This window comes from Lactobacillus amylolyticus DSM 11664 (assembly GCF_000178475.1).
Lineage (GTDB): Bacteria > Bacillota > Bacilli > Lactobacillales > Lactobacillaceae > Lactobacillus > Lactobacillus amylolyticus.
On sequence record NZ_ADNY01000004.1, the window covers coordinates 1 to 52,808 of the forward strand.

41 protein-coding genes, 8 pseudogenes and 2 riboswitches are annotated in these 52,808 nt (G+C 37.5%); of the genes and pseudogenes, 36 read left to right on the forward strand and 13 right to left on the reverse strand.

Annotation, left to right across the window (positions count from 1 at the left end):
* Positions 1-445: 445 nt before the first annotated feature.
* Positions 446-560: riboswitch (FMN riboswitch) on the forward strand.
* 103 nt (positions 561-663) lie between these two features.
* Genes ribD through ribH form a run of 4 tightly spaced genes read left to right on the forward strand, consistent with a single transcriptional unit; the run spans position 664 to position 3,977 of the window.
* Entirely contained in the window at positions 664-1,728 is a 1,065-nt protein-coding gene (ribD, locus tag HMPREF0493_RS00295; RefSeq protein ID WP_040456698.1) for a bifunctional diaminohydroxyphosphoribosylaminopyrimidine deaminase/5-amino-6-(5-phosphoribosylamino)uracil reductase RibD, read from the forward strand.
* Positions 1,721-2,320 carry a riboflavin synthase gene (locus HMPREF0493_RS00300; RefSeq protein ID WP_040456699.1) on the forward strand — a complete coding sequence of 200 codons (600 nt, stop codon included), beginning with the start codon at positions 1,721-1,723 and terminating at the stop codon, positions 2,318-2,320. The genes ribD and HMPREF0493_RS00300 overlap by 8 nt, the downstream gene beginning before the upstream one ends.
* Position 2,321: 1 nt before the next feature.
* Positions 2,322-3,500, forward strand: a complete 1,179-nt coding sequence (locus HMPREF0493_RS00305; RefSeq protein WP_006351217.1) for a bifunctional 3,4-dihydroxy-2-butanone-4-phosphate synthase/GTP cyclohydrolase II — start codon at positions 2,322-2,324, stop codon at positions 3,498-3,500.
* A 12-nt stretch (positions 3,501-3,512) separates the two neighbouring features.
* Entirely contained in the window at positions 3,513-3,977 is a 465-nt protein-coding gene (gene ribH / locus HMPREF0493_RS00310; RefSeq protein ID WP_006351218.1) for a 6,7-dimethyl-8-ribityllumazine synthase, read from the forward strand.
* Positions 3,978-4,024: 47 nt separating this feature from the next.
* Here ribH and HMPREF0493_RS00315 read toward each other — a convergent pair.
* Both HMPREF0493_RS00315 and HMPREF0493_RS00320 read right to left on the reverse strand, forming a co-directional pair.
* Positions 4,025-4,526, reverse strand: a pseudogene (locus tag HMPREF0493_RS00315) (GNAT family N-acetyltransferase).
* Between the two features lie 110 nt (positions 4,527-4,636).
* Positions 4,637-4,975, reverse strand: a pseudogene (locus tag HMPREF0493_RS00320) (FAD-binding oxidoreductase); the annotation flags it as partial.
* Positions 4,976-5,013: 38 nt separating this feature from the next.
* On the opposite strand from HMPREF0493_RS00320, the pseudogene HMPREF0493_RS00325 reads away from it, so the two are divergent.
* Both HMPREF0493_RS00325 and HMPREF0493_RS00330 read left to right on the forward strand, forming a co-directional pair.
* A pseudogene (locus HMPREF0493_RS00325) lies at positions 5,014-6,484 on the forward strand (MDR family MFS transporter).
* The gene (locus HMPREF0493_RS00330) at positions 6,484-7,017 is read left to right on the forward strand and encodes a DUF4811 domain-containing protein (protein WP_006351226.1); all 534 of its coding nucleotides are present in this window, start codon (positions 6,484-6,486) and stop codon (positions 7,015-7,017) included. Before HMPREF0493_RS00325 ends, HMPREF0493_RS00330 begins: the two are co-directional and overlap by 1 nt.
* A 61-nt stretch (positions 7,018-7,078) precedes the next feature.
* Here HMPREF0493_RS00330 and HMPREF0493_RS00335 read toward each other — a convergent pair whose 3' ends face one another.
* Positions 7,079-10,351: a DEAD/DEAH box helicase gene (locus HMPREF0493_RS00335; protein WP_006351227.1), complete on the reverse strand. Its 3,273-nt coding sequence runs from the start codon at positions 10,349-10,351 to the stop codon at positions 7,079-7,081.
* A 220-nt stretch (positions 10,352-10,571) separates the two neighbouring features.
* Between HMPREF0493_RS00335 and HMPREF0493_RS00340 the strand changes: the two genes are divergently transcribed.
* From HMPREF0493_RS00340 to HMPREF0493_RS00350, 3 genes are read left to right on the forward strand one after another with little or no spacing between them, the layout of a single operon-like run.
* The gene (locus HMPREF0493_RS00340) at positions 10,572-11,126 is read left to right on the forward strand and encodes an ECF-type riboflavin transporter substrate-binding protein (RefSeq protein WP_006351228.1); all 555 of its coding nucleotides are present in this window, start codon (positions 10,572-10,574) and stop codon (positions 11,124-11,126) included.
* Positions 11,127-11,140: 14 nt separating this feature from the next.
* Positions 11,141-12,850, forward strand: coding sequence for an ABC transporter ATP-binding protein (locus tag HMPREF0493_RS00345; protein WP_006351229.1), 1,710 nt, complete (start codon positions 11,141-11,143; stop codon positions 12,848-12,850).
* Positions 12,843-13,673: an energy-coupling factor transporter transmembrane component T family protein gene (locus HMPREF0493_RS00350; protein WP_006351230.1), complete on the forward strand. Its 831-nt coding sequence runs from the start codon at positions 12,843-12,845 to the stop codon at positions 13,671-13,673. Before HMPREF0493_RS00345 ends, HMPREF0493_RS00350 begins: the two co-directional genes overlap by 8 nt.
* 38 nt (positions 13,674-13,711) lie before the next feature.
* Here the strand turns inward: HMPREF0493_RS00350 and HMPREF0493_RS09295 are convergent.
* The 3 genes and pseudogenes from HMPREF0493_RS09295 to HMPREF0493_RS00365 form a co-directional block, all read right to left on the reverse strand.
* Positions 13,712-14,587 (reverse strand): annotated as a pseudogene (locus tag HMPREF0493_RS09295) (serine hydrolase domain-containing protein).
* A gap of 95 nt (positions 14,588-14,682) precedes the next feature.
* The gene (locus tag HMPREF0493_RS00360; protein WP_006351233.1) at positions 14,683-16,641 is read right to left on the reverse strand and encodes a hypothetical protein; all 1,959 of its coding nucleotides are present in this window, start codon (positions 16,639-16,641) and stop codon (positions 14,683-14,685) included.
* Positions 16,642-16,853: 212 nt separating this feature from the next.
* The gene (locus tag HMPREF0493_RS00365) at positions 16,854-17,990 is read right to left on the reverse strand and encodes a sterol carrier protein domain-containing protein (protein WP_006351234.1); all 1,137 of its coding nucleotides are present in this window, start codon (positions 17,988-17,990) and stop codon (positions 16,854-16,856) included.
* A gap of 361 nt (positions 17,991-18,351) precedes the next feature.
* Here HMPREF0493_RS00365 and HMPREF0493_RS00370 point away from each other — a divergent pair, with 361 nt between their 5' ends.
* The 3 genes from HMPREF0493_RS00370 to HMPREF0493_RS00380 all read left to right on the forward strand — a co-directional run bounded on the left by HMPREF0493_RS00370 (position 18,352) and on the right by HMPREF0493_RS00380 (position 22,250).
* Complete coding sequence (locus tag HMPREF0493_RS00370; protein WP_006351235.1) at positions 18,352-19,149, forward strand: ParA family protein; 798 nt, start codon at positions 18,352-18,354, stop codon at positions 19,147-19,149.
* Between the two features lie 302 nt (positions 19,150-19,451).
* Complete coding sequence (locus HMPREF0493_RS00375) at positions 19,452-19,742, forward strand: hypothetical protein (RefSeq protein ID WP_006351236.1); 291 nt, start codon at positions 19,452-19,454, stop codon at positions 19,740-19,742.
* A gap of 1,239 nt (positions 19,743-20,981) precedes the next feature.
* Positions 20,982-22,250, forward strand: a complete 1,269-nt coding sequence (locus HMPREF0493_RS00380; protein ID WP_006351237.1) for a replication initiation protein — start codon at positions 20,982-20,984, stop codon at positions 22,248-22,250.
* A 582-nt stretch (positions 22,251-22,832) separates the two neighbouring features.
* Here the strand turns inward: HMPREF0493_RS00380 and HMPREF0493_RS00385 are convergent.
* Positions 22,833-23,696 (reverse strand): SPFH domain-containing protein, encoded by an 864-nt coding sequence (locus HMPREF0493_RS00385; RefSeq protein ID WP_006351238.1) that lies wholly within the window; start codon positions 23,694-23,696, stop codon positions 22,833-22,835.
* Positions 23,697-23,856: 160 nt separating this feature from the next.
* On the opposite strand from HMPREF0493_RS00385, the gene HMPREF0493_RS00390 reads away from it, so the two are divergent.
* On the forward strand, positions 23,857-24,492 hold the full coding sequence (locus HMPREF0493_RS00390) for a M57 family metalloprotease (protein WP_162041357.1): 636 nt from the start codon (positions 23,857-23,859) through the stop codon (positions 24,490-24,492).
* A gap of 136 nt (positions 24,493-24,628) precedes the next feature.
* Here the strand turns inward: HMPREF0493_RS00390 and HMPREF0493_RS00395 are convergent, their stop codons facing one another.
* Positions 24,629-25,438 carry a site-specific integrase gene (locus HMPREF0493_RS00395; RefSeq protein WP_006351240.1) on the reverse strand — a complete coding sequence of 270 codons (810 nt, stop codon included), beginning with the start codon at positions 25,436-25,438 and terminating at the stop codon, positions 24,629-24,631.
* 131 nt (positions 25,439-25,569) lie between these two features.
* Between HMPREF0493_RS00395 and HMPREF0493_RS00400 the strand changes: the two genes are divergently transcribed.
* From HMPREF0493_RS00400 to HMPREF0493_RS09230, 6 genes and pseudogenes are all read left to right on the forward strand, one after another.
* Positions 25,570-26,382 carry an alpha/beta hydrolase gene (locus HMPREF0493_RS00400; RefSeq protein WP_277751442.1) on the forward strand — a complete coding sequence of 271 codons (813 nt, stop codon included), beginning with the start codon at positions 25,570-25,572 and terminating at the stop codon, positions 26,380-26,382.
* 108 nt (positions 26,383-26,490) lie between these two features.
* A complete protein-coding gene (locus HMPREF0493_RS00405) occupies positions 26,491-27,393 on the forward strand; it encodes an ROK family protein (RefSeq protein ID WP_006351242.1) in 903 nt (300 codons plus the stop codon).
* A complete protein-coding gene (locus HMPREF0493_RS00410) occupies positions 27,393-28,274 on the forward strand; it encodes an AraC family transcriptional regulator (RefSeq protein WP_006351243.1) in 882 nt (293 codons plus the stop codon). Before HMPREF0493_RS00405 ends, HMPREF0493_RS00410 begins: the two co-directional genes overlap by 1 nt.
* A gap of 102 nt (positions 28,275-28,376) precedes the next feature.
* A pseudogene (locus HMPREF0493_RS00415) lies at positions 28,377-29,273 on the forward strand (alpha/beta hydrolase).
* Between the two features lie 147 nt (positions 29,274-29,420).
* Complete coding sequence (locus HMPREF0493_RS08885; RefSeq protein WP_006351246.1) at positions 29,421-29,960, forward strand: MFS transporter; 540 nt, start codon at positions 29,421-29,423, stop codon at positions 29,958-29,960.
* Positions 29,915-30,034 carry a hypothetical protein gene (locus tag HMPREF0493_RS09230; protein ID WP_338323998.1) on the forward strand — a complete coding sequence of 40 codons (120 nt, stop codon included), beginning with the start codon at positions 29,915-29,917 and terminating at the stop codon, positions 30,032-30,034. The genes HMPREF0493_RS08885 and HMPREF0493_RS09230 overlap by 46 nt, the downstream gene beginning before the upstream one ends.
* 97 nt (positions 30,035-30,131) lie before the next feature.
* Here the strand turns inward: HMPREF0493_RS09230 and HMPREF0493_RS00425 are convergent, their stop codons facing one another.
* Both HMPREF0493_RS00425 and HMPREF0493_RS00430 read right to left on the reverse strand, forming a co-directional pair.
* Positions 30,132-32,069 (reverse strand): alpha/beta hydrolase family protein, encoded by a 1,938-nt coding sequence (locus HMPREF0493_RS00425; RefSeq protein WP_006351247.1) that lies wholly within the window; start codon positions 32,067-32,069, stop codon positions 30,132-30,134.
* Between the two features lie 97 nt (positions 32,070-32,166).
* A complete protein-coding gene (locus HMPREF0493_RS00430; RefSeq protein ID WP_040456707.1) occupies positions 32,167-32,817 on the reverse strand; it encodes a Crp/Fnr family transcriptional regulator in 651 nt (216 codons plus the stop codon).
* 94 nt (positions 32,818-32,911) lie between these two features.
* Here HMPREF0493_RS00430 and HMPREF0493_RS00435 point away from each other — a divergent pair, with 94 nt between their 5' ends.
* Entirely contained in the window at positions 32,912-33,307 is a 396-nt protein-coding gene (locus HMPREF0493_RS00435; protein WP_006351249.1) for an iron-sulfur cluster biosynthesis family protein, read from the forward strand.
* Positions 33,308-33,409: 102 nt separating this feature from the next.
* Here the strand turns inward: HMPREF0493_RS00435 and HMPREF0493_RS00440 are convergent, their stop codons facing one another.
* Positions 33,410-33,718 (reverse strand): HU family DNA-binding protein, encoded by a 309-nt coding sequence (locus HMPREF0493_RS00440; RefSeq protein WP_201780458.1) that lies wholly within the window; start codon positions 33,716-33,718, stop codon positions 33,410-33,412.
* Positions 33,719-33,960: 242 nt separating this feature from the next.
* Between HMPREF0493_RS00440 and HMPREF0493_RS00445 the strand changes: the two are divergent.
* The 4 genes and pseudogenes from HMPREF0493_RS00445 to HMPREF0493_RS00460 all read left to right on the forward strand — a co-directional run bounded on the left by HMPREF0493_RS00445 (position 33,961) and on the right by HMPREF0493_RS00460 (position 38,679).
* Positions 33,961-34,743, forward strand: a pseudogene (locus tag HMPREF0493_RS00445) (Cof-type HAD-IIB family hydrolase).
* A gap of 15 nt (positions 34,744-34,758) precedes the next feature.
* Positions 34,759-35,715, forward strand: coding sequence for a Gfo/Idh/MocA family protein (locus HMPREF0493_RS00450; RefSeq protein ID WP_006351252.1), 957 nt, complete (start codon positions 34,759-34,761; stop codon positions 35,713-35,715).
* Between the two features lie 986 nt (positions 35,716-36,701).
* Positions 36,702-38,333, forward strand: a pseudogene (locus HMPREF0493_RS00455) (peptide ABC transporter substrate-binding protein).
* A 94-nt stretch (positions 38,334-38,427) separates the two neighbouring features.
* Positions 38,428-38,679 carry a hypothetical protein gene (locus HMPREF0493_RS00460; RefSeq protein WP_006351255.1) on the forward strand — a complete coding sequence of 84 codons (252 nt, stop codon included), beginning with the start codon at positions 38,428-38,430 and terminating at the stop codon, positions 38,677-38,679.
* Positions 38,680-38,942: 263 nt separating this feature from the next.
* Here the strand turns inward: HMPREF0493_RS00460 and dapF are convergent, their stop codons facing one another.
* Both dapF and HMPREF0493_RS00470 read right to left on the reverse strand, forming a co-directional pair.
* On the reverse strand, positions 38,943-39,944 hold the full coding sequence (gene dapF / locus HMPREF0493_RS00465) for a diaminopimelate epimerase (protein WP_006351257.1): 1,002 nt from the start codon (positions 39,942-39,944) through the stop codon (positions 38,943-38,945).
* 9 nt (positions 39,945-39,953) lie between these two features.
* Positions 39,954-41,309 carry an aspartate kinase gene (locus HMPREF0493_RS00470; protein ID WP_006351258.1) on the reverse strand — a complete coding sequence of 452 codons (1,356 nt, stop codon included), beginning with the start codon at positions 41,307-41,309 and terminating at the stop codon, positions 39,954-39,956.
* 174 nt (positions 41,310-41,483) lie between these two features.
* Positions 41,484-41,666: riboswitch (Lysine riboswitch) on the forward strand.
* A gap of 88 nt (positions 41,667-41,754) precedes the next feature.
* On the opposite strand from HMPREF0493_RS00470, the gene lysA reads away from it, so the two are divergent.
* The 12 genes and pseudogenes from lysA to HMPREF0493_RS00530 all read left to right on the forward strand — a co-directional run.
* Positions 41,755-43,068, forward strand: a complete 1,314-nt coding sequence (lysA, locus tag HMPREF0493_RS00475) for a diaminopimelate decarboxylase (RefSeq protein WP_006351260.1) — start codon at positions 41,755-41,757, stop codon at positions 43,066-43,068.
* Between the two features lie 12 nt (positions 43,069-43,080).
* Positions 43,081-43,791: a 2,3,4,5-tetrahydropyridine-2,6-dicarboxylate N-acetyltransferase gene (dapD, locus tag HMPREF0493_RS00480; RefSeq protein ID WP_006351261.1), complete on the forward strand. Its 711-nt coding sequence runs from the start codon at positions 43,081-43,083 to the stop codon at positions 43,789-43,791.
* A 2-nt stretch (positions 43,792-43,793) separates the two neighbouring features.
* Positions 43,794-44,945, forward strand: coding sequence for an N-acetyldiaminopimelate deacetylase (locus tag HMPREF0493_RS00485; protein ID WP_006351262.1), 1,152 nt, complete (start codon positions 43,794-43,796; stop codon positions 44,943-44,945).
* Positions 44,946-45,881, forward strand: a complete 936-nt coding sequence (dapA, locus tag HMPREF0493_RS00490; RefSeq protein ID WP_006351263.1) for a 4-hydroxy-tetrahydrodipicolinate synthase — start codon at positions 44,946-44,948, stop codon at positions 45,879-45,881.
* Positions 45,874-46,653, forward strand: coding sequence for a 4-hydroxy-tetrahydrodipicolinate reductase (dapB, locus tag HMPREF0493_RS00495; protein WP_006351264.1), 780 nt, complete (start codon positions 45,874-45,876; stop codon positions 46,651-46,653). Before dapA ends, dapB begins: the two co-directional genes overlap by 8 nt.
* A gap of 9 nt (positions 46,654-46,662) precedes the next feature.
* On the forward strand, positions 46,663-47,841 hold the full coding sequence (locus tag HMPREF0493_RS00500; RefSeq protein WP_006351265.1) for an aminotransferase class I/II-fold pyridoxal phosphate-dependent enzyme: 1,179 nt from the start codon (positions 46,663-46,665) through the stop codon (positions 47,839-47,841).
* A 2-nt stretch (positions 47,842-47,843) separates the two neighbouring features.
* Positions 47,844-48,902 (forward strand): aspartate-semialdehyde dehydrogenase, encoded by a 1,059-nt coding sequence (locus HMPREF0493_RS00505; protein ID WP_006351266.1) that lies wholly within the window; start codon positions 47,844-47,846, stop codon positions 48,900-48,902.
* 242 nt (positions 48,903-49,144) lie between these two features.
* Positions 49,145-49,518: pseudogene (gene apf / locus HMPREF0493_RS08205) on the forward strand (aggregation-promoting factor); the annotation flags it as partial.
* Between the two features lie 94 nt (positions 49,519-49,612).
* Positions 49,613-50,233 carry a phosphatase PAP2 family protein gene (locus tag HMPREF0493_RS00515; protein ID WP_040456711.1) on the forward strand — a complete coding sequence of 207 codons (621 nt, stop codon included), beginning with the start codon at positions 49,613-49,615 and terminating at the stop codon, positions 50,231-50,233.
* 112 nt (positions 50,234-50,345) lie between these two features.
* Positions 50,346-51,527 (forward strand): acetate/propionate family kinase, encoded by a 1,182-nt coding sequence (locus HMPREF0493_RS00520; protein WP_006351269.1) that lies wholly within the window; start codon positions 50,346-50,348, stop codon positions 51,525-51,527.
* Positions 51,528-51,647: 120 nt separating this feature from the next.
* Entirely contained in the window at positions 51,648-52,481 is an 834-nt protein-coding gene (locus HMPREF0493_RS00525; protein ID WP_006351270.1) for a hypothetical protein, read from the forward strand.
* Positions 52,482-52,585: 104 nt separating this feature from the next.
* Positions 52,586-52,808 (forward strand): class I SAM-dependent methyltransferase (locus HMPREF0493_RS00530; protein WP_006351271.1); only part of this gene is annotated, 223 nt, incomplete at its 3' end.

Sequence of the window (52,808 nt, forward strand, 5' to 3'; positions counted from 1 at the left end):
CTTTGCTCTTCATCAACAGGAATTGACAAAGAGCCCGAAAAATCAACTCCATCAGGTAGTTACATAAACATTATCTAGTAGTAAATTAACATATCCTCATAAAACAAAAAACAAAATAGGAAAATTAGACAATGTTATCTCGATGGATCAGATCCTCTCTTTCTGCTTTTTCCTTAAAACTCTGTCTTGTATTATAAATATTTTCGTCAAAAAACAGCGAAAATTTATAATTTACTGTTAATTATGAAGATGATACTAATTTCAGTAATTTAATATATACTTTTTTAATCTTGTTCATAATCCATTTACTAGCAAAAAACTCAAAAAATTTTTCTTCTCTTAAGCTTAGGTACACTTGAGATTTTTAGTTTTTGCACATATTATTTTATAAATTTCATGTTGACATAATATAAGTAAGCGTTTTACTATAAAAGCGAATTGAATAAATGTTCTTCGAGGCAGGGTGAAATTCCCGACCGGCGGTAAAGTCCGCAACCCGCATATGCGGTGGAATCCCATTTGGGTACCGATAGTTACAGTCTAGATGGCAGAAGAAAGATAGGTCTACGCTTTTTTGTGTTGGATTTATTTAACTCTACGATAAATAATTGGAGTCTCGAGAAATCGAGACTCTTTTTTTGTTCTTAAAGGGAGTGAATTTAAATAGAAAATGATAAATACTTCATGCAATTAGCTTTGCAAGAAGCATGCAAAGGTAGACATCAAACTTGGAAGAATCCTCTAGTTGGTGCCGTAATTGTTAAAGATAATCATGTTTTAGCTACAGGCTATCATCATCATTTTGGTGAGCGGCATGCTGAACGTGATGCAATTTCCAAATTAACCCCAGAACAATTATTCAATTCAACACTTTATGTAACTTTAGAGCCATGTAATCACTTTGGCAAACAGCCACCATGCTCACAATTAATTGTTAATAAGCATATTAAGCGCGTGGTAATTGCCCAAATTGATCCGCATAAATTAGTAACTGGAAAAGGAATTGCCGCTTTAAAAGAAAATGGTATTCAAGTTGCTACAGGAATTCTCGCAAATGAGGCACGAAAGCTAAATGAGCACTATACCTATTTTTACGAAACGAATCAGCCGTGGATTACAGTTAAGCAAGCTATTTCGCTTGATCATAAAGTTGCAGTCAGAACAAATCAGCGAACTAAGATCACCAATGATTTAGTTTATCAAAAAGTCCACAGCGAGCGGGCTGATTATCAGGCTATTGTAATTGGCAGCTCTACAGCAATTATTGATAATCCTAGTTTATTGACCAATGTCCATACCGATTACTCACCTATTCGCATCGTACTTGATCGGCGTGGACGATTATTAAAGCATCTTGATTTAAAACTATTTACTGATCAAAAAGCGCAAACTTGGATTTTTACTGAAAATAAGTCATTATCCTCGCATCCCTTTAACAACAAATTCGTACATTGTTTTTTCAGTAAAAATGACAGTATTGGCGCCATGATTAACGAACTTAAAAATCAAGAACTCCAATCGATTTACGTTGAAGGAGGACCTACCTTGGAAAAATCATTTTTAGATAATTATCTTGTTAACGAATTAATTACTTACATTGCGCCTGATTTACTTGGAGCAAACGGCGTTTCTGCAGTTTCTCCTTCTTCTTTTCATCATTTCAGTGATGTGAAAATTGATAAGCTTAATAATAACGTTCGGATTGATGAAAGGAAGCAAAATGTTTAGTGGCGTAGTTGCTGGCAAAGCAGAAATTGCCAGCATTAATAAAAAAGACGAAACAATTCAAATGACAGTTGCCTACACACGGAATCTTTTAACAAATATCAAAATTGGTGACTCGATTTCAATTAACGGTACGTGTTTAACAGTAGAAAAATTTAATGACCATCAATTTCAAGTAACGATGATGCCACAAACTTATGAAAAAACCACCTTCAAAAATCTTCAAGTTGGTGACAAGGTTAATGTCGAACAAGCAATGAAAGCTGACGGACGTTTTGAAGGACATATTGTTACTGGTCATATTGATAATGTTATTAAAGTTGCTAAGAGAAAAATCAACGAAAATGCAATTGAACTTTGGTTTACTATTCCAGCTAGATTAGAAAGCCAAATCGTTCCTCAAGGAAGTGTAGCCTTAAATGGTGTAAGTTTAACTGTCATGGACGTTAAAAATCACAAATTTTCAATTGGTTTAATTCCTCATACTCAAGACAAAACTAATTTAGTTCACTTACAGGTCGATGATGAAGTAAATCTTGAAACCGATATTTTAGGCAAATATGTACAAGCAAATTTAAATAAGGAGAAATTTTAAAATGGACGTTAAAAAAATTCAAAATGCAATTCAATGGATGAAAAATGGTGGTTTAGTAATTGTTGCTGATGATGAAGATCGTGAGTCTGAGGGTGATATGATCGGAATTGGCTCTAAAGTTACTCCTGAAAACGTAAACTTCATGACTAAATATGCTCGTGGTCTGCTCTGCACAAGCGTCGGTCGTAAAGTAGCCGAAAGATTAGAGCTTCCACAAATGGAAACAAATAATACTGATCCATATGGCACAGCTTTTACAATTAGCGTTGATTACAAAACGACAACAACTGGAATTTCCGCATATGATCGTGCCACAACTATTAAAGCAATTGCCGATCCCAGCTCCAAGCCTGAAGATTTCTTCCGCCCTGGTCACTGCTTCCCTCTTGTTGCTAAAGATGGTGGCGTTTTAGAAAGAAATGGTCACACTGAGGCCTCAGTAACTTTAGCTAAGCTTGCCGGCGAACCCGAAGTTGCCTATATTTGTGAAGTTATGAAAGCTGACGGCCATATGGCTCGTCGTCCGCAGCTTCGTGAAATTGCTAAGGAACATCATATGCCATTTTTAACTATTGCTGAATTACAAGAATACGTTAAAAGTCTTGCGAGTAAACCTTCAGAATTTGTAAATTTTCCAACTAAATACGGTAATTTTAAAATTAAAAGTTTCGCTGGTGAAGATCTCGCAATCTTAAAAGGAAAAATTGATCCAAATAAGCCTATGCTCGTTCGTCTTCATTCTGAATGTATGACTGGCGATACATTCGGTTCAATGCGTTGCGATTGTGGCGACCAATTACACAATGCTATGAAGCAGATCGAAGAAAATGGCAATGGTTTAATTCTTTATCTGCGGCAAGAAGGACGTGGAATTGGTTTAAGCAATAAACTAAAAGCTTATGCTTTGCAAGATCAAGGTTACGATACTTACGAAGCCAATAAAATTTTAGGTTTTGAACCAGACGAACGTAAATATCAATCAGCTGCTAAAATCTTGAAAGAATTAGGCATCTCGCGTATTAATCTTTTAACTAATAATCCAGACAAGATTGATCAATTAGAAGAATATGGTATCAAAGTCGAGAAAAGAATTCCATTAGAAATTCTAGCCAATAAAATTAATCATGATTATTTAGTAACTAAACGCGATAAATTTCATCATATGTTAAAAGCAATATAAAAGGAAGAAAAAATGACAAGATACGAAGGAAATTTTCAAAATAGTAATGCAAGAATTGCAATCGTTGCTTCAAAGTTCAACGAAATTGTTACTCATCATTTAGTCCACGGAGCTCTAGCCACATTAAAGCAGTTCGGTATTAGTGAAGAAAACATTGATGTATATTGGGTTCCTGGGTCTTTTGAAATTGGTTTTGCTGGCAAAAAGATTCTTAATAGCAATAAATATGACGGCATCATGACCTTAGGAGCCGTAATTAAAGGCGAAACAGATCATTACAGCATGATTATTCAAAATGTTACTAATGCAATTATGCAAATGAATTTAGAAGCTGAAATTCCTGTTACTTTTGGAATTTTAACTACCGAAAATATCGAGCAAGCTTTACAGCGGTCAGGTTTAAAGGTCGGCAATGAAGGCAGTTCAACGGCACAAAGCTTATTAGAAATGATTTCATTAAACAAAATAATTGCATAAAATAAATCATATCACAGTAAAACGCACTTCATTAGAGGTGCGTTTTACTATTTCAATTCTTTCACCATGTTATACATAGTTTCACCTTCGGGTGTTGGAATATTATTGGCTTTGCCTTCATTGTATATCCATTTAATTCATAAAAAGCTATCAACGGTGTCAAACAATTAAGCAAAATCGCCTTTCTTCCCTGCTTTTTGGCTACTTCATCCATCTTCTTCAATAAGTGACTGGCAATTCCATTAAGACGATATTTTTATCAACGATTATAGACAGAATCATCTGATATAGATCATTCTTGCGATTAGGATGATTGGCAAAATAAATTTCATCCTCAATATATCGTTTAGAAAAAGCTGGGCCAAAAGTATAGCCAATAACTTGATCTTTTTCTTTATCCTCCGCCACCAAAAAAGGTATCAGGATAATTTTCAATGCGGCCAATCATATCCTTTTTAGTTATATCTTTTTCATATGAAAGGCTTCAGACTCTAAATTTACAACAGTATTCAAATCATAATTTTTCACGTTGCGATAAATTATTTTCATCAATATACTCTCCTAAAATAAATTTATTTGACGCATTTTGACAGTCTCATTTGTTAGTATTAATGGCGATATATTTTATCAAAAAGGACCAAAAATTATTTTATAAAACTTTATTTATCTTTTAAAGGAAATACCTTATCTGGATTAATTACTTCATTTGGATCAAAGACATGTTTAATCCTCGTTAATAATTCTACATAATCTTTACCATAAAATTGTTCAAAGTAATCTTTTCGCGCATATCCAATTCCATGTTCGCCGGACATATTGCCATCCACTTCACGTGCTTTCTTATAAAGTTCTGAAATAACCAGATGACTCTTTCTAGCAAATTCTTCCTTTGAATCATTATCTGAACAAAGATAAATATGCAAATTACCATCATCAGCATGTCCAAAATTAGGAATTCTCATTCCAACTTCCTGTTCAAGTTCTTCTATTCTAGTTAATGCTAACAGTTTTTACAATGAGTAAAGGAGGACAAAGCATGAATAAACAACCTGTTGACATTCATGACAAAAAATACAATCGAAACTTGCTTGTATTAGTGCTGATCATCGGCTCATTCTGTACGGTTCTAAATAGTACCCTGCTTTCAACCGCACTTCCTTCAATTATGAAAGATTTCAACATTAGTACGTCGACCGCAGAATGGCTTTCAACTGCCTTCTTGCTGGTTAACGGCATTATGATTCCAATTTCTGCTTGGTTAATCAATCGTTTCGGTTCTAAAAAAATGTATCTGACAGCAATGGCAATTTTCTTCATCGGAACAGTTACTGCGGCCGTTGCGCCTAACTTCGCACCTTGCTTGCCGGAAGAATCATTCAAGGCTTAGGTGTTGGTGTTACCATGCCGCTGCTTCAGACGATTATGCTTTCCATTTTCCCAGCTGACAAGCGTGGGGCTGCCATGGGAACCGTCGGAATCGTTATTGGTCTGGCACCCACCATTGGCCCAACGCTTTCCGGTTTGATCATCGACAATTTATCATGGCGCCACCTTTTCAGCATTATCGCACCAATTGCCGGCATCGTCTTGGTACTAGCATTTTTCTTAGTTAAAGACGTGCTGCCAACCAAAGAAGAAAAAATCGACATTATTTCCGTTGCTACTTCTACTATTGGATTTGGTTCACTCCTATACGGTTTCTCAGAAGCTGGAAATAAAGGCTGGCCCAATCCTGGAATTTTAGCCTTCATCGAATTCGGAATTATCTTCATTATTCTATTTGGCATTCGTCAGCTTAAAATGTATGATCCCTTCCTGGACATCACCGTTTTCAAGCATTTTGAATTCTCACTGGCCGCTATTCTTTCAGGTGTTACCTACCTTGCTATGGTCGGAATTGAAATGGTGCTTCCGCTTTACATTCAAAACTTACGAGGTGAATCAGCCTTCCATTCAGGTTTGATTTTATTACCCGGGGCATTGATGTTTTGAGTTATGTCACCAATTACTGGTAGAATTTTCGATCGCTATGGTGCCAGAAAGATGGCTACCACCGGTATGACATTGCTAACACTTGGTACAATTCCATTTGTTTTCTTAACCGAAAATAGCTCATTCTTGATGATTATTATTCTTTATGCAATCAGAACGATTGGTGTTGCCCTCGTTATGATGAACTTACTACTTTCGGTATGAACTCTCTCCCACTAGATAAAATTTCACACGGAACCGCAGTTAACAATATTTTCAGACAAGTCTTGTCATCAATCGGTACTGCCATTTTGGTTTCTGTTTTGACAACAACTCCCACCAACAATATGCCGGCAAAATCAATGCTTAAGACTTTGCCATTGCAATACAAGAGCGGTGCAATCAATGCCACATTGGATGGTTTCCATGCTGCTTTTGCAATTAGTATCGTCTTTGCTTTGATCGCACTTGTTCTTTCATTCTTCTTGAAAAAAGGCAACCGTGCTTGTGAACGTGCAGAGGAGGTAAACGGTTAATGATTTTAATTATTCTGATTTTGGCAGTTATTGTTTTCATCTACTTTAACGTCATCCCTAAAAAGGGCCATACCCCTCTCGCCTGGCTTTCACTAATTGTTGCTGTGTTCTGTATTGTAGGGATCGTTGAACATGACTACAATCATTTTGGTATGAAAGCCGAAACGACCACGGTCAAGAAAGATTTAGTATCCTCCGCATCCCCGAAATTGCCCATCCTTCTTTATCAACCATTAGGCAATGGCACGGAAAAGGTTTATTTATACAAAACCAATAATGCGGATAAGAAGCCTACGCCAACCAAGACTGATAAAACAACTTCAAAGGTAGTTAAGAATGCATCGAGCGCTAGCGTTACAGTTACAACTAAGCGTTATGTCTTCAATAACGGTCTTGATTCGTTCTTATTTGGCTGGTTCGGCCATAATAATGAACTCAAGAGTCGGGAATATACTTTCTCAGTACCAAAGACTTGGCAAGTTCTATCAGTAAAGCAGGCTAAGTCACTAGCAAACCAGCAAACGAAAAAATAAAATCCATTTCCCGGGAAATTACAAAACCAAAAAAAGGCATTGCCACACAGCAATGTCTTTTTTATCTTTCCAAAATATTCAGCAAATCTGCGCGATCTAGCGTACTTGAGCCAAAGCCTTTGCCACTTAAGACTTCATCAGCGAGTTTTTCCTTGCGTTCTTGCAATTCCACGATTTTTTCTTCAATCGTTCCTTTGGCTACCATCTTATAGATCTGGACATTATGTTTCTGTCCGATTCTGTGGGCTCGGTCAGTAGCCTGATTTTCCGCTGCTACATTCCACCATGGATCATAATGGATTACAACATCGGCACTTGTTAGATTAATACCCGTACCTCCAGCCTTCAATGAAATCAAAAAGATGGCCGGATGGTCCAATTTATTAAACTGCTTGATCAATTCTTGGCGCTTTTGCTTTGGTGTTGAGCCAGTGATTACGAAAGTTACAATTTTAGCTTGCTTAAGTTTTTGTTCAATTAGCTCAAGCATTGAAGTGAATTGCGAAAACAGCAGTATCTTGTGTCCATCCGCAATTGAGTCTTCAATCAATTCCATTGTTGCAGCCAGTTTAGCCGACTTGCCACGATAATCTTCATACAAAAGATGCGGATCACAACAGAGTTCACGCAGTTTTGTGATTGCCGCCAGGACTTGAAATCTTTGCTTCTTGAAATCTTTATCATCCTGCTTATTCAACTGGGCAATCAATTTTTGCGTTTGGGCTTGATACAATTCATCCTGTCTGCCAGACAATTTTGCATAAATCACTTGTTCATCCTTTTCAGGCAAATCTTTCAGCACATCTTTCTTTAGCCGGCGCAAAACAAATGGCGCAATAATCTGACTTAGCTGCTTTCCCTTCTTTTTATCTTCATCTTTGACGATCGGCTTTTCGTAATTGCTTCTGAAGTATTCATACTCACCCAAAAAGCCAGGCATCAAGTAGTCAAAAATACTCCACAATTCGCTCAAATTATTTTCAATTGGCGTGCCTGTCAAAGCCAAACGATGTCGAGCATTAATGATCTTAACTGCTTTTGAAACTGCGGCCTTAGCATTTTTGATATTTTGGGCTTCATCGATGACTTCAAGATCAAAGCCAATTTTTTCATACAATTTCAGATCCCGCTTTAAGGAATCATAGGAGGTAATTAAAACCTGATCGGTTACCCTTTCCAGTTGTTCACGCCGCTCCTTTTTACTTCCGCCCAAAACAATCATTTCGAGTTCAGGTGCAAATTTCTTAATCTCGGCTTCCCAGTTATAAACAACTGAGGCAGGCACCACGATTAAGCTTGGCAGCTTGGTCTTTGCTTTACGAGCAAGCAAGACGGAAATTACCTGCAGCGTTTTGCCCAGACCCATTTCATCTGCTAAAAGTCCGCCCAAGTTATAATCCAGCAAAGTCGTCATCCACTGGTAGCCTTTGACCTGATATGGCCGCAATACCTTCTTTAATGAAGCCGGAATTTTGTTTTTCTTCACCTTTCCCTGCTCCAGATCGGCAATCAAGCGATCAAACTCATCATTACTGGTGAATTGCAGACTATCGCGATTTTCGAGCATTTTTTCGAGGTAAAAAGCACGATAAGCAGGTACGGTCATTTTCCCTTTAACAAACTGCTTTAAGCTGATCCCCAGGTTCTTCATAATCAAAGAAAGATCTTCCAGGGAAGGCGATTCCAGATTCTTCATTTGCCCATTGCGCAACATGAAGTAATGCCGCTTTTGCTGGTAGGCATTTAAAATTGTCTGAATATCCTCTGCTGCCAATTTTTCACCGGAAACAGTCAAATCAAGCGTATTCTCACCCAGTCGAATCCCTAAACTGACATTAAACTTGGTCTTCAAATTGCCTAACAGCCGTTTAAAAGCAGCGGTGGCCTTCACCTGCCCTGCTTTCTTCAGCTGGTTAATGCCATCGTCAAAGAAAGCATCGATCCGGTCACTGGCATCAATTGCCAGGCTGTATTTCTGCTGCTCCTTGTCAAAGGTAAAACCTTGCTCTTCAATTAACTGCTTTGCAGCCTTTTCTTTCTCAAATTCACGTTCCGTTTCATCATTGGTCTTTTTCTCTAATTGATACTCTTTTTCACCGTATTTCGCTACTGGAGTACAAATAATTTCCCTATCTTGAAAGTCCAAGTTAAAAATAATTTCTGCTTCAGGCGGCAGCGTATCGACCAGCTTTTTCATCCCCGTCACAGAAAAATTGCCGCTCTTTTTGATTTTAGGCAAAATCTTGTGGCCCAACGTCTGCAAAGTTTGCGCACCAAAAGTGAGCTCCTCGCCCATATGCAGGCCATAACGTTTCAAAAATATTGGATCAACATTTTCATATTTGGTCCAGCTGTTCATCCAAAAGTAGTAAAATGCCCGATTTCCTTCGATTAAATTGTCCATCTCATATGATGGCACCAGATAATCGATCTTAATTCTTGCAGTCTCATTTTCTGTATCAGTGCGAATCTTGAATTGCAATCGATCCTGACTGACGCGATAATCAATCGGACGATTGTCATGATAGAGCGTAACGCCACGCGCCATCAGTTGATCGATTTGATCTGCTAAACTTTCATTAATCGGTAATTCTTTAAAGGCACGCAGAGAAAAATCATCGCGTGCAATCTGTACGGTTTCATCGTGATCAATAATGCTCTCAATCAAGCGATACCAAGCTAAACTGTCATCATCAAAGTCATCTATTTCAACCGTTCGATTGAAGTATTTTCCTAATTCCAATTCGTGGTGCTCGCGCACACTATCGACTAAGCCAGGCAAACTCTGCAGCTTATACAAGTGCGAATCCTGACCAATTTTAAAAGTTAAAACGGGAAGGCCGCTGTAGCTGACTGGATCAAACTGTGCCCGCAATTTAACCGGCAGCCTATTTTCGTCTTCAGCAAAATGATTAAGCACGATGCGCGCCGAAGAGTTGGTATTTTCAGTAGGATTTTCAATCATGAAGTAATACAAAAATTCGATCAATGCGACAATTTTGAAAGCATCGGTCGAAAAGTTGCGAATCATGGAGTTAACGGTGATCTTTTCGACTTTTTGTCTGCTAAATTTGATTTTAACCTCAAAATGCAAAAAGCCATTGGCAAGGTGCAAATCAAATAAGAACTTTCCTTGTTTCAGCGGGCTAAAATCATGATCTTGAACGCTTAATTGTTCTTTAAGAACGCTGGCCTCTTGGTATTGACTGGCAGTGAATTGTTCATCATCTATTATCTTTAGAGGATCATAATCCAGTTGCGTATTTTGCAGCTCGTCTAAAAAATCTGGGTTAAGATAATCAATTAATTTTTCTTTCTTATCAAAATCGGCCATTGCTCCAACTCCTCGTTTTCAATCATTAACTACTATTATCCCAATTTTTAGCCGATGGAGGAAATATTTTTAACTAAAAGTAAGCGATTACAGAATCCGCACAATACATTCATAGGCAAAGCAAATGTGCGCATTTTAGCTTGACAGTGAGCTTATATGAGTCTTTAATTAAAATTGTTAATCATACATTTGGTTTTTTCAACTTTACGAGGTGTATTTAATGAATCAAAAAGGTCTATCAGTTAAAAGTGTAGTTGCCATTGGGATTGGTACTGCGATCTATGTAATTTTGGCTCGTTTTACTTCTATTCCAACTGGTATTCCCAACACTAATATTGAAATTGTTTATCCATTTTTGGCATTGCTAGCAACGATTTACGGACCAATCGTTGGTTTCAGTGTTGGTTTTATCGGTCACGCATTGAGTGACTTCTTAATGTATGGTCAAACTTGGTGGAGCTGGGTTCTTGCCACAGCCATTCTTGGATTAATCATTGGTTTGTACAGCAGAAAACTCGACTTGGAGCATGGGGTTTTCACAGGAAAGCAAATGTTCTTCTTCAACCTCATCCAATTAATTGCCAACTTGATCAGCTACGTAGTAATTGCGCCAATCGGCGACATCCTGATTTACAGTGAACCTGCAAACAAGGTTTTCCTTCAAGGCGTAACTGCTACTGCTACCGACTTCATTGCAATCCTAATCTTAGGTACGATTTTGCTTAAAGCATACGCTGCAACGAAAGTTAAGAAAGGTAGTTTACACAAAGATTAATTAAAGGAATTTACATGAATAAGCCTATCATTCAATTTAAGGATTTCAGCTTTAAATACGACAGTCAAGCTGATCCAACTTTGAAGCACATCAACTTAGAGATCAATCCTGGTGAAAAGATTCTCTTAGCTGGTCCTTCAGGAAGTGGAAAATCGACAATTGGCCGTTGCTTAAACGGGCTGATTCCTAATGTGGATCATGGCGAACTCAAAGGGACTTGCTTAGTAAATGGTAAAGATATTACCAAAGCAAGCCTTTTTGATTTGTCATTTACCACTTCAACAATTTTGCAGGATTCAGACAGTCAGTTCATCGGAATGACGGTTGGTGAAGACATTGCTTTTTCTCTTGAAAATGATTGTTTCACACGTGAAACAATACATCAAAATGTCGACCGCTGGGCCACCGAATTAAAGCTCAAGGACTTGTTAAAGCAAGCTCCACAGACCTTATCCGGCGGACAAAAGCAAATGGTCGTTTTAGCCGGAGTTTTGGTTGATGAATCGCCTATTTTGCTGTTTGATGAGCCATTAGCAAACTTGGACCCAGCTACTGGATTAAAAACCATTCAATTAATTGACCAAATTCAAAAAGAAGTAAACGCAACGGTCATTATTATCGAGCACCGAGTTGAAGAAGTGTTAGCAAGACACGTCGACCGCATCGTGTTAATTAGCGATGGTGAAATCATTGCCGACAAAGCGCCAAACGCCTTGCTTCACCAAGATCTGCTAGAATCCGTTGGCGTTCGCAGTCCTTTATACATCAAGGCCCTCGAAAAGGCTGGCGTGGATCTCAAGCAGCTGCCCGATATTTCTTCAATTGACGCTTTGCCTGAAGAAAAGAATATCGCTGAAAAATTGCAATCTTGGGAAAATAAGCAAGTGCCGCCTAAGCAGAAGACTGAAAAACAGCCTTTGTTAACTTTGAAGAATGTTGGCCACCGCTACAACAAATTGCAAAAGCATCCCCTGCACGACGTCAATTTAACCATCAACCAGGGCGATTTTGTTTCAATTGTTGGTCAAAACGGCGCCGGTAAGACAACTTTATGCCGCATTATTTGTGGTTTTATCGAAAACGAGGGACAAGCCTTCTTCAAGGATCAAAACTTAGCTGACCTCTCAATTAAAGAGCGTGCTGAAAAAATCGGCTACGTCATGCAGGATCCCAACCAGATGATTTCACAAAAAATGATTTTCGACGAAGTAGCTTTAGGACTGCGCCTGCGCAACGTGCCTGAAGAAGAGATCAAAGATCGCGTTTACCAAACGTTAAAGGTTTGCGGCCTGTATGCCTTTCGCAAGTGGCCAATTTCTGCGCTTTCTTTTGGTCAAAAAAAGCGGGTCACAATTGCATCGATTCTGGTCTTAGAACCTGAATTAATAATTTTGGACGAACCTACCGCAGGTCAAGATTGGAAAACCTACACCGATATCATGAACTTCTTGCGTGAACTAAATCAGCGCGACAAAACCATCATGATCGTCACTCACGATATGCACTTAATGCTTGAATACAGCAAGCGCAGCCTTGCCTTTGCCAATGGTCAATTGATTGCTGATACGAAGCCAATTGATTTGCTCACAAACGCTGATTTAGTCAAAGAAGCATCACTCAAGCAGACAAGCCTGTTCGAATTGGCAAAACACTACAATTTGACTGATCCGAATGCTTTCGTCCAAGCATATATTGATTCTGAGGAGGCCAGCCAACATGCATGATGATAAAATTTTAGGTTACCAGCCTGGCAACTCCTTTATCCACCATTTGAATGCCACAACCAAGCTGATTTTTCTGATCTTGGTTTCAATTGCCTGCATGGTCACTTATGACACCAGATTTTTAGCCGTCATTTGTCTTTTCTCATTGATTTGCCTAAAAATCGCAGGCATCAAATGGAAACAAGTTTCATTCGTCGTTAATTTCATTATTGTTTTTGCCATTATCAACATCATTGCGGTCTTCATTTTTCAGCCTACTTATGGTCAGGATCTGTATCAAACCAAGCATGTGCTGATTAGTGCTGGCTATTTCACTGTCACCCAGGAAGAATTATTCTACTTGCTAAACGTGATTTTGAAATATATTTGTTCCATTCCGTTAGTGCTGCTGTTCTTGCTCACGACTAATCCGAGCCAATTTGCATCCAGTTTGAATAAAATTGGCGTCAGTTATAAGATCGCGTACGCGGTATCGCTAGCTTTGCGCTACATTCCGACTGTGCAGACCGATTACTGGGAAATTTCTGCTGCTCAGCAGGCCCGTGGTAATGAATTGTCGAAAAAGGCCCATTTAGTCAAGAGAATCAAGGGTACCTTGAACATCGTTATGCCGTTGATTTTCTCAAGTCTTGACCGAATTGATATCATCAGTACGGCCATGCAGCTGAGACGCTTTGGCTCTAAGAAAAAGCGGACCTGGTACGTTTACGAGCCATTCCAGCTTAAAGATTATTTGGTAACGGCATTAGCATTCATTCTGGTGCTAGTTGTGGTTGTCCTCTGGCACGTCAACAGCGGCCGCTTCTTTAACCCATTTAGATAAAAATAAAAGTCTTCATGAAACCAATCATGAAGGCTTTTTTACTTGCTCAAAAATGTTCCGGACTTGATGTGCTTCAAAATGCGATAGCCGATTGCCTTGTTGCGACTGGTACCATCTTTTGTTTGATTCAAAAACATGACGGTGCCATTCTGATTATCGCTGGTCAATTGGACCCAGTTGCCAAAATAAGTGTTGTGCACATTGCCGTAGGCCAGCTTCAGCTGACCGCCGTTTTTGATATACATCCCACCAGAATAGGTTGAATCTTTTCCCGGCAAATGAGTTAGTGCATAAAATTGCTTTACCGTGGCAGAATAAGAACTACCCGTTGTCTTGCGAATAATGCCCGCAAGCAAGACAAAATTGGCATTATTGTAATTCCACTTTCCTACTTTTTTCTCCGTATTTTTCGTGACATGCTTTACGATCCAATTAATTGCAGCTGCTTCTGAGTAGCTTTTGTTGCGTGGCTGCTCAGTATTTGGAATATCAATCCCTGAGGTATGCGTCAATAAGTTGCTAACCGTAATTTGATTAGCATTTCTCATTTTTGGATACCAATGAGAAATTGGCGTCGATGTGGTAAATTTTCATTGATCGATTAATTGCTGAATAATGGCACCAGTCACGATTTTTTGAATAGAACCAGTGGGATACACAATTCTACTATTGCCATTTGAAATTCTTTTGCTATGAATGGCATCGCCATAGCTGATTTGCTGCGTTTCACCATTCTTAATCACTTCAACCGAACCATAAGCATGATAATGAGCTAACGTTTTTCTAACAAAAGAGCGCATTTCGCTGCGATTATAGCTGGCCGCATGAGTCAGTGTTGATGTTGTAGCAGCTTCACAGCATAAAAATACTCCTCCAGTCAAGATAAGCAGTCTTTTAAATAATTTTATTTTCATTTGTTTTCTCTCCCTTTTTATTCACTTGTTAAGACTACCATGACTAGAAAGTTCTGCAATAAAAAATCCTGAGGAATCTTCCCCAGGATCTATTTTTATTTAAAAACTACGTTCTTTGCAGGTACCCATGCATTCTGCACATGAACAAACAATTGCTTGTTGATCTTTTTAATACCTTTTACTGTGATCTTTTGCTTAGCAGCGAGTTGTTTTTTAGTCTTTTTACCTTCTTTAGTATATAAATTTGTCTTTTTGTTTTTAACGTGAATAGCAGTGTCAAGTTTAATTTCGTGCTGGTCAATTAGCTTAAGTAGTTTTTTAAGGCTCACAGATTGCCATTTTGAGCCAATTAGAGCATAAATCTTACCCTTTTTGATCTTAATTTGACTAACTGATGTCTTTTTCTTCTTTTGAGTCGGCTTTTGAGTGTTTTTGACAGCAGCTGTTGTTTGATCTGCTTCTTGCTTAACCAGCAATCTAATCAAAATGTGAGTCAATGAGTTTGGCTTTTCAGCTGTTTTTTGTTTTTCTTTTTGCCAGTCTGTCTGCTTACTTGCATCTTTCTGCTCAGTTTTATCTGGAATCTTAATATCAGTCTGAGTGCCATCTTCAGTTTGCGTACCACCAATAGAAGTTGGAGTTTCTTCTTTTCCTTGGTCTTTCTGCTTAATTAATTCTTCATATTGCTCAATCAAGGCCTTATTTGTATCAATCTCTTTATTCCAATCATTTTGGGCAGCCTGCCAAGCCTTGATTCTGTTCAGCTGCTCATCAAGCGATTGATTATGAACCGCGATTTCTTGATTATGAGTCTGAATCTTTTCTTCTAGAGCGGAAATCTTATCTAACTGTGATTGCTTGCTCGCCTGCACTTTAAGCAAGTTGTTATTAGCAGCTTCGTAGTCTGATTTCTTTTGCTTTACTTGTTGTTCATTTGAGTTAATTTGAATATCGAATTGAGCAAAGACCTGCTCATTTTCTGCAATTTCACTAGTTAATTTATTAATTTGGGCTAATAAATCACTGTTTGCTTGCTCTGCATCCTTTATTCCCTGTTCCAATTCAGCTTTCTTGCCTTTGAATTCATCTAATCCAGCTTTATGATTTTCTTCCCATTTTGCAATAGCAGCTTTATTTTTATTAATCAATCTCAAGTAATTTTTTCTGTCTAATGGAAAATTGCCTCTAAAAAATTCAAAATTAGCTTTCTCTTGTACCGTTCTTTTAATTTGTTCCTCAAGTGCAGTAAGTTGTTGCTTTTTATCTTTTAATTCAGCTGCCTGGTCATCAGAAAATTTATCTTGCAGAATTTTTTCTAAAACAGCAATTTCATTGTTAAGTGTTGTTTTTTCTTGCTCATACTTTTCTAAATTCTTCTTGCGTTTCGCAATTTCGGCCTCATTTTTTTCTTCAGCCTCATCCACTCCAGAGTATAAACTTTCAGACATTGCCAATAGTCTCAAAAAATTTTCGTATTCTTCATCTGTTGGCTTTTTCTTTTCTAGTTCTGCAAGCTTCTCTTTTGCTTTATCAACTGCTTCTTTCTTGCCTTCTACTTTGTCTTTTGCCTCTTTTAGCATCTGCTTGGATGAAGTTAGATTCTCATTTGCCTTTTTCTTTTTAGAAATAATTACATCAAGTTCGATCTCAATTGTCTCTTTGTCATGCTTTTTTGCATCCAATAAAGTTTGAGCACCTTTTTCTGATTTTTCTAAAACTGCCAATTCTTCACTAGCCTTATTTTTGTCTTCTTGTGCATCGGCAAGCTCATCCTTTGCCTTAGCTAATTTATCCTGCAGCTTTTTCAAATCTTCTTTAGCATTCTTTATAAGTTCATCGTGATGATTAAGTTGATCAGTTAATTTTGCAATTTTTTCTTTCTTTTCAGCAACTAACTTTTCTAATGAATCTACTGAATTATCAATAGAAATATTTTCCTTATTATTTTTTTCGGAAGCTTTCACAGTTGGGCTTCCTGCTGCTAGAAAGGCACCTGCTAAAGCTGCTGATGCCAACAAAGTAACAAATTTTTTCTTTTTAGTGTAATTAAACATAGTACAATCTCCTATACTTCTTTATTTTTATGTCTCTATGTTTTAATTACGTAAAAATCTTGAATTTTACCGAAATATTTTCAAATTTTTCGAAGAAGTAGCCTTCTATTTATATATGGATTTATAATTAGATGTATAAATATAATTATACTTAAAATTATAAAAATAGCATATTGTTATCTTTATACAGATATCAATATGCTTATTTATTATTAATAATTTTCATAAAACGAAATTGTGCCTTTTACGAAGTCATTGTCAGGATGCTTCTTACCCCTGATTTCTCCGTATTTTATAGCTTTTTCCAAAGATAGTTCGCCGATCAAAACTTTTGTCCAAGCAGAAATACTTCCAGAGTAATCTGGCTTTTCTGTAGTCTTAATTACCTTTACTTTTTTGTCGTCAAAATCAACTTTCCACTTGTTGTTATTCCATGGGCAAATATTATCATCAGTAACTTCAACTACAAAAGATTTTTGATAGATTGGCGTCATAAAAGATAATATTTTTTCAAAATCAATAATTCTCGACATCAAATGTGGAATAACTTCGATTGATAATTCTTCCTCTTCTGAAAAAAAATCTTCTAATCGACTTTCAACCGGCATAAAAATACGATATTTGGTTTGCGGAGTCCCAATTTGAGCCAAATAGCCAAGAAGACTCTGCAGTCCTTCACCAGAAGTTGCAAACATTTCTTCAACCACAATCGTATCTCCCTTTTGGCGGAAAAACATATAAGACTGCGGTAATCCAATTTTACCGAAAAAGACTGCAAGCTTTCTATTTGGATGAATTCTTTGAACCAGATTCCACCACCAATATGGTCTGTTCATAGTATTACGTTCAATATTGCTGTGAAGCGGAACCTCATATAATTGAGCAGCACCGTTTTGGATGATTAAATCTGACCAATAACCACACTTTACTTTTCCAGAAATTGGAATTTTTTTGTCTTTAATTGCATCAAAATTAAACTCATATTTTTTGCGATAGACTGTATGAACAAAATCTTGTTTTTCAAAGAACTCCTCATGTTCTGTGTGAATATTAACATAAGGGATTTCTTTGTCATGCAATTCGTTGAAAATATCCTTAATATCACTCTTACACTCTTCAACATTAATAGCCCGACTTAGAACTGCCATTTTGGTCCTTTCAGTAAAAACACGGCTATCAAAAATGTTCAACAGGATTGCATGTTTGACTTTGTCATTTTCATCTATATCGCCATATACTTCACCATAATGATAAAAAGATTTTAGATTGGGGTCAGATCCAATACCCTTTCCCTTTTCTATATTAGATGAAAATTGCTTTAATATACGATCTGTTTTCTCCAGTTTCATACTTCAATTCTAGCATTAATTAGGGTCTTGATAAACATTTAAGTTTAATTATTTTTTAACATAAAGAAGCTAGAAATATGTTTTTATATATGTTTCTAATGAGGCATGTATTTATTTATCTAAATCTATGTATATTAATACGTATATTCTATATTTTAGTGCTAATAATAAAGTGGTTTATTGTCACTTGATCATAATTAAATCAGCTTTTATAGCAAGTTATATTATATTTATATGTATCTCTATCTTTGCACGTCTATTTCTTATTATGCTGGATAATTATTAAAATCATTTATATGCTCTTATTTTTGATCTATGGTATCATTTAAATGAGATGATTTTAAAAGAAGGACGATGAAATATGAAAATTGTATCTTTTGCTGCTATTAAAGGTGGTGTGGGCAAGACCACTCTCTCCTACAATTTTGGTGAATGGTTAGCCAAGCAAGGCAAAAAAATTCTTTTCATTGATTTAGACCATCAATGCAATTTAAGTCAAACTTATGAAGTTTATGGAGATCAAAAAATTGGAACCGTTGCTAATATCTTTCTTCGAAAAGACGATGTAACGATTAATCATGTTAAAAAGAATATTGATTTAATTGCAGGTAATATGCACCTAGATGATATTGAAACCAATATCGAAAACATGACCAATAAGAATATGCGCTTATACATGTGGCTTAACAATAATTACGATAAATATGAGTTAGGTCATTATGATTACATTATCATTGACTGCCACCCAGACTTCTCTACTGCTACAAAGAATGCAATTATAGTAAGTCATGATATTATCAGCCCTATTACTCCAAGTAAACACGGTTTTGATGCAAAATTTAACTTGCAAGATCGGATTGATGAATTAAGAAAAGAAGCTATTGAATTTAGCACTGGAGAAAGTTATGTAACAGCCAAGCTTTATTTTGTAGCAAATCTTATAAAAAGAAATACTTCATCATCAAATGAAATGCTTGAAAGTATCAAAGACGATCCTTCAGTAATTGCAGTTATCCCTGAAAAGGAATTATTCAACCGTTCTAATTTAGATGAAACACCTGTAGTTGATATGAAGGACGATACAAGAATTTACAACAGAAACTACAATTTCTTCCAAGAATTCGATAAAACATTTAAGCAGATTGAAGATAAATTATAATGTAAATGAGGATTATGTATCCTCTTTTTTTATGCCTTTTTTTCCCCCATCATTGCTGGCATAGTGAATTACTTATAAATATATTTATCTTTATGTTTTTGTATGTACTACTAATTATACTTCTATGTAGATTTGCTATTATTAATCTACTGCTACTGTTAGGTATATTGCTTCTTATCAAGATATTGCTATGCTATAGTCTATTAATAAATGTTTTATATATTAAAGAAATTAATATAGTTGCAAATATAATTATAATTGTGTGTATAATAGAGTAATGATAAATCAATGGAGGTAATTTTATGGCTTTTAATGGACCAAAGAAGAATGCTTTCGAAAATACGAAACAAACTCACGAAAAAATGACAGAAGCTTTGAACAATAAACCTGAAGTTGAACAAATTACTCAACCACCTGTAGTAACTTATTCAATGCCAACTAAAACACCTATTCAAAAAGAAAAAGTAAAACCATTCACTTTTACATTAAAACCAAGTAATAGAAAAGCTTTAAACAGAATTGCTAGAAGACATGGTTTTTCATCAACTAGTGCTTTTCTTGATGAATGGATCGAATCAAACAAAGACGCTTAATTAATTTTATTGGAACACATTTTGTGTTCTTTTTTTATTTCTTTTGCAGTAATACATGATTTTTGTGTTTTACTGCTTTTTTTATTTTTATTTGCTCTGTGTAAGGTCTTTTAAAACCATTTATTATAATCCTTTTAATTAACCCTTTAATTCCCTTTAGCAAACGTAAAAAGCTTACGTATTACTGGGATCACAAAGTTAAAAAACGACGTCTCATGGACAGAATAAAACGTAATATTTCTTTGTGAGAGTTATATTACCAAGGTTAATCAAGGTTGCTTAAAAGAATTAATAAGAGTGACATTGTATGGAGCATAAAAATGCTGAAAAAGTAGCAAAAACATTAATACATTAGGCGTTTATTCTAATTTTAATAAGAGTGACATATCGTGGATTACTTAAACGACTCATTGTGGAGTTAAGGGTGACGTCCTATGGATGTGGATTTTTCACTGTTTTTAATAAGGGTGACATTGTGTGGAGAATACTTATCCACAGGGCTTTTAAAAGATTTTTACTATTAAGAGTGACATCTTATGGAGTAAGGAATATATGCTTCTTCTAAATGAATAAAGGTGACGCTGTATGGATACTAGATATTCCAGTAAATACTTAGTTTTCTTAAGAAATTACGGATATCTTGTAAACACTAGACCGGGTGTATCATCAGGAATAAGAGTGACACGTCATGGAGTTTTTATTATGAAGTTAAAAGTAGAAAAATGCTTTTTTAATAGTATTTATGGCTAATTTCTAGATTTTGCTCCATAAGATGTCACCCTTATTAAAGTCGAATATATTTTAATAAGGGTGACATCTCATGGAGTATTTTTTTGTTTTTACCTTAAAACTTTGTTCTAAACTACAATATCTTGAATGAAAGCTTAAAAAGATCGCAGAAAAGGCTATAAAAACACTATATCTTGTAGTCAAATATTGATTTTACAATAACAGTGACGTCATATGGAGATGATTTTTTAGTCTGAATAATAGTGACTTCTTGTAGAGGTAAAATATTTAATTTAAATAAGAGTGACGCTTCATGGAGACATAAAAACGACGCAATATAGAGCTAATGAATAAAGGTGACGTCATATGGAGCAAATTTTAATAAGGGTGACGTCATATGGAGCAAATTTACTCAAAACTGTTGTGAGTACTCTAAAATTGCTATATAGTAACTCTAAAAAAAGGAACGACGTCTTAATTGATAAAAGTCGTTAATTGGAGTGAGCAAAGATGTCAATAAGAAAAAGACCAGTTCAAAAAATCATAAAAATTGATAATCGATTCAATGATGACCCTATTTTTGAACCAATTGATAGTTTGCCAGAAATTAACAGCAATATTTTTTGGCTTATTGCTGCGCAAGTAAAGGATCAAGGCGGTAACAGAATTACTCTTACACCTGATCAAATTAAGCGTGAAGTTGGCTATAATAGCCATATTTCCAACAAGCAAATAGCTAAAAATGTTGATGAAACTTTCTCTAGATTACTGACAATTCAGCTCTCAAAAGAAGAAAAAGATGAAAAAACCGGACACACCAAAAAAATTCGGGAAAACATCTTTAAACGATCAGTTGTAGACACTGATACTTTAGAGACCAGTGTTGAGGTTAGTGATAGCTTTTTGTACTTGTTCAACCACTTGGAGCACTGGACACGCTTCTCAATTACACAATATGTTCGTTTGCATTCTAACTACTCACGCAAGCTTTTCCGTTTGCTGAAACAATGGAGAACCGTGGGACGCAAAGAGTATAAAATCGACGACTTCAGAAAACGTCTGCAAATTCCAAAATCTTATCGCCCAACTGATATTGATCGTAGAGTTTTGACTTTGTGTAAAGAGGAACTTTGTGCAAACTTTCAGAACTTTAAGATCACCAAGAACTATCGTAAAGGTGTCAGAGGACGTAAATTAGAATCATATATCTTTACTTGGGTGCCTGAAAAGAACAATCAACAGGACGTTTATTACGATAGTAGCATCGAAGATACTAATTCAGTCTTCTATATCAAGTCCAATCCTTATATGACCGAGAAGGAGAAATTTAGGGCTCTGGATCGTTTTTACGGCTTTACCCTTGGTACTAGCCAGAAGGAATATAAGAGCGGCCATTTGCACTCTTATTTCTTGCCAAACAAGCTTCATAAACGTCAAAGACGTACAGCTTTCAACAGATCTGATTTAAAGTCTTTAGCGCAATATAAACACGCTCAGTTTGCTCAATTGTTGGCTGTTTATAAAGAAGTTAACAAGAAGGGCTTTTTGACACCGGAAGACAAAGAAGATATGGCTTTGCTCAAGATGGGCTATGAAAAGTCTGAAAAGGATCGTGAACGCGATCAAATAGCAGAAAGGGAAAGACTTAAAGCACTTGAAAATAATGCTCGAGATTTACAAGCGAGAAGAGATAATGGTCATTACTCAATTGATTTTTCAAGAGCTGGTCAAGATTTAAGTGACAGTTTATCTTTATTTGATCCTGATAATTATCAATAAAAGTTGAAAATAAATTTAAAGATTCAAGAGCTATAGACAGCTAAAAAAACTGATCTATAGCTCTTTTTTATCTATAAAATATAATAGATAAATATAAAACACTTTATAAGTATTATGATAGAAATATTTAGAATAATATGTGTATAACTAAATATAAGTAAAAAGATATAAATAAAGATAAAAATAAATATTCATATCATTGCATAGATAAATTTAAAAAGGCTCCAAAAGAGGTCATCGATATTAAAATTTATTAATAGACGACTTCAATTGGAGCTTTTGCTTTTAATTTTTATAAAAAAATGCATAAAGATAAATGTAGGCCTAAATATCTTCGTAAGAATATTTCTTTTTACAATAATAAGGATAAATCTAAATATAAAGTACATTATATTTAGGTTAATTTGAATTAAACTACGTCATTTGGAAGCATAAAGATAAATGTATTATTACATATAAATAATTAGATACTGAATATTATAAATAGGAATATAAAAACAAGTATAAATATAAGCTGAAATAGTGCTGCACGAAAAAAGGCCATATAGCTCGGTTTATGAGCTATATGGCCTTTATAAATTATTAGTTATTGCTTTTATCCCAGATTTTTTTTGCTGCGGGAATTTTTCCTAAATCAGACATATCATCTTTGTCCAAAACAACTAAATTATTTGCACCATTGGCTAACTGATTAAAGGTATCCAAACTTTGATTTCTGAAGTAACCTTCACCAGCTTTGTCCAATGCATTTTGCAATTTATCAATTCGATAAGCATCAGCATCAGCTTGGGTTCTGACTGCTTCCGCATTAGCTTTTGCAGTTGCAACTAAAGCGTTGTTTTTAGCTTTAGTAGTCAACTCAATGTTGCGGGCTTCACCTTCAGCCTTAGCGATGGCTGCTGTTTTTTCGCGATCGGCAGTTAATTGCTTGTCCATGGCCTTTTGAATTTCAGGGCTTGGTAATAATTCATCAACATTGACTCTGACAACGCGAATACCGTAAACATCCGTTAAATCACCAATTGCTTTAGATAATTCAGCGTTAATCTCACTAGTTGAACCCAAAGCTTCGTTTAATTCCATTCGCCCAATAATGTCACGCAAATGACCACGGATCAACTGTACCATTGATTCAACAGAATCGGTGTTGTTGTAGAAGTAGCGAAAAGCATCAGTAACCAAGTAGTTCAAGGTTAAACTAGTTGTGATTTCAGCGTTATCTTTGGTGATAATACTATATTTTGAAATTTCCAAAGGCTGCAAAGCTAAACTTACCTTGCGTACTCTTTGAAAGATCGGCCAAATAAAGACCAAACCAGCCTTAACAGTGCGTGAATACTTACCTAGCGTTTCAATTAATCCTACATAGTTCTGCGGAACGATTCTCAGTCCAGCAAAGAAATAAATAAGGATTAAAACAACAATTATTGTAATAAAGATTCCCATAATCTATCCCTCCGAATCTTAAATTGCGGCTATTATCTCACTTTTTTGAAAAAGAAAAAAGCTATTTTAAAAAGTAATAAGCACTTGCATAAGGTGCTTTGCTTCTAGATAATGAAAGGTGATTACGGGTAAACAAAATAGTTGAATAGTAAGCATGATTATGAAGAAGATATTTAAAAAGCTGATAATCCTCACAATGCTGCTTGGTGCCTTTAGTCTCAACGCACCTGAGATTACGACGCCTAATATCGTACAAGCGGCTAAGCATAAGACTAAGAAGACAAAGGCAAAGACAAAATCAAAAACTAAAAAACAAGCCAAGTCGACTAAACGCAAGCTTCGCAGGAAAAAGGTTGCAGTTCATCACTTAATCCCTTGGGCTAACGTATATATAGCAATTTCGAAATCATCGCCAGATTATCAACCAACGATTGACGCAATCAATGCTTGGAACAATACCAAAACGGTAAAATTAAATATCGTTGGCAGTACGAAAAATGCTTTTATCATAATCAGCAATGCCGATTATGGTAATACAGGTTGGGCTGGTGAAGAGCAAGAGCATATAACCCAAAGCAAAGTTTATTCAACCATTCATTTGAATGATTACTTTTTAAATCAGGTTGACTATAAAATAAAAGTCGATGTAGCTGAGCACGAATTAGGACATTCAATTGGATTAAATCATTATGATGCTGGTCCTTCAGTTATGAATCCGATTATTGATCCTAACCACGCATATTCAATTCAACCGATTGATATTCAGATGGTTAAAAAAATGTATAATGAAAAATAAGTGTTTGATCTTGCGATCAAGCACTTATTTTTTACTCAAATTATTTATTATTATAACTATAATTATAAATATAATTATAATTATATTTCTTAATGCAAATAAGCAGATAAAAATATTTATCCATCTATGAAGAATATCAATTGTTAGCTGTTGATGGTAGTTTGAACTCGACCAGTTCATTGTAAAGCTGCATGTTTCTGCGGTAATAAAAAAGTGTTTTGTCATTAGCATGCAATAATTGCTCAAGCTGCTGGTCAGTTAAATCTTTTCGGGTTAGAAGGGAATAAACAAAACTTAAACGAAGGCTTTGCAAGGTAATAGGCATTCCGATCAATTTACGGTCAGGAAAACAGCGTTCAGCAATATGAAAATCATTTGGATAATAGCCACCGAATTTTTTACCTAAAATATAGGGATTATCTGAAAGGTCAAAATTAAGGTGGTCTTTTACGTACTCCCGCAAACTTTTGCTTTCGATCTTTTTAATAATTGTTTTGTAGCGTAAGCGCAACACCTCATCGGGAAGATAACCTTGGGCGATTCCCAGCATCATCATGATTGTTTCGGAATGAATACTTTTAATTTGTGCAATTTCGGGCAAATGACTCATCCAATTAATAATGTAGACGCGATGACGATTAAATTTGCGACCGTTGACTTCAATTATCGGATACTGATCAACCAGATGATGGCTGTACAAAAAAGTATAGTATTGTTTAATGTGGCTTAGATACTTATTGATGGTGTTTTCTTTAAGACCTAGCTTTGTTTCTAAACTATTAAGAAAGTTTTGGATATCAGAAGCCTGTACCTGATTAATGTCGCTTTGATCAAGATATTGCCAAAAAACAGTCAGAGAACGGTTTACCACTAACATGGTATTGTCAGCGTTGTGCCGCTCGTGCTTGCAATAATGATTGAATTCTTTTTCGTAAGGGTAATTCATCGAGATGCCTCATAAAAGTAAAAATGTGTTACTAAATCTATTATAGCGGAATCTTAAAATTGAGCTTAATGGGAAAACAGAATAAAATTGTTTATATGAAGAAAATAAAATTAATAATAATACTTATATTTATGTGCATACTTTCAGCGTGCAGTATAAATCGCAATACTGTCAAAAAGACGAGCGTAACTAAAACAGAACTGCGACCGACTTTTAAAGATACTCCAACCGTGTATTTTCACGGGCTCATGGGTAGCTATAAAAATGAAGAGCCACTGGCCCAGGCTGCTAAAAAGCGGGGGATAACTACCAGCGTGACTAGGGCTAATGTAGATAAAAAAGGCAAAGTTAAACTGATAGGCACGATCAAGAAAAATGCCAAGAATCCATTAATTTTGGTAAATTATCAGGATAATGTGCAGCCGAGCTTTAAAAGAAATGGCGTTTATGCCAGTAATGTCGTCAAAGCTTTGAAGAAGAAATATCATATCAATAAGGTAAATATGATCGGTTATTCGCTCGGCAACATGTCGATCATCTATTACCAGATTCAAAATGGCAATAAATCTTCTATGCCGCGGCTAGTCAAAGAGGTCAGTCTTGGCGGCCATTATGATGGTGCATATTTCAAAGAATTGCCGCCAGGTTTTCGTCAGCCGAAAGGACTAAAGCTTGATCAAAATGGCAAACCAAATAAGATGAATCAAACCTATCGTGAAATGACAGCTGTGCGCAAGATTTATCAAAAACACTCGGTCCAAGTACTCAATATTTTTGGCAATATTGGCAATCAAAGCGACGGTGTCGTTGAAACAGCTTCGGCAAAATCGCTGAAATATTTGGTGGCTGATCGTAATTATCAAGAATTTGAAGTTACTGCTGACCATGGCAGTTTGCCTAGTAATGGCAAGGTCTTGCAAAAGACTATTAATTTTTTGTGGTAAAAAAGGTCAATATTTAGTTTAGTAAAATATCAATTTTGCCCTTGTTTTGATTCTTGATAAATCATGAAATGACTTCTGAAAGCGCTACGCAAAGAAAAGGTGGTTTATATGAAGGATTATTTGAGTGTTGATATCGGCGGAACCAATGTTAAATTTGCTAAGCTGAATAATGCTGGTGAAATCATTGATAAGTCTAAGATCGAGACTGCTCAAGAAAAAGAAGAATTTTTATCAAAGATGGATGAAGTAGTTGAAAAATACGTCAAACAAGGCGTAAAGGGAATTGCTTTTTGCGCACCGGGCAAGATTGCTAAAACAATGATTCACTTCGGTGGTGCCTTGCCATTTCTCGATGGGGTTGATTTTGCCCAGAGATATGCCAAGTACAACCTGCCTGTTGCTGTAATTAATGATGGCAAAGCTAGTGTTTTAGCAGAAAACTGGCTAGGAAGCTTAAAAGATAAGCAAAATTGTGCGGCTATTACACTCGGAACTGGCGTTGGTGGTGGCATTATCGTCAATGGCAGATTGCTGAACGGCGTGCACTATCAGGCTGGCGAATTGAGTTTTATGCAAATTAATATGAATGCTACAGGCTTCAATGGCTTTGCCGGTGGTGCCGCATCTGCTGTTGAAAGGATAAAATCCGTTAACAAAGAATTGGGCAAAAAAGATGAAACAGATGGCTTGGCTGCCTTTGAAGCCATTAATTCCGGGGATGCCAAGTCAATGCCGATTTTCAGAGATTTTTGCAAAAAGGTGGCAACGGTTATCATTAATGTTCAATCGGTTGCTGACCTTGATGCTTATGCTATAGGCGGTGGAATTTCAGCACAGCCAATCGTCGTTGAAGAAATTAACCATGCCTATGATGAAATAATCAATCGCAATCCGTTGATTGGAAAGACTTTGACTAAGCCGCAGATCTTGGATGCTAAGTTTAAGAATAGTGCCAACTTGTATGGTGCACTCTACAACTTGCTGCTCCATGTTAATGGTGAAGAATTATAATGGCTGTCAACAAGCAAATTAAGCTGCATGAACTGGTTGTACCAACTTATCCATTACCCGTTTGGTATTTTATTTTTCATGATGCTCAATTCAGCAGCTATGTTGCTCCACACTGGCATCGCGACATTGAATTAAGCTTTACTTTAAACGGCTCAATCAGTGATTTTCGCATTGGCAAGAGAGACTATACAACCAAGGCTGGACAAATTTTGGTCGTGAATACGCAGGTAATTCATTGCGTCGATCCTCCAAAAAATAATATTAATAAGAGTATTTCGATCATTTTCCCATTTGATTATGTTGAAAATTTTTATCCAAACATTAGTCATCAAGAAATTGATATCAATGATCCAGAGAAACTGAATGCAGATCAAAAATTAGCATATTCTGAGCTGCAAGGATTGTTGTCCCGCTTTTATTGGTTGGGGCTTTCGCATGAAACTTTTAAAGATCTTGAAATGCAGCAGATTGTTGATCAAGTGCTGTTGCTTTTGCTCAGTCATTTTACCAAGGAAAAGCCAACGGAAAATCAAATTGGTCAGCGCAAAGTGTATGTTATTAACCGCCTGCAATATATTACGAAGTACGTGAATAATCACTATCAAGAGCAGATCAGCTTAGGGGATTTGGCTAAGCGCTGCAATGTTTCGAAAGAATATCTGTCTCGCTTTTTTAAAAAAGAGATGGAGATTACCGTTGATACTTATATCAATAATGTGCGTGCGCAGTATGCTCATAATGAACTGCGCAACAGCAATCACAGCCTGAAAGAAGTGGCCTTGAATAACGGCTTCTCGGGGGTTCGAACGATGAACCGTGCTTTTGAGAAGCTGTACAATAAGACTGCATCGCAATTTAAACGTGAATTTAAAAATAAATAAAGAAGAGATCAATCAGCGCCAAATTATGGATAAAATAGAGCTTTTTTATATTTAGCAGTTTATTATAATGTAAGCGTATTCACAAAAAGGGGAAAAAGAAAAATGGTTGATCAAAAAATTTTAGATGCCGTTAATGAAATTAGAACTAGTTGGAAAGCTAATGATGATAAGCGTGATAGTGGCTTACCGCATGACATCCCAGAAGTAAAAAGAATTGATGATTTGCAATATGGCGAAGATCCTAAGTGGAACTTGCTTGATCTGTATTTACCAAAAAATGTCGAAGGCAAATTACCAGTAATTATTCAAATTCACGGTGGTGGTTGAGTTTATGGCACTAAAGAAACTTACCAGTTTTATGGCTTAGGCATGGCCAAACGTGGTTTTGCCTTTGTAAATCCTAACTACAAATTAGGACCTGAAGTAAGTTTTCCAAAAGAACTTGACCAAGTAAATGAATATATCCACTGGGTTGCTGATCATGCTGATGAATATAATTTGGATAAAAATAATGTCTTCTTAGTAGGAGATTCAGCTGGTGGCCAAATGGCAGAACAATACACGGCAATTTTGACTAATCCGGAATATCGTGAAAAATTCGGCTATGAGTTGACCGATTTGAAGTTTAGAGCTGTTGCATTAAACAGTCCTGCAACCTTTATGCTTGATCCTGGAATGATTGGCGGTGCCGTAACTGCTTACTTTAAACCAGAAGTCATGGCTGATGAAAAGAACTTAGATTTGCTTAATACTGAAAAATACATTACTAAAGATTTCTTGCCAACTTTTATTAGTACTGCCAACCAAGACTTTATCCATGATTGTGCGGTTCGCTTAGACGGATTTTTGAGAGCGAAAGGGATAGAAGTAATTCAAAAGTCCTGGGGCGACGAAAATCATCCTGAGCCACATGTTTTCTTGATTAATCAGAAGGATGACTTGGCAAAAGAAGCCAACGATGAGGAAGCCGAGTTCTTCAAGAAGCATATTGTGAAGTAGGCTTTTTTAGAAGGGGAGAGTAAAAATGAAATAGGAAAGAACGCAAGATCATTTGATCTTCAAAGTGTCGTTACTGTCGATTTCAATCTTCTTAATGATGGCATCGGCAATTTCACCGGCTTTGCCATTGTTGCTGCGGGCTTCTTATTGAGTGCCTTATCAGTTAACTTTGTAATGCTGTCATGCGCAAGCTTAGTTTTAGGTATTGGTTTTGGTCTTTCAGTTCCATATATGTATAACTGGCTTGATTGGTCTGCTCCTCAGAATTCTGTCAACTTGGCTACCACGATTGTACTGGTTTTAGTTAACGTTGGCTGTGCGGTTTCACCAATTGTTTTAAACGCAATTACACCAAACGCTAAAACCTGTTTGATGATTTCAGGCATATTCTTCGCCATCTTTAGGGTTTATGCCTTGATTCACTACTTTGAAGTAAAGTATAAGGAATATTTAAATCTCCCAGATCGCCCTGAGCAGCAAAAAATTGCTCAGAAAGATCCCGAACGAATTATGTATGCATATTTTGAGGTTGTACCTGGGCAATTTATCGAAATGTTTCCAAATATTGATCTTCCTCATGATGTTGAATGGTACAAGCGAACAGAACAGGGCTCAATCATTTTTCACCTACCGTTGACGATATCCATGAGACGTTGGAGGAGCTCAAAAAAACCGGTATCCAGGTGATTAGTGAGCCCTCGGAGGGGTCCATCAGAGACTTGGCAATTCTGGGCTCAGGACCCAGATGGCAACCATTTTGAGGTACAACAATTTACGGATAAGTCTTACCAAAGAATTGGACATCTTGATTAGAAAAAAGATAGATTTTCACTTGTCGTGGAAGTCTATCCTTTATTTTTATTTATTACTCGTATAATGATCAAACCAACTAGTAATTTCTTCCAGTCTCTTTATTCGATTCTTAGGTTTGCCGGAACGGGACAACTCATGATTTTCGCCATGGAAAATAATCATTCTTGTTTCGACATTATGCCAATTGAGTGCCCGGAACATCTGCAAGCCTTCAGTCATCGGACAACGGTAATCTTGGTCTGAATTTAAGAAAAGGGTAGGAGTCTTAACGTGATCAGTGTATTTCAATGGTGATTGCTGCCAAGCAAATTCAGGATTGTCATTCAAGTTATCGATGCCTAAGGCATAAAAATCATCCCAAGGACCAATATCTGATAAAAATGGATCACTAAACCAGTTTGCCATTGATCTTTGACTTGCTGCAGCACAGAAGCGATCAGTTTGACCGATAGCCCAATTTGTCATGTAGCCACCATATGAGCCGCCAGTGATGCAGAGCTTTTGCTGATCAATTGCTGGAGTTTCTTTTAAAACCGTGTCTACAAACTTCATTAAATCTTGATAATCAATTTTGCCCCATTGACTACGCATGTCAGCATAATCATTTCCTTGACCGTCGGAACCATGAATATTTGCAAATAAAACGAAATAGCCATGACTTGCCCATACCTGCATTTCATGGAAGAAAACAGCACTATATGAACCTTTAGGTCCACCATGGACGTCAAGAATTGCCGGATATTTTTTATTTTTGTCAAAATTGCGTGGATACAAGAGCCAGCCGTGTTGGATGCCATCTTTTGTTGATCTGTAGTTGATTTGATGGGCTTGTGCAACATAAACATCTTTAAGAACTACATCATTGAAATGTGATAGTTGCGTGAGTTTGCCATCTGCAACTTGGTATAGTTCTTGCAATTCATTATTTTTTGCTCCTGTAAACAACAAATTGCCGTCATTTTGAAAAGCAAAATAATCCATGCTGCCATCGAATTCAAAATATGGTTCAATCTTTTGACCATCAAAAACCATGATTTGATTGTGGTCAGTTACGGTGGTTAAAAAGTAAAATTGATTATTAAAAGTTGTGCTAGGTTTGGTTTCTAATAAACAAATATCGCCAATAATTGCATTGCCATAAGTTTTGCCCCATGAAGCTACCAAGCTTAATTGGTGGCTTTTTTTATTGACCAAATAAATCTGAGGATTTTCTTCGCATCCGTATTCTTTTTGGTCACTGGCAACGACATAGGTTTGATCGTTGATGAAAAAGAGATCAAAAATTTCGTATTGATCACAAGGAATCAGTTCGTCCAATTTGCCGGTTCCAAAATTAAGCTTATACAATGCCGTTTTTAAATGGGCTTTACGCTTAAATGAACAGCCGGTGAAAAAGAGAAGATTATCCTTCAGCCACGATTGGTCAATTTGAAAATAAGGATCATCTGCTAATAATTCAGTTAACTTTTTTGTTTGCAAATTGTAGGTGAAAAGTCGGTCCCGATGCTTGTTTAAAATACCTTCATTATTAAAATAGGCAGGAGTTTCATCGAAAATATCATAGTCGTCGGAATTTTGATTTTCTTTTTTGGCCTTTTCATTTAAATCAACTCGACGTGAAAGAAGTAGCTCATTTTGATTAATAATTTTTTCAAGCTTATAGTTGGCATGATTAAATTCAGCGATGGGTTGAGCCTCACCACCATTTAAAGATAAGCGATAAAGCACTGTTTTATTCTCTTTATTTTGTCGGTTTCCTGTAAAAAGCACTGTGCTTTCAGTTTCAAAGACAAAATTTTGTTCTTTACCGAAAGATGAAAGTGAACTAACTTGATCGTTTTTAAGCATTTGCAAAGTGTAATTGTAATGATCTTGTTGATCATTATCAGGTAATGCTTTGACGAAGACAGCATTTTTACCTTTCGTTTTTAAGTTGCCTAGATTGGAATAATTGAGAAAATCTTTAATTTGAACAGCTTTCATATTGAAGCCTTCTTCCTTGATTTAATTTGATTTTAATATATCATAAGAAATTAAGGATGAAAAGAAGAGGAAAATATTTCTTTTTTGTTTATTAAACTCAGTTAAGAATTGTAATTGCTTTTCCCGCAGTTGCAATTCTTTTTTCTTGTTCAAGTTCCTTAAGCTTTCTACTGAATGTCTCCGGCGTTGTGCCTAGTAAACTGGCTAAATCTTTCTTTTTCATCTGTAATTTCACGGTGCTTCTGCCTTGTTTAACAGATAAATCCTGCAGGTAGGACATAATCCGTTCTTTGGCATCTAAGGTATTGCGCAGAACTGTATTGTGCTGGAGTTCTACTAGTTTTTCACCAAAATTATTGAGTAATTTAACAGCTAAATCAGGCGTTTTTTCTAATAATTGTTGAAAATCCATACGGTTAATCGAACAAACTAGGGTATCGTCGAGTGCTTCAATAAAATTTTCATTGTTGGAGGAGATGAATAGATTCTGTTGACCCTCAATATCGCCTTTTTTCAGAATGACTAAAACTGTTTCTTTTCCGTCTGATGATAAGCTGTAAACTTTGGCTTTGCCGCGATCGATGACGATCATTCCGTTTTTGCCATCTGCTGGCTGATGGATAATGCTGCCTTTGGGAAAGCGCTGCTGGTGAGTGGAAACAGTGGCCAATTTTTCTTTTAAATTTTGAGGCAGATCGGAGAAGAGAGCGGCCTTGCTTAGACATGCAACTGGTGAATGTTTTTGCATAAAAATCATATTCTTTCTAAAAACTTGATTTAGATCAATTTTTCAATTAAGTATTGCACGTATAATAAAAGTAAATCAAGAGGAGATGTTAATCATGGCAAAGATTAAATTCACTGATTCAGCATTAGATTATTTGAAGAAAAGAGAAGTTTTAGGTCATCCTATGCTGCTGATCGTCGACGATGGTGGCGGAAAGTACTCCATTCATGGTGGTTCTTGCAGTATTGGTGCTAACTTTTCAATTATTAAATTGAATAAGCCAGATAAAGATTATCCTGAAAAATTGCAAAATGACGAAGGTGTCGAAATCTTTACTTCCAATTATGATTTAGTTGAATTGCAAGATAATTTGGTTTTGGATTATAAAGATTATAGCTTGCAATTGAAGAATGATAGTCAAATGCTTGATGGGGCAGTGTCGATTGGCAATGGTCCGGCCTTGCTTGAAGCTAATCACCATGTAGTGATGAATGAAGCAAGAAATTGTTAGAACTACATATTAAAATAATATTTTAAATAAAAAACAAGCCCAACGCCGCTTTACAGCAGTGTTGGGCTTGATGTGTGAATATTCAATTTTTAGTATAAGATATTACTTGTTAACTGATTCCTTCAAAGCCTTACCTGGCTTGAATGCTGGAACTTGGGTTGCAGGAATAGTAATTTCCTTACCAGTTTGTGGGTTGCGACCTTTACGTGCAGCACGGTGACGAACTTCAAAAGTACCAAAGCCAATCAATTGAACCTTGTTACCTTTAACTAATTCATCTTGAATAGTTGAAATAACTGATTCAAGAACAGCTTCTGCATCCTTCTTCTTCATTTCAGTTTTTTCAGCAATTTCTTTAACTAATTCAGCTTTATTTACTGATGCCATTTTTAAAAACCTCTTTCTTAATATTTGTCGTTTAAGATTGCTAGAAGGTATTATCTTGCAACCCTTTACGAGAACTTATTTTACCATTAACTTAGGTAGTTTAAAACGGGAAAGCTTGATTTTATGCAATTTTATTAGCTTTTTTTGCAGATTTAAGCATTTTTTGAAAAAGCATGCGCACAAGTTATCGCAGACCAAAGCTTATTGTATTTTTGCTATAATTTAGTATAGAAACCGCTTACGAAATAAATAATTAAGGAGCAAAAATGAAACTTATTTTTTCAGATATTGATGGAACGCTGATCAACAATAAGAATCAAGTTACTCCAGCAACCAAAGAAGCAATCCAACATTGAATTGCGTTGGATGATATGTTCATTCCGGTTTCGGCACGGATGCCCCAGGCTATCGAAACGGTGGGCAATGAAATTACGACGAACTATCCGATGATTTGTTACAACGGCGCCTTGATTATCGATAAGGATGGTCAAACGATTGCCAGTCAGCCGATGGAAATTGCCGAGGCAGAGTCAATTATTAAATTGGTTTCTGAAGAATATCCTGACGTTGCCTGGAATGTTTATGCTGCAAGAGAATGGCTGTCACCAAGAATGCCAGCAAACTTGAATGAGGAAAGAATCGTTCAGGTTGAATCGACAAGAGCAACGCTTGAAGATGTTGCTAATTTGCCTAGTTGTCATAAAACATTATTGATTGGTCAACCTCAGGAAATTACAGAATTGCAGAAGAAACTGCAACAAGAATTCACAGATTTAAACATTGTTAAGTCCAGTCCAATTTTGTTAGAAATAATGGCAAAAGGAATCCAAAAAGGACAGGCAGTTAAACAATTGATTGATTTTTACAAGGTGCCGATTGCTGATACCTGGGCCTTTGGCGACAATTACAATGATGAAGAAATGTTAAAGGCTGTAGGGCATTCGGTTGTCATGGGTAATGCGCCGGCAGATCTGAAGCAGAACGCCGATGAAGTGACGCTGGATAACAATCATGATGGAATCGCAGCAGCTTTGAATAAAATGCTTTAATAAGGAGGAGTAAAAATGAAGTTATTAATTGCTGGTTCGGGAAAAATCGTTCAAGATTGGTTAACGATTACGCCTGATTTGCCGCAGATTGAATTAAGCGGCATTACTGCTACTAAGCACAGTTTAGAGCGCATGCAGGAAATGGCAAAAAAATATGGCATTAAAAAAGTCTTCACTGACTATGATCAAGCCTTAGCAGAGTGCGACGCGGACACAGTTTATGTTGCTGTCATCAATTCCTTGCATTACAGCTTTGCCAAAAAGGCCTTGGAAGCAGGGAAAAACGTAATTTGTGAAAAGCCATTCACTGTTAGCTTTGATGAATTTGAGGAACTTAAGAATTTAGCTTTAGAAAAAGATTTAGTCTTAATTGAAGCAATTACCAATTTATATTTGCCAAACTACAAGCTTTTGCAGGAAAAATTGCCGGAATTGGGCAAGATTAGAATTGTATCGATGAATTACTCCCAGTACTCAAGTCGGTACGATAAGTTCAAAGAGGGCATTATTGCTCCAGTTTTTGACCCGAAAAAAGCTGGTGGTGCCTTGATGGACTTAAATGTTTACAATATTCACTTATTGGTTGGTTTGTTTGGGATGCCTAAGAAAGTGCAGTATTTGGCCAATATGCAACGCGGAGTTGATACGTCTGGTATTTTGCTTTTGGATTATGGCGATTTTAAGGCTGTTTCAATTGCTGCCAAGGATGTTGGTGCTCCAGTTACCTCAACGATTGAAGGGGAGAATGAAAGCATCGTTATTGATGGTCCAACTAATACTTTCCCTGCTTTTGATACTTACCATAATAGCGAAAAGCTGGAACATTTTAATGTTAATGACCATGATCACCGGATGTTTGATGAATTTGTTGAATTTGATCGGATTATTAAGGACCATGATATGGAAAAGATAAAAGCAGCACTTAAGCATAGTGAACAAGTGATGAAAGTCATTGATTTGGCACGGAAATAATGATGACGATTTTGACTAAATAAAGTGAGGCTTTGTTGATCAATTCAACGAAGCCTTTTTTGCGTATAATATGCAGAAAGTACAAATTCTAAGTACATCTACCACAAATAAAATAACTATGAGCAGAAATACGCCAATTTCCTTATTTAAGTTAATAAAATAAGTAAGCCGATTAAACTTAAAGATGTAGTGGTTAAGGAAGAAGACGATATAGTAAAAATAGTTTTCTCATTTTTAAAGCTTTACTACTGACCTTATTTTGAAAATCTCTTTGACATTCTAAACCTTGTTATTCTAAAAAATGCTTACTAGAAATTTGGATTATCTATTATTTGAAAATCATACACTCTATTCTATATATTGCCGATTTTTTAAATAGGGTTAAGAAAAACACTAAGATACTGATGTTTGACGTATCTTAGTGTTTTTTGTTGTTCTTCAAAAATATTACGGACACATCAGGGGAGGGTAAGTGACTAAACCTTGATATATCAACATTTTTATTTTGAAAAATGGCCAAAATTTATCCGGCGAAATCACTGTATGTGTTGATAGATCAATGATTATGGAACATCCCCTCGTGTGTCCGAAAAATTGTTCGCGGAATTTTAAAAAATTTCGATTTTAAGTTGACAAATATTTTAACTAGCTATATTATGATAACAACATTAAAGATAAATTAAGCAATGACGAGGAAAGTAAAACGTAGGACCTTCCACAGAGAGTTTCGATATTGGTGCAAAGAAATGTCCGTTCTACCTTTGAAAATGGCCTTCGAGCATGAATCTGCGATATTTAGCAGATCCAGGGTCCGCCCTTTATCGCGGTAGCGTATCGCTTGTTGCCGTACGTGAACCGAGGTGGAACTTCCATGAAGAAATAGGTGGTACCGCGTGATAAACGCCCTATTAGATCAATTTGATCTAGTAAGGCGTTTTTTCTTTTTCATTGCTTAATTTTTAAGTTTATTTTAGAGGAGTTATGTAATGGGTATATCAAAGAAACTATTATCAATTGGTACCATTGCTTTTTCAGCAATTATACTTGCTGCATGTGGCAATCAATCAAGTTCAACAGCTAATAAAAAACAAGTTTTGAATTGGTCAGAAACAACACAGCTATCAACGCAAGATCCTTCTTTAGCAACTGATACGACAAGTTTTCAGGCTTTATTAAATACTGGTGATGGCCTTTATCGCTTGGACAAAAACAACAAACCAAAACTATCACTTGCCACTAAGGAAAGTACTTCTAACGGTGGAAAAACTTATGATTTTTATTTAAGAAAAAATGCTAAATGGTCAAATGGTGATCCTATTACTGCTAAGGATTTTGTTTATTCATACAGAAGAACAGTCACCCCATCTACTAAATCACAAATGGCTTTTTACCTTTATCAAATTAAAAATGCCGAAGCTATAAATAAAGGGCAAAAGAAACCCACGAGTTTGGGAGTTACAGCAGTTTCTAAATATCATTTGAGAATTCAATTAACTCGTCCACTGAGTTATTTCAAGATATTACTAGCTTGGCCATTATTCTTCCCACAAAATCAAAAAGTTGTTAAGAAGTACGGCAAACTTAATGGAACACAAGCCAAATACACTGTTTCGTCCGGACCTTTTACTTTAACTAAGTGGAATGGCAATAATAAGACTTGGACTTTAGTTAAGAATAAGAATTATTGGGATGCAAAAGATGTTAAATTGACTAAAGTTAATGAGCAGGTCAGTGAATCAACAACTACTAGTTATAATTTATTCCAAGCTGGTAAAGCCGATGAAACAGGTTTGACTGGTGAACAAGTAGCCGCAAATAAGAATAAGGCTGGTTACCACGCAAGATTGGCATCTGATATTCGAAGACTTGAATTGAATGAAAACAAAGTCAAGGCCTTTAAGAATTTAAAGATTCGTCAGGCATTCTCATATGCCATCAATCGTAATCAATTAGCTGACGATGTATTAAAAGATGGATCAATTCCAGCCAAAGGATTCGTACCTTCATGAATGGGAACAAATCCAAAAACCGGTGCACAATTTGAAAATGATGCATATGTTAAGAGTGCAGTTAGCTACAATTTTGCTAAGGCTAAACAGCTATTAAAAGAAGGGTATAAAGAAACAGGCATTAAGAGTATTAAAGTCACTTTGTTAACTAGTGATGATGATTCATCAAAACAAACCGCTGAATTTTTACAAAGTCAATTAGATCGTCTTCCTAATGTAGACGTTTCAATTCAAACAATTCCATACACACAGTTAATTACCCGTCAAACTGCAGGCAACTACCAAATTACTGTTAAGAACTGGCAAGCAGTATTTGGTGATCCGATCAACTTCCTAGATGTTTTTGAAAAAGGATCAAGCTACCTTAACAATGGTTGGAATAATGCTAAGTTTAATAAGCTTCTGAATGAGTCTGAAAATGTCTATGGCAATAATCCAGTTAAACGTTGGGCTAAATTGGTTGCTGCCGAAAAGGTCTTAATGAAGGACCAGGGCACAATTCCATTGGTTCAAGTTGCTCGTCCACAACTTCTTAAGACCACTGTAAAGGATGTTTCCTTCAACCCAACAGGTGTGCCTTATGACTTTAAGAATGTTTATCTCAAATAATTAGTATTTATTAAACATCTGGATATTATTTATCCAGATGTTTTTTATTGGCTAAAAGTTTAAAAGAAAGAATGAAGTTTAAAAGAGTTTAAAAATGAAAAATCCATTTAATCCAACTTTTGGTGATGTACCCAAAATTTTCTTAGATACAGATTCTCGTGTAAATGAGTTGATTAGCACTATTCAAGAAAGTGAATTTGCGCGGTCATTTTTTATTACGGAAGTTTGTGGATCGGGCAAAACGGTCTTTCTTAATGCAGTGGCTCATAAGCTTCGCCACAATCCTAATTGCTATCATGTTAACGTTTTGAATCAAGATAATTTGGTTCTAAGTCTGACAAAATAATTATTGGCAATAACTGAAACGCCACTGCAAAAAAGTATAGATAGTATTAGTTCCGTTAACTTAAAAGGATTAAATTTCGATTTGTCAGATCCCAATTCACCATATTATTTTGGATATTAAAAAATGGAAAACCACAAAATGGTTTTCCATCTTTATTATCTAGAGCTATTAACGTTTAACATTTTTCACACTGTTAACCCAATTGGCAAGCTGGCACCGACTGCTAAAGAAGCAAAAAAACACGGCTGAAAACCGTGCTTTTTCTATATAGTTTGCAAATTGTTGAAATGGGGCAAATTGTTGACAAAGCGCTCATAAGCTGTCTGTTCATCGGTCTCCGTAATTTTGACATTATCAAAATTAGCCTGCCGCAAATCATCTTCACCAATTTCAATTCGTGCTGTAAACGTAGCATTGCCGATCAATTCGATCCAATAGCAGTCGTGATCATAATGTACGATCGTCTGCACCTTGCCACCTGGATTATAAACATCAATCTTTTGATTAAACTGACCTAAATCTGGATGTGTGAGGCAAAGTGCAAGGGAAGTTGCTGACATCCCTGTACCACAGGCGTTTGTAAAGCCAACACCTCGTTCAAAAGTCCGTACGAACAACTGATTTCTGTCAATGATTTGGGCAAAGTTGACGTTTACGCCATCAGGGAAGTAAGGATTGTCTTGATTCAATTTTTCACCCAATTCCCCTAAAATCGGTCCTTCAATCTGCTTTTGCGACATGAAGGAAATCAGATGCGGATTAGGAACAGCCAAAGCTGTAAACTTCAAGCCTGGATAAAGTTCAGGCACATACTGGTCGATAATTCTTCTGAGGCCGACATTGTCGAAAGGCAACTTTTCATTAGCAAAGGAAACCGGTGAAATTTCAACTGCAAAGGCCGGAACGCCTTCTGCCAAATCAGCCTGCTTGCTGACGCGCAAATTTGCATTCATCGTGTCGACCATAAAATGATCTTGATGAAATTGCTCAAATAAATAGCGAGCGACTGTTCTTAAGCCGTTGCCGCACATTGAGGCTTCGCTACCGTCCGCATTGATCACGCGCATTTGTGCCAAAGCATGGCTGCGAGTCGGATGATTGACTACCAATACACCGTCGCTGCCGTCTAAAATGCCAGTGTCGGAACTAGTAATTTTTTTGGTAAAATTGCGCAATTGCTCGTCAGTTAACGGTTCATCCAATTCAGTTTGATCAAGAATGAAAAAGTGATTCTGTGATCCGTGGACCTTCAATAATTGTGTCATTGTTAGCTCCTATTTAAAAAATTCGTTGTAAATTGCTTTAACTGCAGTATCTGCTTCTTCTTTTTTGGTGCCAATCATAATTGAAATTTGTGATGCACCTTGATTGATCATTTGTGGTGAAATATGTTCACGAAGCAATGCGTTCAAAATTCTGGCGTTGATGCCATCTTGATTTTTCATTTCTTCGCCCACAATCATAATAATGGCATAATCATCGATCCATTCCAACTGATCCGGATTGATTGTAGCTTGAATTTCACTGCAGATGAGGTCGATTAATTGATCATTCAAGAATTTCCGGTCAAAAATAATAGTAATATCGTCAATTCCGGAAGGCATGTGCTCATATGGAATGCCATGTTTGTCCAAAATCTGCAAGATCCGCAAGGTAAAACCAGCCTCTTTGTTAAGCAAGTATTTGTGCAAATACAAAGCGGAGAAATGCTTCTTGCTGGCAACGCCAGTTACCGTTTGTTCAGCGTGAAAATCTTTTTCTGGCAAAATCATCGTGCCCGGATTCTCTGGGTCATTAGTGTTTTTGACATTAATTGGAACATCACCCTGAATAGCTGGAATCAATGCTTCGTCATGGAAAACGGAAAAGCCGGCATAGGACAATTCCCGCATCTCACGGTAAGTCATCTGGTGAATGGATTCCGGATCATCAATAATTGCTGGGTTAGCTGAGAAGATACCATCTACATCAGTGAAGTTTTCGTAAAGATCTGCGTGCAGGCCACGCGCTAAAATCGCACCAGTGATATCCGAACCGCCCCGTGAAAAAGTAGCGATGTGGCCAGATGGCGTGATGCCGAAGAAGCCAGGAAAGACGATTTTTTCATCAGCTTGAAGGCGAATCTGATCCAAATTCAAATAGGTTTCAGGGCTGACGGAAGCATCGTTGGGCTCACCAGTTACGATTAAGCCGGCCTCAGTCGGATCCAAAAACTTAGCGTTTAGACCTTGATGCTGCAGAATTTTTGCAATCAAGTATGCGTTTAAGCGTTCGCCATGTGCTTTGAAAGCGGCCAAAAGATAATCATCATTGGGATATTGCTGATCAGGCAAGGACGTTAATATTTCTTTGACAAAGTTAAGATCTTCTTTAGTCAAGCCAAAATATTGGCCTATTTCTTGGTAACGTGCAAAAATTTGCTCAACAATTTCGCTAGTATCTTGTTTGTTTAAATATGTTTTTGCATATTTGATCAATAAATCAGTAACTTTGATGCCATCGCTGAACCTTTTGCCAGGAGCCGAGACAACCATTGCTTGCCGATTATCGTCAGCCAAAAAAATCCTAATTGCGCGTTCAACTTGCTTGCCTGTAGCTAAGGAACTACCACCGAACTTGATTACTTTCATTTTCTAACTTCTTTCGCCTGTAGCTTGAGATAATTTAATTAAATTTTAACATTGATTTTAATTTTTGCAAATCAATTTGAGAATAAGCAAAAGTAACCGAATTTAATTATTAATAAAGAATAAAAAACAGTTATAAATGTGTTGACTATGTTTTTAATAAAATATACAATTTAGTCAAATCGAAGAGGCGCAACCGACATGATTAAGAGTGTAAGTCAGGCACGACGATGATCACTGTGAAAGGGGAGGCTGCCGAAGCAGTAACTGATGCCAAAGCTACTAGCTGGGTCGTAACTAAAGAAGTTGCGGACTGTCGCGAAAAGAAACGAAGAGGTTCGCGGAGCGCTATCGACTGTTAGATTAAAGATGATTAATCCATTGTTTGTAGAGGCAGACAATGGATTTTTTATTTAGCGCTTCTCCTAGTTAGAAAACGGAGAGATCAATGAATTCACAAATTGCTAGTTCACAGGTTAGTCCAGAAGGTCATTTATTAATTGGCGGCGTTGACAGTGTTTCCTTAGCTAAAAAGTACGGCACGCCGTTAATAGTTTACGATGTTGGTCAAATTCGCCAACAGATTCGCAAATTCAAGCAGGTTTTTGAAGAAGAGAAAACTTCATATGCGGTTTCTTATGCAAGCAAGGCTTTCGCCACAATTGCCATGTATCAAGTGGCCGCAGAAGAAGGTGCCTATACTGATGTTGTTTCGGCGGGCGAACTTTACACCGCTTTGAAGGCCAGCTTTCCAATGGAACGGGTTAGTTTTCACGGCAACAATAAATCACGGGCTGAGCTGGAAATGGCAGTTAAAAATCATGTTGGCAAGATCATTATTGACAATTTTTATGAAATTAAATTGCTAAAAGAGGTTCTGCAAGAAAACGACAGTCACATTAAAGTGATGCTTCGCTTAACGCCTGGTATTTCAGCACATACGCATGAATATGATCAAACCGGTCAAATTGACAGCAAGTTTGGTTTTGATCTTAATAGCGGTCAGGCAGCCAAGGCACTTCAAGAAGTGCTGGCCGAACCACGAATGGATATGGTTGGAATTCACGCTCACATCGGTTCACAGATCTTTGAATTGAACGGCTTTGAAATGGCTGCTCAAAAACTGATGCAAGTAGCCAGCAGCTGGCGTGAGAAGTACGGCTACACTGCAAAAATAATTAATGTCGGCGGTGGCTTCGGTATTAAATATGTTTCTTCTGACCATCCATTAAAGCCGGAGGCATTCGTTAAGGCGATCGTTGAAACAATCAAGCAAGAAGCTGCGAAAAACGATTATCCGTTGCCCGAGATCGACATTGAACCAGGTCGTTCAATCGTTGGTCCCGCTGGTTATAACCTTTACCAAGTCGGTTCACGCAAAGACGTTCCCGGCTTGAAGCCTTATGTAACGGTCGATGGCGGAATGGGCGACAACATTCGTCCCGCTCTTTATCAGGCCGAATATGAAACGGTTTTGGCAAATAATCTTAAAGCAAGGGAAGAAGAGCACGTTCGCATCGCCGGCAAGTATTGTGAATCCGGTGATCTGTTAAGTGCAGATGCCTTTTTGCCAAAAACTAAACCAGGCGACATTCTGGCAATGCTCGACACTGGTGCCTACGGCTATTCAATGGCTTCAAACTACAACCGCAATCCACGTCCCGCCGTTGTTTTTGCGGAAAATGGTCATGCGCAAGTAGTAGTCAAACGAGAAAGTCTAGAAGATTTAGTTCGCTTAGATCAAAGCTACCAAGAAGATTAAGGAGAACAAGAAATGAAGAAATTAACAGCGCAAGAAATTATTGATTACATTGGCAATGCTAAAAAGAAGACGCCAGTCAAGGTTTTTATTAAAGGCGACTTAGCTGACCTTGATTTCCCTGAATCTATTGAAAATTACAATGAAGCTCATTCAGGCGTTATCTTCGGTGATTGGGACGAAGTTGAACCATTCTTGAAAAAGAATCAAGAAAAGATTTCTTCCTATCATATTGAAAATGATGCACGCAACTCAGCCGTTCCTTTGCTTGATCTTAAGAAAATCAATGCGCGGATTGAACCAGGTGCAATTATTCGTGACCAAGTGACGATCGGCAATAACGCCGTTATCATGATGGGCGCAATTATCAATATTGGTGCTGAGATCGGGGACGATTCGATGATCGATATGGGCGCTGTTCTTGGTGGCCGTGCAATCGTTGGCAAACATTGTCATATTGGTGCCGGCACGGTTTTGGCAGGCGTGATTGAACCTGCTTCAGCTCAGCCAGTAAGAATCGATGACAACGTTTTAATCGGAGCAAACGCCGTCGTGATTGAAGGCGTTCATGTTGGTGAAGGCGCAGTTGTTGCGGCTGGTGCGATCGTAACGCATGACGTTGCGCCACACACGATGGTCGCTGGCGTTCCAGCCAAGTTCATTAAGAACGTTGACCAAAAGACCAAGAGCAAGACAGGTTTGGAAGACAATTTAAGAAAGCTGTAACGATGACGCTTTTAACAGAGCAAGACTTAATTAAAATTAGAAGACACTTGCATCAAATCCCGGAATTGGCACTGCATGAAGTGCAAACGCATGATTATTTACTGCAGGTGATTGAAAGCTTTAAGCAGTATTATTTAGAGATCAGAGTACCAGAGCAATCGCCAACTGCAATTTTGGTTTTGGTAAAAGGAAAAAAGCCGCGGCGAACGATCGGCTACCGCACGGATATTGATGCGCTGCCAGTAGAAGAAAAGACTGGTTTGCCTTTTTCTTCAAAACATCCTGGCGTGATGCATGCCTGCGGCCATGATGTTCATATGACTGTTGCTTTGGGCTTGCTGAATTATTTTAGTGAAAATCAACCCCAAGACAATCTGCTTTTCTTCTTCCAGCCAGCTGAAGAGAGTGAATCAGGCGGCAAGCAAGCGTATGAAAAGGGAATCTTTGAAGATAAATGGAAACCTGATGAATTCTATGGCTTGCATGACAATCCGGCTTTGCTAGCTGGTGCGATTGGCTGCCGCATGGGAACGCTGTTCGCGGGAACTACTGAAGTCAATATTGATTTGATCGGTAAAAGCGGTCACGCTGCTTTTCCACAAAACGCAAACGATACGGTCGTAGCGATGGCGAGTCTGATCATGCAGATCCAAACGATCATTTCTCGCAGCATTGACCCGATTCAAAGCGGCGTTATAACGCTGGGAAAGGTCGATGCTGGCACGATCAGAAACGTGATCGCCGGTCATGCCCGCATTGAAGGAACGATTCGTGGCCTGACTCAAAAAATGATCTTGAACATTGATCATCGTTTGCAAGATGTTTGCGATGGCGTGGCACGCAGTTTTAATATGGACGTAAAGCTGAATTTGAATCAAGGCGGCTATTGGCCAGTCGAAAATAATCCAGATTTAACTCGCAGCTTTATCAAGTATATGAAAAAGCAGCCCGATGTTAACTTTATCGAAACTGAGCCGGCAATGACCGGTGAAGACTTTGGCTACTTGCTGGCCAAGTTCCCAGGCGTTATGTTCTGGCTCGGCGTCAATGATGATTCACAGCTGCATTCGGCAACGCTGACCCCTGATGAAAAGAGCATTCAACGTGGAGTTGATGCGATTAAGGGTTTTCTGATTTATAGAATGGAGAATTAAATGACTTCTTTAATTGATGCAGATTTAATAACGGCACTTGTAACACCTTTTGATGAACAACAAAAAATCAATTTCGATTGTTTGGAAAAATTGACCAATCACTTGATTGCACAAGGATGCAACGGCTTTGTCATTGGTGGTACGACTGGTGAAACACCAACTCTTTCTCATGATGAAAAAATTGAATTGTATCAAAAGTTCGCTGAAATCGTCCATGGCCGTGTTCCGATTATCGCTGGCACAGGCAGCAACAATACTGCTGAAACGACTTCCTTCACTAATGAAGTTGCGCAAATCAAGGGTATCGATTATGCCTTGGTTGTGGTTCCGCCTTATAACAAGCCTAACCAAAGAAGCATGATTGCTCACTTCAAGACTGTTGCGCAAACGGTTCATATGCCAATTTTGATCTACAACATTCCAGGTCGAACTGGAGTCAAGATGGAAAAAGAAACCATTGTCCTTTTGTCACACGAAGAAAACATTAAGGGCATCAAACAATGTGCTTCTCTTGAAGAAATGGAATACATCATTGATCACAAGGATCCTGATTTCATGGTCTTCAGTGGAGAAGATAGCCAAGCATTGTCAGCAAGATTGTTAGGCGCAAACGGCGTTGTTTCAGTTGCTTCTCATGTATACTGCAAGCAAATGCGGCAAATGTACGACTATTTATACAGCGGCAATTATGTTGAAGCAGCAAAACTTCAACGCTGGTTGACGCCAAAAATGGCAGCAATGTTCATGTTCCCATCTCCATCACCAGTTAAAGCAGTCCTCAACGCACAGGGCTTTAAGACAGGTGGCTGCCGTTTGCCACTTTTGGCCTTAAATGATGATGAAAAGGTTCAATTAGCACAAAAGTTAGGATTAAAGGATGATGCCTTATCTGGTCAATTGTCTTTGGATTTGGGAGAGGAAGTAAACAATGACTAAAAAAGTTTTAATTGCAGGTTTTACTGGTGCAATGGGACAAAAGACAGTTGCTTTGGTCAACTCATTGCCTGATTTTGAAATCGTGGCCGGTTTGTCTCCGATTGCGGAACACGATCCTGAAAAATATCATTTGCCAGCTGATGCGCAAATCTTTGAAAAATTATCCGATATTCCAGCTGGCATTGCGGATATCTGGGTTGATTTCACCACGCCTAGTTCAGTTTATGACAACACCAAGTTTGCTTTAACGCATGGCATCGCCCCAGTAATCGGCACAACTGGCTTAACCGATGCTCAACAAGAAGAGTTGGTTGCTATTTCTAAAGAAAAAAAGCAGGCTGGTTTGATTGCTCCTAACTTTGGAATGTCAGCCGTCTTATTGATGAAATTTGCTCAAGAAGCAGCCAAATATTTCCCTGATGCAGAAATTATCGAAATGCACCACGCAGATAAAAAGGATGCTCCTTCAGGCACGGCTTTGAGTACGGCTAAGTTGATTGCTAAAAACAGACCAGAACACGAAACTGCTCCGGATGAAATCGAAAGCTTAAACGGCGTGCGTGGCGGTGACTATCGAGGAATCAGGATTCACTCCGTTCGTTTGCCAGGCTACATTGCTCACGAGCAAGTTTTGTTTGGCGGAAATGGCGAAGCACTAACGATTCGGCAAGATTCATTTGATCGTCAATCTTTCATGAGCGGTGTTAAGGTAGCACTTGAAAAAGTTGATCAGTTGGATCATTTGGTTATTGGATTAGAAAATATTTTATAGGAGGCAAATATGCCACATTTAGCAGATGGACTAGGTTATAGCGACAAGGTTGAAAAGGTAAAACCTTCCGGTATCAGAATTTTTGACAATCAGGTTTCAAAAATTCCAGGCATTATTAAATTGACTTTGGGTGAACCTGATATGAACACGCCTGAACACGTCAAGCAAGCAGCAATTCGCAGCATTCAAAACAACGATTCACACTATGCGCCGCAAAAGGGTAAGTTGGCTTTAAGAAAAGCCATCAGCAACTTTTTGGACAAGACGATTCACGTCAAATATGATCCTGAAACAGAAGTTGTTGTTACTGTTGGTGCAACTGAAGCAATCAATGCAGCCTTGTTTGCCATCAGCAATCCTGGCGACCAAGTTATTATCCCAACGCCGGTCTTTTCACTATACTGGCCAGTTGCTACCTTGGCAGATGCCAACTTTGTCTTGGTAAATACTGCTAAGGATGGCTTCGTATTAACGCCTGAACACTTAGAAAAGGTCATTGAAGAAAATCCTAAGGCTAAGGCCGTAATTTTGAATTATCCAACCAACCCAACTGGAGTTGAATACTCAGAAGAAAATATTAAGGCTTTGGCAAAAGTAATTCGCAAGCATAATTTATATGTCATTACGGATGAAATTTACTCAACTTTGACCTATGGCGTTAAGCATTATTCAATTGCAAGCGAAATCCCTGAACGTGCAATTTATATTTCTGGTGTATCCAAGTCTCACGCTATGACCGGTTATCGTTTGGGTTATATTGCCGGACCTGCAGAAATTATGGCTCAAATCGGCAAGGTTCATGGCTTGATGGTAACGACAACCACTGATTCTTCACAAGCAGCAGCTCTGGAAGCATTGACCAATGGTTTGGATGATCCTAAAGGATACCGCAAAGTTTACCAAAAGCGGCGTGATTTTGTTGTTAAAGCATTGAATGACATGGGCATGGAGACCGTTAAGCCACAAGGTGCCTTCTATGTTTTTGCTAAAATTCCTGAAAAATTCGGCAAGGACGACATGAAATTTGCGCTTGATTTGGCAAATAAAGAAAAAGTCGGCATTACCCCAGGTTCAGCCTTTGGACCAGGCGGTGAAGGCTACGTTCGTCTATCTTATGCTTCTTCAGATGAGAATTTACATACTGCTTTATCAAGAATTAAGGATTATTTACAAAAAAAGGGCAATTAAAAATGACTAAGGAATATAACGTTGCAATTTTAGGTGCTACCGGTGCTGTTGGCCGCAGAATGATTCAACAATTGGAGCAATCAACCATCCCTGTAAAAAGCTTGAAGCTGCTTGCTTCATATCGTTCAGCCGGAACTGTTTTGAAATTCAAGGGTCAAGACTTAACAGTTGAAGAAACCGCACCCGATTCTTTTGATAGCATCGACTTGGTTTTGTCATCAGCTGGCGGCTCAGTTTCTAAAAAGTTCTTGCCAGAAGCTGTAAAGCGCGGCGCAGTTTGTGTTGACAACACTAGTGCTTTCAGAATGGAACCAGATGTGCCTTTGGTTGTGCCAGAGGTTAATCCTGAAGCTTTGAAAAAGCACCATGGCATTATTGCCAACCCTAACTGTTCAACTATTCAAATGGTTATGGCCCTTGAACCAGTAAGAAGAAAGTTTGGCTTAAAGCAAATCATCGTTTCAACTTATCAAGCTGCTTCTGGTGCTGGTCAAGCTGCAATCGAAGAACTTAAAAAGGAAGCACAAGACTACTTGGATGGCAAAGACATGCAAGAAGATGCCAAGATTTTGCCAACAAAAGGCGATAAGAAGCATTATCCATTAGCCTTTAACTTGCTTCCACAAATTGATGTCTTGGAAGACAGCGGCTATTCTCATGAAGAATGGAAGATGATCCACGAAACCAAGAAGATCATGCTGGATGACATGAACTCAGACAAGATTAAGGTAACGGCCACTTGCGTGCGGGTACCAGTACCCATTGCCCATGGTGAAAGTGTTTACTTCACTGTTGAAGATAAGGATGCAACAGCTCAAGATATTATGGATGTAATTGCAAAATTCCCAGGCGATGTTTTGCAAGATGACATTAAGCATCAAATTTACCCACAACCAGTAAACGCCGAAGGTTCACGCGATACTTTTGTCGGCCGAATTCGTCCGGATTATGAAAATCCAGGTGCCTTCAACATGTGGGTTGTAGCCGACAACTTGCTTAAGGGTGCCGCTTGGAACACGGTTGAAAACGCAGAGTATTTGGATAAGATGAATTTGATCTAAAAAGTTTGAAGAAAACTTGAAGGCTTTTTATAAAATTAACAATAAAACCGGTTTTATTACTGGTGTTACAAAATATTACATTCAAGACAAATAATTGAGTGATCATTATGAGATAGTTCTGAAACACTCTCCTTGTACTATAGAGACTGTCAAGAGGTGACAGACAAGAATTTAATAATTCACTTATAAAGGAGAGTTTTATTTTGAAACTTAAATCTATCGTAACTAAATCTATCGCCGCTGCTACCGGTCAAGTTTTGGCAGCTAACACTAATTGGAAAGTTATTCAAACAGCTTATGACTCTCAAGGCAATAAGTGGTACGACCTTGGGGACAACCAATGGGTTAAGGTTTCAACTGCTTCTGTAAAGACTTCAAGTACTTAGCAACTGGTTCTGAAGCAAGTGCCAAAGCTTGGATTGCCAATAAAGAATCTGGCGGTTCATACACAGCCAAGAATGGTCAATATATCGGTAAATATCAATTATCAGCCTCACTTTTAGGCGGCAACTATTCTGCATCAAACCAAGAAAAGGTTGCTGATAACTATGTTAAGAGTCGTTACGGTTCTTGGACTGCTGCTAAGAAGTTCTGGGAAGCTAATGGCTGGTATTAATTAAAATAGATCATAAAAATTGCTTTACACGAATGTGTAAAACTTTTTTTGTGGTAAGATTAAAACGCTGATAAAAAGTAGAATGAGGAGACAAATGAAGAAAAATATCTATGCAATTTGTGTTGGCTTGCCCATCACATTGATTTTTGTAATTTCGGTAGCTGCTCACGCGGCTTGGATTAGTTCTTTTGATCATTTTTTCCAGGGCGTAGTTAGATCAATTCCGAATTTGCAAGGCTTGATGCTGAAGATTACTTTTTTGGCATCACCAAAGATGGATTTGGTTTGGATGCTGTTGATCGCTGTTATTTTGTGGCTGAAAAAAAGACGTCCGCTCTCGTTAAACATTGTTGTTACACTGATCAGTGCCGATGCATTGGGTTGGGTAATTAAGCATGTAATTAGCCGGGCTCGTCCGATTCAGCACTTGGCTCAAGACGATGGCTACAGTTTCCCAAGCGGTCACGTTTTAGGAATGTCAATCATCTTGATTTGGCTGATGATGGTGCTTTTGCCACAAGTGATGGAAAACAAAACTGCTAAATTCTGGCTTAGCGTTCTAATGATTGTCTGGTTGGTAATTGTTATGTACTCCAGAGTTTACGTTTATGCCCATTATCCATCTGATGTCTGCGGATCAGTTGCCATTGCCTTGATGTGGGTTGGCGTGGTCCAATTGATTATGACAAAAATTGATGAACGATTAGAAAAATAGAATGGAACTGCTGATAATTTATCAGCAGTTTTTTTATTTAAAGCTAGATATCATGCCAAAGTAAGCGCTATTATATAAATGAGACTATTTCACAAGTGAGGAAGTAAGGAATATGAAAAAAGTTTTAGCGATAAATTCAGGCAGTTCATCTTTTAAATACAAATTATTTTCTTTCCCGAGCGAAGAAGTAATAGCGCGAGGACAGGCCGAACGGGTAGGGATGGAAAATTCTGTTTTCAAAATCAAACTTAATGGCAGAGAGTTTATCAAAAACACGGCCATTCCTAACCAAGAAGCTGCGGTTAGTTTGTTGATTGACACTCTTAAAAAGTATCATGTTGTTGAAAGTTTGCATGAGATTGCAGGCGTTGGCCACCGCGTTGTAGATGGCGGTGAAGTCTTTTCTCAATCGGTCATTATGGACGACGATAAATTGGACAAGCTGTTTAAGTTGGGCGAGCTAGCACCATTACATAATATTCCTGAGGCACAGGGCATTAGAGCATTTAAGAAGATCATTCCAAACGTGCCGCAAGTAGCGGTTTTTGACACTTCATATCACCAAACGCTTGATAAGATTCATTATCTCTATTCCATCCCTTACAAATATTACAAAGAATTTGGCATTAGAAAATATGGTGCTCACGGGACTTCCGTTCGTTATGTCGCTCCGCGGGCTGCCAAAATGATGCACAAGAATATCAACATTGCTCGGCTGATTGTTTGCCATTTAGGATCTGGTGCTTCAGTAACAGCAGTCAAAAACGGTCGCTCCTTTGATACCTCTATGGGCTTTAGCCCTGTTGCCGGCGTTACGATGGGAACCAGAAGCGGTGACGTTGATCCTTCTGCCTTACAGTTTTTAATGCATAAAACGGATATGTCCATCGATGAAGTAATTGAAATGCTAAATCATGATTCAGGCGTGCTGGGCATTTCTTATGTTTCCTCTGACATGCGTGATTTAATTGAAAGCAAAGAAAAACGGGCAAAACTTGCGCGGCGCATTTTTATTAATCGCGTGGTGCGCTACGTTGGTGCATATGCTGCCGAAATGAATGGGGTAGATGGCATTATTTTCACAGCTGGAATTGGTGAACATGATCCTGGAATTAGAGCCGGCATTATGAGCTCATTGAGATATTTGGGCTTGGATCCAGACTTCAAAGCCAACCGGACAGATGGAGAAAAATTCATTTCAAAGCCTGGTTCCAAGGTAAAGGCGTTGATCGTGCCAACCAATGAAGAATTGATGATTGCCAGGGATGTAGTTGATTTGGTGAGCGGCAACTAGTAAAAAAATTAAAGCAATGGTAATCTTCGTAAGTGCTTTTTAAAAGAAACCGGGTGCAACATTTGATACAATAGGAGTAAGTAATAAAAGAGAATTTATGTTAATAGGAGATAAAATTTTATGAAAAACAAGTTTGGTATTACAGCAGCTGCTATTTTAGTAGCTTTGTCTTTGTCTGCATGTTCTAGCAACAAAAGCAACCAAAGTAGTTCTTCAAGCTCTAAAGCTACGAGTTCAAAAGTAGAAAAGAAAACTTCTAGTCAAAGTAGTTTATCAACGTCTTCAAGTTCATCAAGCACTTCACAATCAAGCAAGCCATCATCTCAATCACCAAAGGAAAGCCGTATTAGCAAGTTAACTTCTGATTTGCGCAAGGTATTTCCAAATATGGCATTGCCAACCAATGATGGTTTGGGTCAAGGCTCAAGCAAGTTGAACGTTCGCTACAACAAATCTGGCAATACTAACATTATTTACTACAGTGTTGGTAATTCTGCAGTTGATTTTAATGCAGCTAGCGTAAAGAATGAGAAGCCATATGCAGTATTGACTGAAGTTACTAACGCTTCAAGCTCTGAAGCTTCTGACTTAATCAATTACATTCCAGCACAATCTGGTTTGCCAACTAAGAAGCTGGATTCAAGCACGACTGCTACTATTCAAGGTGCTGCTGGTCAAAGATACTTGCAATGGAACAGCGATAATTACTCATTCGTAATCCAAGCAAGCAGTCAATTGAAGGAGGACCCAACCGATCGTGGTAAGAAAGTATTGGCTTTGTACAAGCAATACGGTTTGCCAAAGACCTCTAATAAGGGTAGTTTGCATGTGACTGTTGGTGACAGTGTTGGTTCATTGAATACCGTGATTGCATGGCAAGATGGCAGCAATGTTTACCAAATCCAGGCTCACGACACTGAGACTGCATTCAAGATGCTTGCTTCATTGAAGTAAAACGAAAAGTTGCATAATATTAAAGCTCCCGGTTCAATTTGAACTGGGAGTTTTTCTGTGATATGAATAGAAAAAATGGATAAATTAATATTTCGAGGAAAATAATGAATAATACTGAAAAATTCACCGGTAAAGGTCAAATCTATGCTAAGGCCCGGCCAAAATATGCTCCAGAGTTATTTTCTTATTTAAAAGAAAAGTTGGCCTTAACATCCGCTACAACTATTGCGGATATTGGTTCAGGCACTGGAATTTTTACTGAACAGTTACTGGATCAAGGCTATCACGTTTATGCAGTGGAACCTAATCAAGATATGCGCCGGCAAG

What these genes read in the sequence shown, in the direction of transcription:
- HMPREF0493_RS00300 (WP_040456699.1), top strand. Translation starts at nt 1,721, where the DNA reads ATGTTTAGTGGCGTAGTTGCTGGCAAAGCAGAAATTGCCAGCATTAAT.
- HMPREF0493_RS00305 (WP_006351217.1), top strand. Translation starts at nt 2,322, where the DNA reads ATGGACGTTAAAAAAATTCAAAATGCAATTCAATGGATGAAAAATGGT.
- ribH (WP_006351218.1), top strand. Translation starts at nt 3,513, where the DNA reads ATGACAAGATACGAAGGAAATTTTCAAAATAGTAATGCAAGAATTGCA.
- HMPREF0493_RS00330 (WP_006351226.1), top strand. Translation starts at nt 6,484, where the DNA reads ATGATTTTAATTATTCTGATTTTGGCAGTTATTGTTTTCATCTACTTT.
- HMPREF0493_RS00335 (WP_006351227.1), bottom strand. Translation starts at nt 10,351, where the DNA reads ATGGCCGATTTTGATAAGAAAGAAAAATTAATTGATTATCTTAACCCA.
- HMPREF0493_RS00340 (WP_006351228.1), top strand. Translation starts at nt 10,572, where the DNA reads ATGAATCAAAAAGGTCTATCAGTTAAAAGTGTAGTTGCCATTGGGATT.
- HMPREF0493_RS00345 (WP_006351229.1), top strand. Translation starts at nt 11,141, where the DNA reads ATGAATAAGCCTATCATTCAATTTAAGGATTTCAGCTTTAAATACGAC.
- HMPREF0493_RS00350 (WP_006351230.1), top strand. Translation starts at nt 12,843, where the DNA reads ATGCATGATGATAAAATTTTAGGTTACCAGCCTGGCAACTCCTTTATC.
- HMPREF0493_RS00360 (WP_006351233.1), bottom strand. Translation starts at nt 16,641, where the DNA reads ATGTTTAATTACACTAAAAAGAAAAAATTTGTTACTTTGTTGGCATCA.
- HMPREF0493_RS00365 (WP_006351234.1), bottom strand. Translation starts at nt 17,990, where the DNA reads ATGAAACTGGAGAAAACAGATCGTATATTAAAGCAATTTTCATCTAAT.
- HMPREF0493_RS00370 (WP_006351235.1), top strand. Translation starts at nt 18,352, where the DNA reads ATGAAAATTGTATCTTTTGCTGCTATTAAAGGTGGTGTGGGCAAGACC.
- HMPREF0493_RS00375 (WP_006351236.1), top strand. Translation starts at nt 19,452, where the DNA reads ATGGCTTTTAATGGACCAAAGAAGAATGCTTTCGAAAATACGAAACAA.
- HMPREF0493_RS00380 (WP_006351237.1), top strand. Translation starts at nt 20,982, where the DNA reads ATGTCAATAAGAAAAAGACCAGTTCAAAAAATCATAAAAATTGATAAT.
- HMPREF0493_RS00385 (WP_006351238.1), bottom strand. Translation starts at nt 23,696, where the DNA reads ATGGGAATCTTTATTACAATAATTGTTGTTTTAATCCTTATTTATTTC.
- HMPREF0493_RS00390 (WP_162041357.1), top strand. Translation starts at nt 23,857, where the DNA reads ATGAAGAAGATATTTAAAAAGCTGATAATCCTCACAATGCTGCTTGGT.
- HMPREF0493_RS00395 (WP_006351240.1), bottom strand. Translation starts at nt 25,438, where the DNA reads ATGAATTACCCTTACGAAAAAGAATTCAATCATTATTGCAAGCACGAG.
- HMPREF0493_RS00400 (WP_277751442.1), top strand. Translation starts at nt 25,570, where the DNA reads ATGTGCATACTTTCAGCGTGCAGTATAAATCGCAATACTGTCAAAAAG.
- HMPREF0493_RS00405 (WP_006351242.1), top strand. Translation starts at nt 26,491, where the DNA reads ATGAAGGATTATTTGAGTGTTGATATCGGCGGAACCAATGTTAAATTT.
- HMPREF0493_RS00410 (WP_006351243.1), top strand. Translation starts at nt 27,393, where the DNA reads ATGGCTGTCAACAAGCAAATTAAGCTGCATGAACTGGTTGTACCAACT.
- HMPREF0493_RS00425 (WP_006351247.1), bottom strand. Translation starts at nt 32,069, where the DNA reads ATGAAAGCTGTTCAAATTAAAGATTTTCTCAATTATTCCAATCTAGGC.
- HMPREF0493_RS00430 (WP_040456707.1), bottom strand. Translation starts at nt 32,817, where the DNA reads ATGCAAAAACATTCACCAGTTGCATGTCTAAGCAAGGCCGCTCTCTTC.
- HMPREF0493_RS00435 (WP_006351249.1), top strand. Translation starts at nt 32,912, where the DNA reads ATGGCAAAGATTAAATTCACTGATTCAGCATTAGATTATTTGAAGAAA.
- HMPREF0493_RS00450 (WP_006351252.1), top strand. Translation starts at nt 34,759, where the DNA reads ATGAAGTTATTAATTGCTGGTTCGGGAAAAATCGTTCAAGATTGGTTA.
- HMPREF0493_RS00460 (WP_006351255.1), top strand. Translation starts at nt 38,428, where the DNA reads ATGAAAAATCCATTTAATCCAACTTTTGGTGATGTACCCAAAATTTTC.
- dapF (WP_006351257.1), bottom strand. Translation starts at nt 39,944, where the DNA reads ATGACACAATTATTGAAGGTCCACGGATCACAGAATCACTTTTTCATT.
- HMPREF0493_RS00470 (WP_006351258.1), bottom strand. Translation starts at nt 41,309, where the DNA reads ATGAAAGTAATCAAGTTCGGTGGTAGTTCCTTAGCTACAGGCAAGCAA.
- lysA (WP_006351260.1), top strand. Translation starts at nt 41,755, where the DNA reads ATGAATTCACAAATTGCTAGTTCACAGGTTAGTCCAGAAGGTCATTTA.
- dapD (WP_006351261.1), top strand. Translation starts at nt 43,081, where the DNA reads ATGAAGAAATTAACAGCGCAAGAAATTATTGATTACATTGGCAATGCT.
- HMPREF0493_RS00485 (WP_006351262.1), top strand. Translation starts at nt 43,794, where the DNA reads ATGACGCTTTTAACAGAGCAAGACTTAATTAAAATTAGAAGACACTTG.
- dapA (WP_006351263.1), top strand. Translation starts at nt 44,946, where the DNA reads ATGACTTCTTTAATTGATGCAGATTTAATAACGGCACTTGTAACACCT.
- dapB (WP_006351264.1), top strand. Translation starts at nt 45,874, where the DNA reads ATGACTAAAAAAGTTTTAATTGCAGGTTTTACTGGTGCAATGGGACAA.
- HMPREF0493_RS00500 (WP_006351265.1), top strand. Translation starts at nt 46,663, where the DNA reads ATGCCACATTTAGCAGATGGACTAGGTTATAGCGACAAGGTTGAAAAG.
- HMPREF0493_RS00505 (WP_006351266.1), top strand. Translation starts at nt 47,844, where the DNA reads ATGACTAAGGAATATAACGTTGCAATTTTAGGTGCTACCGGTGCTGTT.
- HMPREF0493_RS00515 (WP_040456711.1), top strand. Translation starts at nt 49,613, where the DNA reads ATGAAGAAAAATATCTATGCAATTTGTGTTGGCTTGCCCATCACATTG.
- HMPREF0493_RS00520 (WP_006351269.1), top strand. Translation starts at nt 50,346, where the DNA reads ATGAAAAAAGTTTTAGCGATAAATTCAGGCAGTTCATCTTTTAAATAC.
- HMPREF0493_RS00525 (WP_006351270.1), top strand. Translation starts at nt 51,648, where the DNA reads ATGAAAAACAAGTTTGGTATTACAGCAGCTGCTATTTTAGTAGCTTTG.